Below are 57,671 nucleotides of genomic sequence, written 5' to 3'. Positions count from 1 at the left end.
TCGGCCGGCTCGTCGGGCGCCGCGACCTCCACCTTGACCTCGCGGCGGCCGCCCGCGTAGCCGGCCAGCGCCCCGGGCAGCTGCAGGGTGACAGTCATGAACTCAGCCCTTCACCGCTCGCTTCGCCTCACGCCAGCGCCGTCGCGCGCACGGACAGCACGTCCGGCAGGTTGGCCGCGACTCGCTCCCAGCCCCCGGCTCCGCCCGCGTACAGCTCGCCGGAGCGGGTTCCCAGGTACAGGCCGAGCGGCTCGGCGGCGTCGCAGCTGAAGGCGTCGCGCAGCACCAGGGAGTAGAAGTCGCTCTCCGGCAGTCCCGCGCCGACCTCGGCCCAGGTCTCACCGGCGTCGGTGGTGCCGTAGACCCGGCAGCGGAAGTCCGGGGTGAACCGCGAGTAGTCGGAGACCAGCGGGAAGACGTACGCGTGCCCGCCGCGGTTCGGATCGGCCACGATCGCGAAGCCGAACTCCCCGGGCAGTCCGTCGGCGATCGAGACCCACTTGCCGCCCCAGTCGTCGCTGCGGTAGACGCCGTTGTGATTCTGGAGGTACAGCCGCTCGGGGTCCTCGGCGTCCTGGGCGACCTTGTGGACGCATTGGCCGAACTCGGGGTAGCGCTGTTCCTCGGGCAGGAAGGTCGCCTTGATCCCGGCGTTCGCCGCCGCCCAGCTCTGCCCTCCGTCGTAGGTCCGGTAGACGCCGCCTGAGGACAGCGCGATCAGGACCCGCTGTGGATCGATCGGGTGCGGGATGACGGTGTGGATGGCCTGGCCGCCGAAGCCGGCTCCCCACTGCGGCCGGTGCGGGTGCTCCCACAGCGGGCGGACCAGTTCGAAGTTGACGCCGCCGTCCTCGGAGCGGAATAGCGCGGCGGGCTCGGTGCCGGCGTACACGACGTCGGGCTCGTTGGCGGGTCCCGGCTGGATCTGCCAGACCCGGCCGAGGGCTACGTCGAGGTCCTTGGGGAAGGCGACCGGGGCGTGGTCCGGTTCGCTCCAACTGCGGCCGAGGTCGTCCGAGTGCAGGATGGTCGGGCCCCAGTGCTCGCTGGTCGCCGAGGCGAACAGGCGCGGGGTGGGGCGGCGGGTGTCGATCCCGACCGCGTAGACGGCCGTCATCGGCAGGGCGAGCGGTTCGGTCTCCCAGGAACCGCCTCGCCGGCGCGCGAGCAGCAGCCCCTTTCGGGTGCCGGCGAGCAGCAAGGTATCGGTCATATCGCCCACCGTAGCCGGGGCCTCCGACAATCGCGCGGGGAAGCGAAAACGAAGCGTGGCAGCTTCCTGCCGCGGAGGCGAGCCGGTGCCGCGTCGGTGCCGCATCGACGCTCTGCCGGCCCCGCGTCGGTACCCGAACCGGCCGCCCGATGCGCGCAACGCCCCAGGCGGCCGCCCGATCATCCGCGGACCGTAATGAATGAACCCCTGGATCGGCGCGGGCCGTGGGAGAGGATGGAGGTGTACCGGCGGCATGCCGGCGGACTGCTGTGAAGGCGAGCGAGGCGCGCAGGGACATGGACGACGCGGTGGTGGTGGGCGACCGCACGGAGGAGCCGGAGCCGATGGGGCGGCGCGGGATCGCGCTCGGCGCGCTCAGCGGCCTGCTGGCCGGCGGGGCCGCGCTGGCGGTCGGAGAGCTGGTCGCCGTGTTCGCGGGAGCGCCCAGCGCGCCGGCCGTGGCGGTCGGCGAGTGGGCGATCGACCTGGCCCCGACCGCGGTCAAGGAGTTCGCCATCCGCGAATTCGGCACACACGACAAGACCGCGCTGCTCACCGGCGTGTACGTGATCCTCGCGCTGGTATCCGCAGCGGCGGGCGTGCTCGCACGCCGGCATCTGACCTTCGCGAGCTTCATCGCGGCCGGATTCGGCGTGGTCGGGATCATCGCGGCGGCGACCCGGCCGAACGCGAACACCGGCTCGCTCTTCCCCTCGCTGTTCGCGGGTGGCACGGCGGTGGCGGTGCTGCGCTGGCTGAACCGGCTGGCTGCCGAAAACGACGCGGAGTATGCCGGGCCGGCCGAGCGGCGCCGGTTCCTCGGTGCACTGCTCGGTACCGCAGCCGGTGCGGCTGTGGGCGGCTTCGGCGCGAAGAGCTGGATTGATTCGCGATACAACGCGGCGCCTGCGCGTGCGGCGGTGAAGATCCCGGCTCCGGTGCAGCCGCTGGCTGCGATGCCGACGTCAACGCACCCGAACGTCTCGGGTCTCGGCCCCTTCTTCACACCGAACGCCGACTTCTACCGCGTCGACACGGCCTTATCCGTACCGCAGCTTGACCCTTCGAAGTGGATGCTGCGTATCCACGGCATGGTGGCCAGGCCGTTGGAGATCTCCTTCGAGCAACTGCTGAAGATGCCGCTGGAGGAACACGACCTCACGCTGACTTGTGTCTCGAACCCGGTCGGCGGCGATTACTGCGGCAATGCGCGCTGGATCGGAGCGCCGCTCGCACCGCTGCTGCGGCAAGCGGGCGTCAAGTCAGGTGCCGATCAGATCCTGTCCACGTCGAGCGACGGGATGACGATCGGCACGCCGGTTAACGCAGTGCTCGATGGCCGTGAGTCGATGCTCGCGGTGGCGATGAACGGCGTGGCGCTCCCGATTGAGCATGGTTTTCCGTGCCGGATGCTCGTGCCCGGCCTTTACGGGTACGTCTCGGCGACCAAGTGGGTCGTCGATCTGGAGCTGACCACGTTCGCGTCCAATGCCGGATATTGGGTGGCTCGAGGTTGGGCGCAGCAGGCGCCGGTGAAGACCGCGTCCCGCATCGACGTGCCGGCTTCGGGCGCCTCCGTTTCGGCCGGGACGGTCACGCTCGCCGGGGTCGCTTGGGCAACACACCGCGGTGTCGCGGCGGTAGAAGTGCAGATCGACGGTCAGCCGTGGGTGGAGGCGACGCTTGCGACGTCGGACACTCCGGACACGTGGCGTCAGTGGTCGTACACGTGGCAGAACGCGCCCCGCGGCAGGCATACGGTCGCGGTCCGTGCGACCGATGGGACCGGTACGGTGCAAACGTCCACGGTGCAGGACGTCGTGCCTGATGGCGCTACCGGCTACCACCAGATCACAGTCAACGTCGTCTGATCTGCGACCAGGCGGGAAGGTCGCGCACCGCCCGGTCGGTCGACGCGGCGCGCCTGGCAGAATCCAAGGATGACCACAAGATCCGGGCCGGCCCTTCCCAAGCTGATCGCGACCGACCTCGACGGCACGCTGCTGCGCTCGGATCGCAGCGTATCGGAGCGGACGCAGGCGGTGCTCAAGGCCTGCTGGGCCGCTGGAATCGAGGTGGCGCTGGTCACCGCGCGGCCGCACCGCACGGTCGTGCAACTGGCCCGGCAGCTCGGCAGCGTGAGCACGGCCATCTGCGCGAACGGCGCGGCGGTGCTCGACGTGGCGACCGGAGCCGCGGATCTCGTTCACGCGTTCGAGATCGAGCAGGCACTTGAGATCGTGGCCGACCTGCGGCCGGTGCTGGCGCCGCTCACTGGATTCGCGCTGGAGACCGGCGGCCAGGTGTTCTGCGAGCCTGCGTTCCGGCCCGGCCTGATCTCCGGGGACAGCGCCATCCTCACCGAGGATCTGGCCCTGGCGAGGCCGGTCGGCGGCCGGTACATCAAGGTGCTCGCCCGTGACGAGACCGCGAACGCGGACGATATGGTCGCCGCCGCGCGCGCCGTGCTGGGAGACCGCGCCGAGGCCTCGCAATCCGGCGGCCGCGGCCTGGTGGAGATCGCGCCGCGCGGTGCGACCAAGGCGGGCACGCTCGCCTGGCTGTGCGCGCGCCTCGGCATCGGCGCGCAAGACGTCGTGGCGTTCGGTGACATGCCGAACGATTTGCCGATGCTGACTTGGGCCGGTACCGCGTACGCCGTCGCCAACGCACACGCCGACGTGTTGGCGGTCGTTGATCGGGTTACCGCATCGAACGATGAGGACGGCGTCGCGGTGGCGCTTGAGGCCCTGCTCGGCCTGGCATGACAGAAAACGTATAACGATCACGTAAACCCGTTGCTGAGAAGCGGTCGGGGCAGCAGGATTCGGCCGTGACTATAGGCCAGGAGGGGACCGGCGCGCTGACAGGCACGCCGACGCTGGTGGCGTTCGGGTGTCCGAACTGCGGCTGGACCGGCGAATTCGATGCCAGATTCGTGCAGTGGTGCGAGGGCTGCGGATTCAATGCCGACTCTGCGCCCGATAAGCCGGAGAAGCCGCGTGTCGCGCGCCGCCGGGAACGTGCGCGGACCCGCGCCGAGCAGCAGTGCGAACAGCTGATCACTGCGGAGGACCTGCGGCCGACGTCTGCGACCGGGATCGCGGTCACCATCGCCGCGACGCTAGTGCACCTGGCCACGGTGACGTTGGTGATCGGCTCGATCCTCGCGATCAAGACCTGGTCGGGGAAGTACTGGTGGGGCTGGCCGCTCGGAATCTTCGGCATCCTGCTGGCGCTCGCCGTGCGGCCGCAGCCCTTGAGGGTGTTGCGCAAGCCGCGCGGTCTGGACGAGTCATGCCTGACGCGCGATAAGACGCCGGCGCTGTTCGGCCTCCTCGATCGCTGCGCGGCGCAATTGAAGGCGCCGGTACCCGACTACGTGTTCGTCGGCGCCCAGTTCAACGCCTCAACGCGGGACATCGGGTTGCGACGCAAGAAGCTGGTCACCCTCGGTGTGCCGCTGTGGTCGGTTCTCACCGGTCCAGAGCGCGTCGCGTTGTTGGGCCATGAGATTGGCCACCAGGTCAACCGGGACGTAACGCACGGGCTTTGGGCGATGATGGCGCGCCGTTCGCTGGCCGAGTGGGTCAAGATGTTCAATCCGCGCGAGTCCGGCTTCGAGCGTTTCGCGCGCAGGCAGCGCGAGCGCAGCGGCCTCATTCAGACTCTGGCGAGCTTGCTGACGCCGCTGTTCGTCTTTCTGGTGTGCGGCCCGATCTTCGTGGTCGCGCTCGGTTGTTACTTCTGGCTGACCCGACTTGACCTGCGCTGCGGGCAACGCGCCGAGCACCTGGCCGACGAACTAGGCGCGAGGCTCGGCTCGTCCGCGGCGGCGATCTCACTCGCTGAGCGGCTGGCACTCGCCGAGTCGGTCGACTACTTCCTGCGCCGGTTGAAGTCCGAGCGCTTCAAGGGAGATCCGTGGCCGCGGCTGCGCGAGTACGTTGACTCGATCCCGGAGCACGAGAAGCGTCGCCGGATGCGCCTTGACGAACAGCGCGGTACGCGGATCGACTCGACCCACCCTGCCAACTACTTGCGCCGCAGGATGCTTGCTGCCAGGCCGCAGTTGCCGGGCACCATACGGGTGGATGACGCGGAGTGGACGGCGATCGACGCGGAGCTGGGCAAGTACTATGCGATGGCCGCGCACAGCCTGATTGGTATCCCGCTGAATGCTGCCAAGCGCGTGGCTGCCTAGTGCGCAACCGGGCGGCTGCCTACGCCTGCTACTTGTCGAGTCCGAGTTCGTAGTAGATCAGGTCGCGATCCCGGTTCACGACGCTGAAGCCGGACTTCATCAGCACCCGCTGCGAGGCGATGTTGTCGTGATCGGTGTCGGCGGCGATGCTGCGCACGTCAGGATGCGCGCGGCAGAACTCGATGAGTTCGTGTACCGCTTCGGTCGCGTATCCGAGGCCCCAGCTGTGCGGTACGAGACCGTAGCCGATGGTGACCTGTTGCCGTATGTCCGGCGGACCGTGGAAGCCGATGGTGCCTATGGCCGTGTTGTCTGCGCGGCAGTCGATGCGGTAACAGGTGAACGGCCCGACGTCGAGCGCAGCCAAGCCCTGGTCAGGGCATGAGCAGGACGGCGCGCTGCTGTTGATGAGCCGGAAGCCGTACCCCGCAGCCACGGCGAATTCCGATCCGAGGTATCCCGAGCTGTGCCGGTGCACCAAGGCGTGCGCCTCTGCGCGGGCCTTGGCCGCCTTCACAGCTATGCGCGCAGCGTCACGGTCGCCTTCGCCGGGGAAGCCGTCCGCCCACACGTCCCCGGGACCGGCGATCCCGCCGACGATGCGTGCCGCCTCCAGAACCGTCAACCGGTGGAGGACGAGACGCCGCGTGATCAGATCAGTCATCACGGGCATTCAAACCGCTGGATCTGGACGGCGCAATCAGATTGCCCAAGTCTGGCGGATCAGTGCCGAAGCTGATCCTTGCGCACTTTGCCCATTGCGTTCCGCGGCAACGCGTCGACAAAGCTCACGGAACGCGGTCGCTTGTGCACAGACAGGCTGCTCGCGACGAAGTCGATCAGCTCTGTTTCCGTTACGCCGTCCGCGACGACGAATGCAATGACGCGCTGACCGAGATCCTCGTCCGGCGCGCCGATGACGGCGGCCTCACGCACAGCAGGATGCGCGAGGAGCGCGTTTTCCACCTCTCCCGCTCCAATGCGGTAACCGCCGGACTTGATCAGGTCGGTGGATGCGCGGCCGACGATGCGATGCGTGCCGTCCGGTTCGATCACCGCCATGTCGCCGGTCCGGAACCATCCGTCGTGCGTAAAGCTGGCCGCGGTCGCTTCAGGCCGCCCGAGGTAACCGTGGAACACGGTCGCACCGCGCACTTGGAGTTCGCCTACCGTCGCGCCGTCACGCGTGATCAGCGAGCCGTCTTCGGCGACGAGCCTGGTAACGACGGGGGCGATGGGGTGGCCCACGGTCCCGGGCTTGCGGTTCGGTTCGTCGGCGCGGGTGGAGAGCGTGATGAGCGTTTCGGTCATGCCGTAACGTTCGACTGCGCGGTGCCCGGTGAGGGCTTCGAGTTCGGCGAACACGGGGGCAGGCAGCGCGGCGGAGCCGGAGACGAGCAGCCGGGCGGTGGAGAGCGCCTTTGCGGATCCCGGATCGGCGCAGAGTCGGGACCAAACGGTCGGCACGCCGAAGAAGAGTGTTCCAGGATGGGCGGTTGCGGTGGCTGCTGCGGCGTACGCGGACGCGGTCGGACGCGCGGTGTGCACCAGCCGTGAGCCGGTGCGCAGCGCGCCGAGGACGCCGAGCACGAGCCCGTGGACATGAAAGAGCGGCAGGCCATGCACGAGCGTGTCATCGGCGGTCCACTGCCAGGCGTCGGCGAGTGCGTCGAGGTCGGCCGCGATGGCGTCTGCGGTGATCGGGACGCCCTTAGGCGCTCCCGTGGTGCCTGAGGTGTACAGGATGAGCGCTGCTGCGTCGGCCGATGGTCCGGCAAAGGACGCCGATGCGTGCGTGTGCGCTGAGGCACCGACCGGGACGACGGGCACACCGCAATCCGGCCACACGTCGGTGTCGGCTGCCAGAAGAGCGGCCGAGCCCGAGTCGCGTAGTACGTGGTCGCGCTCGGCCGGGCCGCAGTCCGGCGGCACCGGGACGACGGGCACGCCTGCGAGCATCCCGCCGAGGACGGCGATGACGGTCTCCAGGCGGGCGGCTGCGTGGACGGCGACGGCCGGTGCCCCGGCGATCTGCGCGGCGACCGCCCCGGCCGCTTCGAGTAGCTGCGCGCGTGACGTGGCATGTCCGGCTACCTGGATCGCGGCGGGCTCGTCTGCGGTCGGACCGGTGAGGCTCGGCAGGAGGCGCATTCCGCCACGGTACCGGGGACCGCTGGAGCCCGGCATGCGCGGCACGGCGGCCTCGGGTCGCCGCTCGCCACTCGCCGCGCGGCACAGCGGTCCCGGTTCGCCGCCGCCGCTCGCCATCCGCCGCCAGCCACCTGTCAGCGAATCCGCTACCGGCCCGCTCCCGCCGGAACCCGGTGCTCCGCGAGGTGCGCGAGAACGGCCTGATGCGCTTCCCAACCGTCCGGGAACTTCACCGGAACGCCGAGGTGCACCGGATCGGTGTGCGGGTGCGCGTCAAGCAGCTCGGGGATGCCTGCGCGCGCGACGACGATGCACGCGTGGCGGTGCCGTGACAGCAGTACGCACAGCCGGCCGGTCTCCAAATGGAACGCTGTGGCGTCGCGGCGCCCTGACAAAGGGTGCAGGACGATGCAGACGTCGTATTCACGGCCCTGAAGGCGGTTGGCGGTGTCAACGGTGACACCGGTCAGATCCGCCCCTAGACGGTCCAACGCGGCACGGATTCCGGCTGCCTGGTCGCGGTGCGCCGCGCCGATCGCAATCCGGTCGGCGGTGACCTGCCGGCCTTCGGCGTATGCGGGGTCGAATACGGTGGCCTCCCGGCGCACCAGCCGCGCGGCGAGGCGAGCGCAGGCCTCCAGCGCCTCGGCGTCGGTTCGCACGGTGTGCCGCGCAGGCAGTTCGTACAGTGCCCAGCCGGATTCGGCGGCCAGATCAATGGCCTGATCGACCGGACCGGCGAAACCCGTCGAGCCGGCGAGCGCGGATCCGACGCCGGACACCTTCATCGCGCGGTCCTGCGGCCCGCTGCCCGCCTCGAACGGCGTGAACGGGTAGAACGCCTTGCACACCAGCGGCGCGGCGCTGGCCGGCAGCCGCCACGAGTAGGGCAGGCGGTGTACCGGCAGGTCGGGGTTGTGTGAGCGCACGACCGCGACGGCGCTGTCGGTCGGGTCCCACGCCGACCCGGCCCAGCGGTCACCGTCGATGGTGGCGAACGGGTCGAGCTGGCCCGGATCGCCCACGAACAGCGCAGTACCGGCGGCGAAGCGCGGCGCGATGGCCAGCAGCCCGTCCGAGCGCATCTGGTACGCCTCGTCGAGGATCGCCCAGCGCCAACCGCCTTCCGGCCAATCCGCCGCGCCGGTGCGGGCCCATTTCGCGGCGGTAGCGATGGTCACCTCGGGGCGGCCGAGATCGCCGACCTTGCCAGCCACGGTGACCGAATCGTCCACCGCGTCCGCGCCGCCGAGGTGCCGCACGACGCGGTCGCTGGGAACGTACCCGGAAGCAGACAGCCTACCGATTGTCAGGCTTCTGCGATCGTGACTACTGTCATCGCCACTGTCCGGCCGCCCACATTGACCATGCGCCGTCGCCAATCGATCCACAAGGTCGTCAACCTGCTCGTTCGTCTGAGCAACGATCATGACCGGTTCGCCGGTGTCCGCGAGCCGCTTGGCCAGCTCGACGACGAGCGTTGACTTGCCCGCTCCTGGCGGCGAATCGACGATGACGCCGCGATGAGCGCCGGAGAGCAGGTCCGCAGTCACCCGTTCGATCACGGCTCGTGCGTCAGCGGAACGGTCGGCGACGGATTCACCGGCGATACGGCCCGGCATCAGTGCCATTCCTCATCGTGGTCTGCGCCGGTCGGCATGTACTCGGCGGGCGGCCCTCCGTGTGTCCACGGCGTCGCGGCCACCTCCGGAAGCGGCGGCGGAGGGAAGCGTTCGGCGGCCAGCACCGTTGAGTAGCAGCGGTACTCACCTTCCTCAGGCACGGATCCCTCCTCCGGAATCGCGCGGCGCCCCATGCCGTCAACGAGTTCGAGTTCGACGATGTGGTCCTCGCCCTCGCGCTTGACGGCGACGATGACCGGACGCTGATTCGGTCGCTGCGGGCAAGCGACCTTCGTACCCTTACGCAGCACGACGGGATCGGCCGTGCGCAGCCAGACGTGCGGTCGCGGCTTCGGTGTGCGGCCGCTGGTGTCCTGGCGTTCCGCGTCGACGGCCACGACGGTCCCGGCGAAGGCCTCGCCGGTGACCCGATAACCGGCCAGGACCAGCGGATCATCGAGAGCGCGCTGCTTGTCGTAAGACTCCTGGGCGGCTTCGAGGTCTGCGAGGCGCTTCGCGGCGGCAACTGCGCCCTCCCGGCGCGGCTGGGGCGGCGCGCCCTCGTCGACGCCGCGGGCGAAATCAGTGAAGCGGCCGCGGTCCACCATCCAGCGGTGACCATCGTGCCCGGCCTCCGGCAGTGCGCGCAGCAGCTCAATGCCCTGCCACATCAGATCCCAGGTCGGCGCAAGCCGTTCGCCCAGCGCCGCGCGCAGCTCGTTCTCGACGCGACGCTCGACGGCCGGGTCGCCGTCAGCGTTCCGCTGCGCGCTGATCAGAGGGCTGAGAACATCGGTATCGAACTCGGGATCGGTCGCCGGGCCCGCGGACGGCCACCGCCCGGGATCCTCGGCCAGCGCCGCGGCCTGGCTTCCGGTGAGCCGCTGGCCGGCCGTCGCGAAGCGTTCGGGGACGATCCAGGCGAGCAGGGCGGCCAGGTGCTGGTCCTCCAAAGCGCTCTGGCCGGTGGCCCAGTGCGCGGCGAGCACGTCGGTGAGCGCGAGGCAGACAGAGGAGCCCGCGGTGGGCGCCCGATCCTCGGCGAACCAGGTCAGGTAGCGGCCGAGTACCGGGACGAGCGGATCGACCGGATAAGGTCCCTGAGATGACCGGAACCGGGCGGAGCGGCCGAGCAGCCGCAGCGCATCGATCCCGCCTGGGTTCGGCACGATCAGTTGCGGGGCGTCGAGGTGGCGTTCCCACTCCTCGTGGTTGCGCGTGGCCTCGACCACCTCGGTCTCGCCGCGGCGCGCCTCGATGTAGCCGACGACGATGCGGGCCAGATCCGCGAGGAAGGCGAAGCGCTGGTCGCGGTCGCGCGGCTGCCGGACCACGAGGAGCTGAGGATCGGCTCGCTCGGTGCCGACAAGCGCGGCGAGCGGCGCGGCGGCCTCGCCCGCCAGGAGTATGGGCACGACGACGAGCGGGTGCGGGGAAAGGTGCACGTGCCGCACCGTCGCGAGCGGCACGGCCCTGTCGGCGGCGAAGGCCTCGACTCGGGCGAGGGCCGCAAGCGCGCTCATGTGGCGGCTCGGTAACGCCGGACTTCGGCACTCGCAGACACGTCACGCGACCGAGACCGCGAATGCGAGTACGACGGCGACGGCGAGTGCCAGTGCGAGTGTCCACGCGACAGGGCGGCGCAGTCACCCGCACCCACACTCATCCGCACGGCAACCCAGCGACGCCGGACCGCAGCATCCGCAGACAAGCCACACGACCGAGACCGCGCCTGTCCACACGACGGCGAGTGCGAGTGCGACTGTCCATGCGACAGGGCCGTGAGGGCGCTCCTGCTCACCCGCGCGCTCACGCGGCGACCTCGCGCGACCGCAACTCCGCCTCCACTACCGCTGCTGCCTGCGCAAGTGCCTCACGACGTGCCCGGCGGGCCATGCTCAGCAGCCTCGCCGCCTCTGCGAGGTCCGGGTCGTCGTCGAACGCTTCATCGCCCCCGCGGCCCTCTCCCCCGGCGAGCGCCAGCACGTCTCGCATCGTTCCGACGCCGCCGAGCGCGTCGCGGACCGATCTGCCGAGCAGGTCGGTCGAACACGTCGCGCGGGCCTCGTCTCGGCAGTAGAACGCCATGTCGCATCGGGAGACGCACTCCGGCGCGTATCTGGCCTCGATGGCGGCGACCGCCTTGCCGAGTTCTGCCGCTCCGCGCACCGGTTCGCCGTCCTCATCCTTCGCTAGGTCGAAGGTGAGGCCCGCGTCGAGTCCGTCCAGGAGCGTGCCGATCCGCGGCAGCCGGTCGAGCTGGCGGCGTACGGCCGCGAGCTGTCGGCGCACGTCGACCAGCGCGGCGGTTGGAGTGTTGCTGAAGTCCTTCGGGCACACCAGCACGACCTCGGTCGCGGCCAATTCCGCCGGCAGCCCGAGGTCGGCGAGCAGGGCTTGGAAGGCGAGCACGTACACGGCCGCCTGTGTCGCCGCCTCGGCCACCTTCACGGGATCCGCGCGGCCGTCGATCATCGCGAAGGACTTGATCTCCGCGAGATACCACTGCCATGGCGTCGTCGGCGCTGAGGTCGATGACGCTCGGAAGGCCACCAGGTCCGGCTCGACGTAAGCCACGCGGCCGCCGACCTCCAGTTTGAGCAGCGGATGGTCAGCGAGCACTGGACCGTCACCCTGATCGCGGGCGGCGGCAGCGACGAGGTCGCGGGTGCGCCGGTATCGCTCCTCCCGCTCGCCAGTGCCGAGGTCGAGCCACTGGCTATCGAGGTCTGCCGCGTCAGCGTCCTGATCACCGATCGGAAGGTCGAGTCCGAGTTGGTTGCGCAGGAGGTGCAGCAGAGTGGTGCCGCCGTCTGCCTTGACCAGCTTCTCGAAGGCGTTACCGCGGCTGATCGCGAACGGCGACTGCCCGAACCTCGGACCGAAGCCGATCCGCTCGGCCAGCGCGCGCTTGTCCACTCCGGCCGCGTCGAGCACCGCTCTTCGCGCACAGCCGGGATTCGCGGTGAGCGCGGCGATGGTGCGCGCGTCGTGATGGCGCGGAGGGACCGGCCCGCGCAGCTCGGCGAGGCGGTCCGCGACGGCCGGGTCCTGGGCCGGAGGCAGTGGAGGCGTGGCGGGCATGATGGTCCCCGAGCATAGTGGGGGCCGTGTCGCCGTATGGGTCGGTCGGTTGGGTTGTAAGTGGGTGTCGCGGCGGCTGTCCGATTCGGCTTCGGTGCTGCGCGACTACGGCCTAACGCCTTCTGTCTCGCCATCACGAGTCGGCCTCAGCTCGGCCAGCAACGCCTCGATGCCCTCGCGGTACGTCGGCATGGTCGGTCGCCAACCGAGGTCCGCCTTCGCCTTGGCGTTCGACAGGCGCAGCGATTGACGGGTCATCAGCCCACCCATGTACGGCGCGGCGAGCCGCAGCAGCGCGCCGGGCACGCGCCGCGGCTTTGGCAGGCCGAACGCGGCCGCGAAGGCATCGATGAGCACGCCCCAGCGCACCGGTTCGTCGTCCACGATGTTGTAGACCTGGCCGGGCGCGGAACGGTCCAGCGCGGCGACCGTGGCGGCCGCGGCGTCCTCGATGTAGACCAAGGACGCGAAGGCACCGCCGTCGCGGGGCACCGGGAACTGCCGCTTCTGCAGGCCTTCGAGGATCTGGCTCATGCTGGCCGGTCCGTAGAAGCCGCCGTAGCGCAGGGCGATTCCCTCGATGCCCGGGGCTTCGAGCACCTGCTGCTCGGTGGATCGCAGCGCCTGCCAGGTGGGGTCGAATCGCCCGCCGGGCGGGGCGAACCGGTCCTGCTCCGTCAGCAGTCGGCTGCCGTCGTGGAAGCCGTACCCGCCGAAGAAGGACTGGGTGACGAATCGCCGCGCGCCGACCTGTTCGGCGGCGGCAAGCAGGTTCGCGGTGCCCTCGACGCGCAGCCGGTTCGTCGGCTCCACGTCGCGGGCTCGCATCGGCGGCCGCTTGAGTGCGGTGAGTTGGTGGATGACGGCATCCGCACGCGTGTCCTTCAGAGCGCGCAGCAGGCCGTCCCGGTCGAGCGCGTCGGCGATGACGCTCGACGCGCCCAGGTCCCAGAGCACGCCCGCGCCGGATTCGGTGCGGGTGATGCCGATGACCTGGTGACCGGCCTTGATCAGCCGCCGTACCAACGGCACGCCGAGTGTTCCGGTTGCCCCGGCGAGCAGTACCTTCATGATCCGCTCCTCGTCGTCTCGGTGTTACGCGAGGGAGACGAGACAGCTCGCGGATATGTGACATGTGCTGCGTCACACGGTCGGCAGGCCGGCTCCGCGGAGCGGCTCACAGACCGTGGATCAGCTCACGACGACCGGGAAGGTCTGGTAGCCGCGCAGGACGAGCCGGTCGTTGCGTATTCGCTCGGCGTCCTCGGCCGGAGCCAGGTCGGGGAACCGGTCGAGCAGCAAGGGGAACGCGGTGGCCGCTTCGAGCCGGGCCAGGGCCGCGCCGAGGCAGAAGTGGGCGCCGGCGCCGAAGCTAAGCGGCTGGTTGTCGGGCCGGCCGGGATCGAACCGCTCGGGCTCGGGGAAGCGCGCCGGGTCCCAGTTCGCCGCGCCCAGCAGCAAGATCACCTCCGAGCCCTTGGGCACCGGTATCCCGGCTACCCGCAGGTCGTCGGTCATGGCGAGCCGCGAGGTCAGCTGCACCGGGGAGTCGAAGCGCAGCACCTCCTCGACGAATCCGGCCGCGGGTATGGTGCCGGCGCGCAGCCCGGCCGCCACCTGCGGGCGGTCGAACAGCACGGCCAGGCCGTTGCCGAACAGGTTGGTGGTGGTCTCGAATCCGGCCAGGAGCAGCAGCACCAGGTTGCTCAGCAGCTCCTCCTCCGAGAGCCTGCCGTCGCCCTGGTCGGCGTCGTGGATCAGGGCGCTGATCAGATCGTCGCGCGGGGCGGCCCGCCGCTCGGCGACCAGCGCGGTGAAGTACTCCTCGATCTCGAGCATCGCGGCGTCCGCGGGGCCGAGCATCGACAGGTCGTTGACGATCTCCAGAGCGATCGCGACGTCCTGCATGAGGCCGCGGAAGCGGTACCTGTCCGCCTCCGGGATGCCGAGCAGCTCGCAGATGACCGAGACCGGGACTCGGAACGCGAAGGCGTCCATGAAGTCGACCGGCGAGCCGTCCGCGCCGGCCTCGGCCATCCGGTCCAGCAGGTCGCCCACGATCTTCGCGACCGCGGGTGCGAGCGCGGCCACCCGCCGCGGCGTGAAGACGGTGGCCATCAGCCGCCGCACGCGCGTGTGGTCCGGCGGGTTGGTATCCAGGATCGACTTGTTGAACCTGTTCAGCGAGGGATGGTCGGCGATCTCCGGCCACACCTGCGCGCTCTGCTCCCATTTGCCGAACCCGGGATTGCGCAGCACCGAGTTGACCTCGTGGTACCCGTTGGCGACGAAGAGCGGTCCGTCGACGTGCCCGGCGGGGCCCAGCTCGTGGAGCTTCACATACAGGGGGTACGGATCGGCCCGCCCCGCCTCGGTGTACAACTCACCGAGGATCGCCCCGCTGCTCGTCATGACCGTTCCTCCCCGCCGCCCTCGCCCGAAATCAGCCCCGTACTTCCAGCTGAACGAACGTCAGTCCCGGTCGGGTTCCCGGGAGATTCCGAAAAGTGGCAGCTTCAACACGGACGGTGGCGGCTCCTCGATGCCGAGCTGCGTGTAGGCCTGCCGGATGGTCATCGAGATGAGGATGAAGGCCCTAGTGAGGAAGAAGGCGGCGAGCGGCAACTCGACCAGGACCGCGGAGGCGACGGACCACCAGATGTCCGGGGTGCCGAGGTCGAGGGTGAGGTCGAACCAGGCGTCGCAGATCAGCAGGGTCGCCGTGGCGATGGCGGCCGGGATGACCGCCTGCCGTCTGCGCCAGCCCAGGTAGACGGTCAGGCTCATCGCGATCAGCAGCAGGCCGTCGAACCCGGCCCAGGTCAGCCGCCAGTGATGGGCCCGATACTGGTCGGGCAGGCTGACCGCGAGGAAGATCGTCCACGGTACCAGCACCGCGAGGCAGGCCAGCAGCAGCTCCAGCGCACGCCTGCGTCGCCGCCGAATGAAATCGGCACTGAGCGGGCGATACGCCACTGCCTCAATACTCCCCGGAGATCACGTTGCGCAGCGCCTCGCCGCGCGCCCAGCGAATCAGGTTCTCCCGCACGACCGCGAAGGCGCGCGCCCGGTTCTCGGGCACGAGCGAGCCGATGTGCGGAGTGATGAACACACCGGGCGCGGACCACAGCGGGTGCCCGTCGGGCAGCGGCTCCGGCTCGGTGACGTCCAGGTACGCACGGATCTTCCCGCGCTCCGCCGCGGCGATCAGCGCGTCGGTGTCCGCGACCAGGCCGCGCGCGCCGTTCACCAGCAGCGCCCCGGGCTTCATCAGCGTGAGGAACTCCTCGTCGATCAAGCCCTGCGTCTGCGCGGTCAGCGGCGTGAGGACGATGACGATGTCCGCTCCGGGCAGCAGCACGGACAGTTCGCTGATCCCATCGACGCCCTTACGCGGCCTGCGGGCGATCCTGCGCACGTCGACATCGAAGGGCGCCAGGTACTTCTCAAGGCACTCGGCGATCGAACCGTAGCCGACGAACAACACGCGTGCGCCACCGAGCACACGCACCTGGCGGGGCTCCCACCGACCGCGCGCCTGAGCTCCCGCGTGGTGCGGGATCTCCTTGTAGACGGCGAGGATGCCGGCGAGCATCAGTTCGGCCATCAGATCGTCATACGCCCCGCGCACGCTGCACAGCGTCACCTCGGCGGGCACCAGGTCCACGATCCAGTCCACGCCGGAGGTCAGCGCCTGCACCAGGTCCAGCCGGCCGGCCGACGCGATGAGCATCTTCAGGTCGTATCCGTCGTCCGCCTGGTTGCGCACGAGCGGCGGGATCAGCATCCGGACCTCGCCGAGCCGCGGGTCGCCCAGCGGATCGGCCGGGATCTCGGTGATCTCCAGCGCGGCGCGCACGTCCCTCGGCAGGTCGTTCAGGTCGCCGATCGTGCCCGGGGCGGTCCACACCAGCTTGCGCTCGTCCACGCCCCCATCCTAGAAGCCCGGACGCGGGTTCGAACCGGCGCGCAGCGTTAGTCAGTTGTGAGCTGCCTCAGTAGCTGGCCGGGCACCACGGGGCGATCGCGGTCTGGAACATCGCCGAGAGCCGCGCTACCGCACCGTTGCGGTGCTCGTCGAGCATTCCCAGCAGCCCGAACCGCGCGGCTGTGAAGCCACCGAAGTAGATGGCGCCGAGGACGGTCACAGGCAGCGTGACGTCCGGGGATTCTGCGGTCGGTCCACAGGTCGCGCCGTCCGGTCCGCCTTCGAGGGCGAACGTGCCGTCGGCGAAGCCGTCCTTGTCGACGACGCGCAACACGAATCGGCCAGGCACCTGGTAACGACGGGCCGAGAGTGCGGCGGGCGTGTCGAGCACCCGGATCCACTGGGCGTCGCACGCGTCGTCTGACCAGGCCACTCGCCGGTTGACCAGCAAGTCACGCCAGAGCTCGTCCTCGCGGCGACCGCCCTTGCCGACCACCTCGCTCACCCAGTCGTGATCGGCGAGGTACTTCCACAGCCGCGCCTCGTACTCGACGTTGATCGCGAACAGGTCCAGGATGTCGACGACGTTGTCCGGACGCTCGTGTGTCCAGCGCTCTTCGCCGAACTTGTACCTCAGGAAGCCCACGGCCTCGCCGCGCTCGTCCCTGCACAAGGCGTGCAAGAAGTTCTTCGGTACCGGCTCCCCTTCGCGCGGTACCAGATCAAGCTTGCGTTCCCACATCGCGCGAGTGCGATTGACGGCACCTGGCGTTATGGCGCGTACGCGGTCGTAGAGCGGCGCTGCCTCTTTGAGGGCCGTCTCGGTATCCACGATCTCGATGACGCCGGGCAGTTCGCGGGAGAACTCGGCGGCGCGCGCGTCGAGATGCCAGTTCGCGCTGGTCGTCGCCGCAGCGAATCCGAAGCGCCCGTAAATCGGATATTCGGCGGCGTACAGGCCCGCAAGCACGTCGCCGCGTTCCTTCGAGGCGCCTAACTCGCCGGCCATCATCCGGGAAAGCAGACCCCTGCGCCGATGACTGGACGCGACGGTCACCGCACTGAGTCCGGCGAGCGGCACGAACGTTCCACCGGGAACGGTCGCCTCAAGGCTGAGCGCACGCAGCGTGCCGACCGGCGTGGCCCCGTCGAAGGCACCCCAGCAGCGGTCGAGCTCGAACCAGCGGCGGCGGCGCTGTCCGTCGCCGCGCGCCTGCGGCGTGTTGAAACCGATGTCGATCGCGTCGCTCCACGCGTCGAACTCTTCTTCGCGTACTCTGCGCACGTCGATCGTCATGACCGCAACGTATCCTCAGGCCACGGCCACTCGCGACCGGATTTCCGCGTGCGGGAGCGCCCTCACGCAGGTCGCAGCGCCCGCGCCGCGAGTGCGATGCCGGTCGTCACGATCGCGGTCATCCAGAACGCGAAGGAGAGCGATACCGCCGAGCCGACCGCGCCGACCGAAGGCCCGGCGACAAGGCCGGCCGCGTACATGACCGTGGTGATGCCAGCAACCGCCTGCTCGGCATTGCTGCCCAGTCGCCCGGTCGCGGCGATCGCCAGCGGCACCGAGGTGGCGATGCCCAGGCCGACGGCGGCGAAGCCGAGCATGCCGAGCAGCGGAGTGTTCGCCAGCGCGACCATGCAGGTGCCGGCGACGGCGACCACACCGCCGAGCCGGACGGTCAGGACCGGCCCGAGACGACGGGCGATCGCGTCGCCGGTCAGCCGACCGATCGCCAGGGTGGCCGAGAAGCCGGTGAGGCTGTAGGCGCCCACCGCCGCGCTGGTGTGCGTCACATCGGTGAGGTACACCGCGCACCAGCTGCGCGCCGCGCCCTCGGCGAAGATCCCGCAGAAACCGACCACGCCGACGAAGAGGATCGCGCGTGACGGCAGTGCGTAGTGCGGCGTGGCGACCTCTTCGGCCGCCGGATCGTCCGGCGGCAGCAGCCCGCAGGACAGGACGCCGACCAGGGCGAAGACAACGGCGGTCACCGCGAACTCGGCTGGGGCGCCGATGCCGGCCGCGGCGCACAGCCCGCCGAGCGCGGAGCCCGCGATCATGCCGACCGCCCACATTCCGTGGAAGCCGGACATGATCGACTTGCCCATCCGCGACTCGATCCGCACGCCGTGGGCGTTCATCGCGACGTCCGCGCAGCCGGCCGTCGCGCCGAACACGAACAGCACCGCCGCGAGCGACCAGGGGTCGGGCACCAGTGCGGCCGGCGCGAGGGAGACACAGAACAGCGCGATGAGGATGCGCATACCGGTCTTGGCGCCGAAGCGGTGCACGACCTTGGCCGTCGCCGGCATGGCGGCCAGCGCGCCGGCGGTCTCCGTGATCAAGGCCGCGCCCAACACGCCCGGGGTGGCGTGGATGTGCGCTTGGATCCAGGGCACCCGCGCGGCGAAGGTCCCCGAGATGACCCCGTGCACCGCGAAGATCAGATTCACCGCGACACGGCCGCGACGCTCCTGCATCCCGGGCACGGCCTGGGGCACCGCGACCGCCAACTCTGCGCCCATGGGCTCTCCCCGAAGTCGCCGCCGTGCCTGCCTGTCGGCCACTTTAACAGTTAGGTTCCCTTAAAGATAGCCGAATTCGGCGTCGAAGCGCTTCGATGAAATCGATGACCATTCTTTGACTCTCGGTCTGCCGTGCCGCATCTTGACACTCCACAGCGGCAGGCAGATATTTCGAAGCGCTTCAACACCCACACTGCCACATCAAGGCACCACGTGAAGGGAGCGCGCAACGATGCGCAGCAACCTGTTCAAGGCCGCCGCGGCGGCCCTGGGCGCCGGGGCGATCGCCGTGCTGTCCGTCGGTCCCGCCTGGGCGTACGCCTACGAGTCCTCCGCGCAGTACGCCTCGTATTCGACCGGCGGCTACACGATCTACAACGACGAGTGGGGCAGCGGCCACGGCACCCAGACGCTGTGGGTCAACTCGTCCAACAACTGGGGCGTCTTCTCCAACCAGCCGAGCACCTCGGGCGTGAAGTCGTATGCCAACGAGTCCAAGTCGATCAACAAGGCGCTCAACTCGCTGTCGTACGCGAACAGCTCGTTCAGCGAGTCGCTTCCGGGCACCGGCAACTTCGAGTCGGCCTACGACATCTGGCTCAACGGCAGCGGCATCGAGGTCATGGTCTGGACCAGCACGCACGGCAACGTCGGCCCGCTCGGCTCGAACACCGGCAACCTGACCATCGACGGCAATACGTGGACCGTGTACGCGGGCAGCAACGGCAGCAACCCGACCTACTCGTTCAAGCGCACCAGCAACGAGAGCTCCGGCTCGGTGAACCTGCTCGACCTGCTCAAGTGGCTGGAGAACACCAGGCACTACTACTCGAACCCGACGCTGTCCACGATCCAGTACGGCTTCGAGATCAGCGGCACGAACAGCACGACGCAGAACTTCACCATCAACAGCTACTCCGCCTCCGCAGGCTGACGGCCTGCCGCGGGCGCACGGACTGACGGAGGGTCAGCGACGCCCGCGGTCAGCTCAGCACCGGGAATCGACCAGTGCCGCCGCGTCCGGGTTCTCATCCGGGTACGGCGGTACTGCGTTACCCGGCGCTGCGTTGCCCGGTGCTGTGCCGGCAAGCGTTGTGTCCACGCCGACCGACGCCTCGGCCGACCGTGCTTCCGGGAAGACCCACACGTGCATCGCCCAGAAGCGGAACACCGTGCCGAGCCCCTGCCCGACGATGAACTGCGCGATGTTCGCGGCGAGCAGCGACTTGTAGCCGAGCACGTATTCGTTGAAGGCGACGCAGCCCGCGGTGATGAGCATCGCGACGCCGGAGACCAACAGGTAGAGCGTAACTTCGGCCGCTGACTGCCTGCGATCGCGGCGGCGGAACACCCAGTACTTGTTACCGAGGTAACCGATGACCGTGCCGAGGGTGGTACCGCAGATCGAGCCGTAGACCTTCGGTGCGTGAAAAACGCCGATGACGAGGTTGAAGGTCGCGATGTCGCACGTGACGCCGACGATGCCGACTGCGCTGAAACCGACCATCTCGCGCCACAACCGGCGGACGATCCCGGTGATCCAACGCCGCATGTGCTCCCCCAGCCAAGGTTGTGCGCAGGGTCGTCCCTACCGCGCCAGCGGTATGTCCACTACTGTCCGCGCCCGCCGCGGTACCCCACACCGTCGTCTGTGTACACGTCCAGTGTGACGTACCGCGGCGTTCCCGGGCGTCATGCTGAGGGATGGGACCGGAGTCAGCCCTGGGGCGCAGCCTCGCCCGGTTCCTTCGGCTTCGCGTCGATCCCGGCCTCCTTGCGCTGCGCCGCGGTGATCGGCGTCGGCGCACCGGTCAACGGGTCGCCGCCGGAGGCCGTCTTCGGGAAGGCGATCACGTCGCGGATGGTGTCCGCGCCGGTCAGCAGCGCCACCAGGCGGTCGAGCCCGAGCGCGATGCCACCGTGCGGCGGCGGTCCGTAGTTGAACGCCTCCAGCAGGAAGCCGAACTTCGAGCGCGCCTCCTCGTCAGAGAGGCCGATCGCGGCGAACGCCCGCTCCTGCACATCCTTGCGGTGGATACGGATCGAGCCGCCGCCGATCTCGGAGCCGTTGAGCACGAGGTCGTAGGCGTTTGACAGCGCGGTCGCCGGGTCCTTGTCGAACGTGTCGAGGCTCTCCGGGGTCGGCGCGGTGAACGGGTGGTGCACCGCGGTCCAGCCGACCTGCTCGCCCTTCTCGTCCTCGACCGGCTCGAACATCGGGAAGTCCACGACCCACAGGAACTTCCAGCTGCCCTCCTCGATGAGCGAGCAGCGCCGCCCGATCTCGAGGCGCGCCGCGCCGAGCAGTTCCTGCGACGCGGTGCGCTTGCCGGCCGCGAAGAACACCGCGTCGCCGTCTGACGCGCCGACAGCCGCCTTGAGACCGGCCAGATGCGCCTCGGAGAGGTTCTTGGCCACCGGGCCCTTCGGCTCGCCGGTTTCGGCGTCGAAGAGCACGTAGGCCAGGCCGCGGGCGCCGCGGGCCTTCGCCCAGTCCTGCCACCCGTCGAGCTCCTTGCGGGTCTGCGCCGCGCCGCCGGGCATGACCACCGCGCCGACGTAAGGGGCCTGGAACACCCGGAACTCGGTGCCCGCGAAGTACTCGGTCAGCTCGACGAGTTCCTGGCCGAAGCGCAGGTCCGGCTTGTCCGAGCCGTACCGCGCCATGGCCTCGGCGTAGGTCAGCCGCGGCAGCGGGGTCGGGATCTCGGCGCCGAGCACCTCGCGCCACACCCGCTCGACCACGGCCTCGCCGACCTTGATGACGTCCTCCTGGTCGGCGAAGGACATCTCGATGTCGAGCTGGGTGAACTCCGGCTGTCGGTCGGCGCGGAAGTCCTCGTCCCGGAAGCAGCGCGCGATCTGGTAGTACCGCTCCATGCCAGCGACCATCAGCAGCTGCTTGAACAGCTGAGGCGACTGGGGCAGCGCGTACCAGGTGCCCGGCTGCAAACGCACCGGCACCAGGAAGTCGCGCGCGCCCTCAGGCGTCGAGCGCGTGAGGTACGGCGTCTCGATGTCCAGGAAGCCGAGGTCGTCCATCACGTCGCGGATGACCTTGGTGGCCTTCGCGCGCGTGCGCAGGTTGTAGGCCATGTCGTCGCGGCGCAGGTCGAGGTAGCGGTACTTGAGCCGCACTTCCTCGTTGATGTTCGCGCTCTTGCGCTCGTCGGTGGGGAAGGGCAGCGGCGCGGCCGTGGACAGCACCTCGACCGTGTCGACGACGACCTCGATCTCGCCGGTCGGCAGCTCCGGGTTGGCGTTGCCCTCCGGACGCTCGCGCACCTCGCCGGTGGCCGTCACGCAGTACTCGTTGCGCAGGTCGTGTACGGCCTCAGACTCCCTGACCACGACCTGCACGACCCCGGACCCGTCGCGCAGGTCGATGAAGGTGACGCCGCCGTGATCACGCCGCCGGGCCACCCACCCGGCCAGGGTGACGGTGCTTCCGGCGTCGGAGGCCCGCAGGCTCCCCGCCTCTCGCGTGCGGATCACGACAACTTCTCCTTAATCGTCGAGACGAGCTGGTCGATCGGAACGGGGACCTGTTCCCCGCTCTCCATGTCCTTGAGCTGTACCACGTCGGCCGACAGGTCCCGCTCGCCGGCCACGAGCGCGTACCGCGCGCCGGAACGGTCCGCGGCCTTCATCGCGCCCTTCAGGCCCTTGCCGCCGTACGCGAAGTCGGCGTTGACGCCCTCTGCGCGCAGCTTAAGCACGAGCCCGAACAGCATGTGCCTGGCCGCCTCGCCGAGCGGCACCGCGAACACGTCCACGGTCCGTCCGGAGCCGGGCGGCTCCACGCCTTCGGCCTCAAGCGCCAGGACCGTGCGGTCCACGCCGAGCGCCCAGCCGACCGAGGGCAGCGGCGGCCCGCCGAGCTCTTCCGACAGGCCGTCATACCGGCCGCCGCCGCCGATCGCGGACTGCGCACCGAGGCCATCGTGCACGAACTCGAAGGTGGTACGGGTGTAGTAGTCCAGTCCGCGCACCAGCTTCGCGTCGTCCTCGAAGGCGACGCCGCCGATCGACAGCAGCGTCTGGACCTCTTCGTGGTACTTCTTGCAGGCGTCGCACAGGTAATCGGCGATCACCGGGGCGTCCGTCAGCTGCGCGCGTACCTCGGGCCGCTTGTCGTCGAGCACCCGCAGCGGGTTGATCTCGATCCGGGCGCGCGTCGCCTCGTCCAGGTCCAGGCCGCGCAGGAACTCCTGCAACGCCGCGCGGTACACCGGCCGGCATTCCTTATCGCCGAGGGTGTTGAGCAGCAGCCGCACCTGACGCAGCCCCAGATTGCGGAACGCATCCGCGGCCAACGTGATGATCTCGACGTCGACCAGCGGGTCCTCGGAGCCCAGGACCTCGGCGCCAACCTGCGAGAAGTGCCGGTAGCGGCCCTTCTGTGGCCGCTCGTAGCGGTAATACGAACCGGAGTAGTACAGCTTCACCGGCAGCGCGCCCTTGTCGAGGTTGTGCTGCAACACCGCGCGCACCACCGACGCGGTGCCCTCAGGCCGCAGCGTCAGCGAGTCCCCGCCGCGCGTGGTGAAGGTGTACATCTCCTTGGTCACGATGTCGCTGGACTCGCCGACGCCGCGCTTGAACAGCGCCGTGTCCTCGAACGCCGGCGTCTCGACGTAGCCGTATCCGGCGCGCCGCACGACGGCGGCCATCGCCTCGCGCACCGCGAGGAAGGTCGCCGACTGCGGCGGGATCAGGTCGAAGGTCCCCTTTGGGGCCTGGAAGGTACTCAAGGCTGCGTTACCCGTCTATCCGCTACAGGCCGGTTCGCGCGGTACCCGGGTCCCTGAGCCGGGTCAGGAACGGGTTCGACGCGCGCTCGCGGCCGATGGTCGTCTGTGGTCCGTGGCCGGGCAGCACGATCGTGTCGTCCGGCAGCGGGAGCGCCACCCGCTCGAGCGATGCGAAGATCGCCTGCGGATCGCCCCCGGGCAGGTCGGTGCGTCCGATGGAGCCGGCGAACAGCAGGTCCCCACTGAACAGCACGTCGACGTTCCGGTCGGAGCCGGCGCCCCGCTCCGCGTCGACGCTGTCGCGCGGGAGCGTGAAGGTCACCGACCCCCTGGTATGGCCCGGGGCGTGATTGACGACGAATTCGATGCCGAGCAGATCCGCGAAACCCAGCCGCTGGCCGTCGTGCAGCTCACGCACGTCCGAGGGCTCGGTGAAAGTTGCGCCGCCGAAAAACGCGGCCGCGTCCCGCACGCCGATGGCCGCGCCGGGGTCGGTGAGCATGAACCGGTCGTCGGGGTGGATGAACGCCGGGATGTCGTGCGCGCCGCAGACCGGGACCACCGACCAGACGTGGTCGTAGTGCCCGTGCGTGAGTATCACCGCGGCCGGCTTCAGGTTGTGTTCCCGCAGCGTGTCGTCTAGCGGCTTGACGGCGTCCTGGCCCGGGTCGATGACGACGCAGCGCTCGTTCGGTCCGGGCGCCACGACGAAGCAGTTGGCGCCGATCGGACCGGCGGGGAACCCTGCGATAAGCACGTGCGTCCTGTTCTCGACGGATTTCGGCGGGCTTGCGTGCGGCCGTGATGGTCAGCCAAGACTACCGGCGGCGCGCGTACGATCGCGAACCGGTAACCGCGACCCGTTGCGTCTTCAGGACGTGCCCGTACACTGCACGCGGGCAGCATCGACGCGGGTGTGGCGCGAAGTTCAGCGCGGATCTGAGACAGGGAGAAGACGAGAGTGGCGAGCACCAAGGACCGGCAGCGCGCACTGGAGCGCGCACGCTACGAGCGGGTGCAGGCGAAGATCGCCAAGCAGCAGGCGGCGGCGAGGCGCAACAGGCGCATCGCGATCTTCACGGCCATCGCGGTCGTGGTGGTCGGCGGTGGGGCCACCGCCGCGATCCTGGCGACCTCCCCTAACGCTCCGAGCAAGCCGGTCGCGCAGAGTTCGGCCTCGGCCGGGGCCACGGCAAGCGCAGCGGCGTCGAGCACGGCAGAGAAGATCGGCTACACCAAGAGCGGTACCGCGTCGAAGGACGTCGGCATCCCGGTCTTCAACGCGGCGCTGGCCGCCAAGCCGTACACCGCGACGATCCACACCAACCGGGGCGACGTCGTCTTCTCGGCGCTGACCACCAAGGCGCCGTACGCGACGTACTCCTTCCAGTACCTGGCCGGGAAGAACTACTTCAACAACACCAACTGCCACCGCCTGACCACCTCGACGATCTTCGTGCTGCAGTGCGGCGACCCGACCGGCACCGGCTCGGGCGGCCCCGGGTACCAGTTCCAGGACGAGAACCTGAACTACTTCGGCGCGGCCGGGTCCTCCGGCACGGTCACCTACAAGGCCGGAACCGTGGCGATGGCCAACTCCGGGCCGGGCACCAACGGCAGCCAGTTCTTCCTGGTCTACAAGGACTCCCCGCTCGGGCCGAACTACACGCCGTTCGGCACGATCACCAAGGGCCTGGACGTCCTGCAGGCGATCGCCGCGCAGGGCTCGGACAACGCCAACGGCAGCGGTGACGGCAAGCCGAAGGAAACCGTGACTATCGAGTCGGTCTCGATTTCGTAGCCGACGGCGCGGATACCCGCTCATTCGACGGTCCCTGGACGCGTTTACCGACTGTCCGGGGACCGTCGTTGCTTGTAGAGTGCCCTGCGCCTGTTGTAAAAACGGCGCCTCGATGAAAATGGAACAACATCGGTCTACCGCAGTACCGTGACGCAAGGGGCGCGTCGCCATAGATCACGGTCACAAGTCGCACGTCCAAGGAGGGCACCGTGTCCGAGGGACCGGAGCAGCCGGAGCAGACCGCCAGCGCCGAGCCGGAGCCTGAGGCGCCGCGCGACGGCACAGGGGAGGCTGCGCAGGCGTCCAGCGAGTGGGGCAGGGTCGCCGAGGACGGTTCCGTGTTCGTGCGCACGGCCGAGGGTGAGCGGCAGATCGGCTCCTGGGCGGCGGGCACGCCGCAGGAAGGCCTGGCCTTCTACCAGCGCAAGTTCGAGGGCCTCAAGGCCGAGGTCGAGCTGCTCGAGCGCCGGCTGAGCACCACGAACCTGGACGCCAAGGACGCCGACGCGAGCATCGCCAAGCTGCGCGAGCAGCTGGTGGAGCCGCACGCGATCGGCGACCTTGACGCCCTGCGCGGACGGCTCGACAAGCTGCACGAGGTCGCCGAGCAGCGCCGCGCCGCCAAGCGCGAGGCGCGGGCCAAGCAGCAGGCCGAGGCGGCCGCGCACAAGGAGCGCATCGTCGTCGAGGCCGAGGGCCTGGCGCAGTCCGGCGAGTGGAAGGCGACCGGCGAGCGGCTGCGTGCGCTGGTGGACGAGTGGAAGGGCGTACCGCGCCTGGACCGCAAGTCCGACGACGAGCTGTGGTCCCGGTTCAGCGCGGCCCGCTCGGCCTTCGCCAAGCGCCGCAAGGCCCACTTCGCGCAGCTTGACGCGGAGCGCGAGGAGGTGCGCGCGCGCAAGGAGGCGCTGGTCGAGGAGGCGGAGAGCCTGGCCGATTCGACCGATTGGGCGAGCACCGCGCAGCGCTTCCGCGACCTGATGAAGCAGTGGAAGACGGCGGGCCGGGCGCAGCGCGAGGTCGAGGACAAGCTCTGGGAGCGGTTCAAGACCGCGCAGGACACCTTCTTCACCGCGCGCAACGCCGACCTCGACCAGCGCGACGCGGGCTTCCGGGAGAACCAGACCCGCAAGGAGGAGCTGCTGGCCGAGGCGCAGAAGCTGCTGCCGATCTCGGACCTCAAGAGCGCCCGCCAGGCGCTGCGCGGCATCCAGGCGCGCTGGGAGGAGATCGGCCCGGTGCCGCGCGAGGCCAAGCCGCGGCTCGAAGGCGCTCTTCGCGACGTGGAGCGCGCGGTCGCCGACGCCGAGCAGGCCGAGTGGAAGCGCACCAACCCGGAGGCCAAGGCGCGCGCCGAGGCCACGGTCCGGCAGCTGGAGTCCTCGATCGCGAAGTTCGAGAAGGAGCTCGAGCGGGCCCGCGCCGCCGGCCAGCAGCGCAAGGTGGAGGACGCCGAGGCGGCGCTGACCGCGCGGCGCGAGTGGCTGGCCCAGGCTCAGGCCGCTCTCGACGAGTTCACTCGATAGCGCCAATCCGCCAAATCCAGTACTACGCCGTACGCCATACGCCGTCGGCCGCCCACAGCGCATGGGCGGCCGACGGCGTTTCAGGTCCGGTTCTCGCGGCTCTGCTTAAAAGCTGACCGGGCGTCAGTGCATCACACGCGGTAGACGTCGTAGACGCCCTCGATGCCGCGCACCGCCTTGAGCACGTGGCCGAGGTGCTTCGGGTCGCCCATCTCGAAGGTGAACCGGGACATCGCCACCCGATCCCGCGAGGTGTTCACGTTCGCCGACAGGATGTTGACGTGCTGGTCGGACAGCACCCTGGTCACGTCGGACAGCAACCGGGCCCGGTCCAGCGCCTCGACCTGGATGGAGACCAGGAACACCGAGCTGGCGGTCGGCGCCCACTCCACCTCGACCATGCGCTCCGGCTGGGCCATCAGCGCCTCGACGTTGCCGCAGTCCTTGCGGTGCACGGACACACCGGCGCCGCGCGTCACGAAGCCGACGATGGTGTCGCCGGGGACCGGGGTGCAGCAGCGCGAGAGCTTGACCCAGATGTCGTCCATGCCCTTGACCAGGACGCCCGGATCGCCGCCCGGCCTGCCGCGGCCGCGCCGCCGCTCGCCCTTGTCGCCGGGCAGCGCCGGCAGCGTGGACTCGGCCAGATCCTCGGTCGTGCCCTCCTCGCCGCCGAGGGTCTGGATGAGCCGCTGGACGACCGACTGCGCCGAGACGTGGTTCTCGCCGATCGCCGCGTAGAGGGCGGAGATGTCGGCGTAGTGCAGGTCAAGGGCGATCGAGCCGAGCGATTCGCTGGAGAGCAGCCGCTGCAGCGGCAGGCCCTGCTTGCGCATCGTCTTGGCCAGCTGCTCGCGGCCCTGCTCGATGGCCTCCTCGCGGCGCTCCTTGGTGAAGTGCGCGCGGATCTTGTTGCGGGCCCGCGGCGAGGCGACGAAGCCGAGCCAGTCGCGGCTCGGGCCCGCGGTGGGCGCCTTGGAGGTGAAGATCTCCACCACGTCGCCGTTGTCGAGCTTCGACTCCAGCGGCACCAGGCGGCCGTTGACGCGGGCGCCGATGCAGTGGTGCCCGACCTCGGTGTGCACGGCGTAGGCGAAGTCCACCGGCGTGGAGCCGGAGGGCAGCGGCACCACGTCGCCCTTGGGCGTGAAGACGAACACCTCGGAGGCGGACAGGTCGAAGCGCAGCGCGTCGAGGAACTCGCCCGGGTCCGCGGTCTCCCGCTGCCAGTCGAGCAGCTGGCGCAGCCAGGCCATGTCGCCGACCTTGTTGCCCTGCGCCGCGGCGTCCGCGCCGCCGGCCGGGCCGCGAACCGCCTCCTCCTTGTACTTCCAGTGCGCCGCCACGCCGTACTCGGCGCGCCGGTGCATCGAGTACGTGCGGATCTGCAGCTCCACCGGCTTGCCCTGCGGCCCGATGACCGTGGTGTGCAGGGACTGGTACATGTTGAACTTCGGCATCGCGATGTAGTCCTTGAACCGGCCGGGGACCGGGTTCCACCGCGCGTGGATGGTGCCGAGCGCGGCGTAGCAGTCGCGCACCGACTCGACCAGGACCCGGATGCCGACCAGGTCGTAGATCTCGGTGAAGTCGCGGCCGCGCACGATCATCTTCTGGTAGACCGAGTAGTAGTGCTTCGGCCGGCCGGTGACCGTGGCCTTGATCCGCGCGCCGTGCAGGTCGCCCTGCACCATGTCGATGACCTGGGCCAGGAACTCCTCGCGCTTGGGCGCGCGCTCGGCCACCAGGTGCACGATCTCGTCGTACATCTTGGGGTAGAGGATCGCGAAGGCGAGGTCCTCAAGCTCCCACTTGATCGTGTTCATGCCCAGGCGGTGCGCCAGCGGGGCGTAGATCTCCAGGGTCTCGCGGGACTTCTGCTCCTGCTTCTCCCGGCGCATGTAGCGCATGGTGCGCATGTTGTGCAGCCGGTCGGCCAGCTTGATGACCAGGACCCTGATGTCGCGGGCCATCGCCACGACCATCTTGCGCACCGTCTCGGCCTGCGCGGCCTCGCCGAGCTTGACCTTGTCCAGCTTGGTCACGCCGTCGACGAGCAGCGCCACCGTGTCGCCGAAGTCGCGGCGCAGCATCTCGAGGGTGTAGTCGGTGTCCTCGACGGTGTCGTGCAGCAGCCCCGCGCACAGCGTCGGGATGTCCATACCGAGCTCGGCCAGGATCGTGGTGACCGCGACGGGATGGGTGATGTACGGGTCGCCGCTCTTGCGCCGCTGGCCGCGGTGGTACTTCTCGGCGATCTGGTAGGCCCGCTCCAGGGTGCGCAGGTCGGCCTTGGGGTCGCTGGCCCGCACGATGCGGAACAGCGGCTCAAGGACCGGGCTGGGGCCGCCGGGGCGCGGCCCGCCGAGACGCGCCAGCCGGGCGCGAACCCGGCTGGAGGTGGCAGGCGTTCCGGAGCGTTGGGAGGTCTGTGGCGTGGTCTGCGTCGCGGGCTGCCCCTCAGCGGGGCCGGCGGGAGCCGTGGCCGTGGCGGCGGTCGACGACTGCGCGGGGGCGTGCTCGGGCTCCGGGCCTGCGGGCGCGGCGGACGATGCGGGCGCTGCCGTCCCGGTCCGCTCTTCCTGCTGGGCTCGTACCGCTGCCTCCGGCGTGGTCGTCAAGCGACTACCTCCCTGTCCCGGTCATGTCATGGGGTCAACGGGGTGCGCCGCCTCAAGATTCCGGGCCTTTAGCTCCATCCTAGCGGTGCCGGGCGGCGCCGCGGATGAAGATTGGATCTAGACGGTTTTCGATCTAGACGATGTTGGATCTAGACAGTGTTTGATCTAGACAGTGTTTGATCTAGGCAGTGTTCGATCTAGACGGTCAGCAACGCGGTCACGGGCAGCTGCGGGCTCTCCGCGGCCAGCCGGTCGCGGCCGCTGAGGAAGCCGAGCTCCATCAGCACCGAGACGCCCACCGGTTCGGCGCCGCACTGCCGGATCGCCTCGACGGCGGCCGCGGCCGTGCCGCCGGTGGCCAGCACGTCGTCCACGATCAGCACCCGGTCGCCGGGCTGGAACGAGTCCTGGTGGATCTCCAGGGTCGCCTCGCCGTACTCCAGCGCATAGGAGACCGCGAACACCGCCCCGGGCAGCTTGCCGGCCTTGCGCACCGGAATGAACCCGATCTCGGCCTCCACGGCCACCGGCGCGGCCAGGATGAAGCCGCGCGCCTCGAGCCCGACCACCTTGGTCGCCCCGGCCACCCGGGCCTGCCGGGCGAACTCGCCGGTCATCGCGCGGAACGCCGCGGGGTCGGCGAGCAGCGGGGTGATGTCCTTGAAGACGATGCCCGGCTTCGGGTAGTCGGGCACATCCCGGATGCGCGAGGCGAGCAGCTCAGCAATCACGGGGCCACTGTAGTGCCAGCTCGAAAAGCAGACCGCCCGGGTACCGGACCCTCACGTCGAGAACGACGAGCGGGGGCAGTACCCGGGCCTGGGCCTGTTAACTAGGCGGCGGCGCTCAGCGGCGCTTGGACCGCGGCTGGTTGCGCACCGGCTGGTTGCGCGGACGCGCCCCGGCCGCCGAGGCTCCCGCCGCCGCGGGCTTCGCGTCCTGCGGCTCGGCCTGCTCCGCGACGACCACCGCCGCGGGCACCTTGCCGGCCTTGGCGTCCGCCGCGGCCTTCGCCGCGAGCCGCTGCTCCTGCGCGCGCACCGCGGGCTCGAGCTCCTTGAGCCACACCAGCGTCGGGGTGGCCACCAGGATCGAGGAGACGGTACCGGCGCCGATACCGACCAGTAGCGCGAGCGCCAGGTCCTGGAGCACCGCGGCCTGCGAGACGGTACCGCCGAGCAGCAGCGAGGCGACCGGGATGAGCGCGATCAGCGAGGTGTTGACCGAACGCACCAGGGTCTGGTTGACGGCGAGGTTGGCCGCCGGGCCGTAACCCATCTTGTTCTGGTCGACCAGCTGCCGCTTGTTCTCCTTGACCTTGTCGAACACGACGACCGCGTCGTACATCGCGTAGCCGAGGATGGTCAGGAAGCCGACGACGGTGGTCGGCGAGACCTCGAGCCCGGACCAGGCGTACACGCCCACGGTGATCACGATGACGTTGACCAGCGAGGTCAGCGCGGCGAGGGCCATCTTCCACTCGAAGAAGAGGGCCAGGTACACGGCCAGCAGCGCCAGGAAGATGAGCAGGGCCTCGACCGCGGCCGTGGAGACGTCGTGCCCCCAGCTCGCGCCGACCAGCTCGTTGGTGACCTTGGTCGGGTCGATTCCGGCTTCCTTGGCCAGATCCGAGGTCAGCTTCTCCAGGGTCTTGGAGGAGATCGTCGTGGTGGTCACGGTGACCTGGCGGCCGCCGTTGACGACCTGCTGCACCTGCACGGTCGGCGCGGGCACGCCGTCGGCCTCGGCGATCGAGGCGGCCCGGTCGCTGCTGAGCGTCGCGCTCGGCACGGTGATCACCGAGCCGCCCTTGAAGTCGACGCTGAAGTGCAGTCCGCGCACGACCAGGCCGAGGACGGACAGCAGCAGCACGATGCCGAAGATCGCGGCCCAGCGCCGGCGCCGGCCGACGATCTGGTAGGAGACCTCGCCCCGGTAGAGGCGGTTTCCGAGGGAATCGCGCCCGGCCATCAGACATCCACCCGCTTCGTCTCGTCGCTCTGCACGCCGTTCGCGTCGGCGGCGGCCTGCTCGGCGGCCCGGCGCCGCTCGGCGATGGTCATCCGCTTGCCACCTGCGCCCGCCGGGGCGCGGAACGCGATCCTGGTGCCGCCGAGCCGTTCCGGATCGAGGCCGGACCACTTGTGCCCGCCGCCGAAGAACTCGCTCCTGGCCGCCAGGGTGATCAGCGGCTTGGTGAACAGGAACACCACCACGATGTCGATCACCGTGGTCAGGCCCAGGGTGAAGGCGAAGCCCTTCACCGAGCCGATGGACATCAGGTACAGCACCGCCGCGGCCAGGAAGGAGACGAAGTCCGAGGCGATGATCGTGCGCCGGGCCCGGTGCCAACCGTGTTCGACCGCGGTGCGCAGGGTGCGGCCTTCGCGCACCTCGTCTCGCAGTCGTTCGAAGAACACGACGAAGGAGTCCGCGGTGATACCGATGGCCACGATCAGACCGGCGACGCCCGCCAGCGAGAGCGTGAAGCCCATCAGCGGGCCGAGCAGCACCGCCGAGGAGTAGGTCAGCAGCGCCGCGACGATCAAGCTGGAGATCGCGATGGAGGCCAGACCCCGGTAGTAGAAGATCACGTACAGGAACACCAGCCCGAGGCCGACGGCGCCGGCCAGCAGGCCGCCGGACAGCTCGTGCCCGCCGAGGGTCGGGGAGACGATGGAGACCTGGGAGATGTCGAACCGCAGCGGCAGCGCGCCGTAGTTCAGGACGGTGGCCAGGTTGTCCGCGTCGGTCTGCGAGAAGGTGCCGGTGATCTGTGCCTGGCCGCCGGTGATGGCGCCCTGGTTGACCGCGGGGGCCGACTCGACCACGCCGTCGAGCACGATCGCGAACTGGCCGCTGCCGCTCTGGCTGGTGTACTGCTGGTAGAGCTGCTGGGTGGCGGTGGCGAACTCGCTGGTGCCCTTGGCGTCGAAGGTCAGGTTGATCTGCCAGTTGCTGGTCACCGTCTGCCCGGCCATCACCGGGGTGGCGCTGGCGCTCTTGACGTCGGTGCCGGCGACCTCAGCCGGGCCGAGCAGGTACTTGGCCGTGTTGTCCTTATCGCAGGTGGCCACGTAGTCGCTCGGCAGCGCGTTGGCGGCGGCCTTGGCCGCGGCGTTGGCGACCGTCTTGCTCGCGCAGTTGAGGGTCGCGAAGGTGGCGGCGGCCTTGCTCTCCGAAGCCGAGGCGGCCGTGCTGGCCGAGGAGGAGGCGCTCGGCGTCGCGGAAGCGGACGCCTTCGCCGTGCTCGACGCGGAGGCCGCGGGGCTGGTGCTCGAGCTCGCGGCGTCCTTGAGCGTGGTCAGCTTCTCGGCCTGGCCCGAGGCCTTGGCGCTGGCCGACGCGGAAGCCTTCGGCGCGGCGGAGGAAGAGGCCTTGGCCGACGAGGAGGCCGAGGGCGCGGGGCTGCCGGACGCGGACGGCGACGGGGACGTGCTCGCCATCGCGCTCGCGGCCGCCGACTGGATCACCGGCCGGAAGTACAGCAGCGCCATCCGGCCGACCTGGTCGACAAGGGTCTGCGAGTTGTGGCCCGGGATCTCGACCTGGATGGTGTTCGAGCCCTGCTGGGAGACCTGCGCCTCGGACACGCCGAACGCGTTGACGCGCTCGCTCATGATGGTGACCGCGGTGCCCATCGCCCCGGCCGGGATGGTGTTCGTGCCGGGCGCCGGGCTGGCGGTGAACACCGCGCTGGTGCCGCCGGCCAGGTCGATCGCCAGGTGCGGCTTGGTGTTCCCGGTCCCGAACATGGTGGCGTACAGCGCCACGACGAGGACCGCCAACAACGCCAGCGGCCGCCAGGGTCCCTGCCCCGCCCCTCCGGCCACCCACCTACGGGCCCCGGAGCGCCTCCCGCTCCGGGTCTTCCTCGCAGCCACGTTGCACTTCTCCTGTGTCATCACGGTCTCGACACGGCCGTTCCCAGGCTTCGCGGACCCGCCGGCCGGTTGAGCGGCGGGCGGCCCGGCGAAGTCCGGGCGGTGCCGTGCTTGGGACGGTTGCGCACCGTCCGGCGTTTCCCGCCCGCGGAGAATTCTTCGGCGATTCTCAGCCGCGATCCCCGGGAACCGGCCGAAAAACCGCCGCGCGGCGGGATGGTCTACCTCGTCGTGCTACCGCTTCGTGGCGGGAGAAGCGGTGTGCAGCTCCTCTTCCGCCGCGGTCTCCTGGGCACCCGCGGGCACCTCGTCCTGCGGCTCGGCCGCGGCCTCGGGCTCGTGCTCGTCGGCGCTCTCGCCGGTCAGCGCCTCGGGCTCCTCGCCCTCCGCCGGCTCCTCGGTCTCGGGCTCGGCGGGCGCCACGACCCCGGCCACGGCGGACTTGACGAACTTGAGCCGCACGCCGGGGGTGGTCTCGACGACCACGTGCTCGTCGGTCACCTCGACGACCTCGCCGACCAGTCCCCCGATGGTGCGGACCTCCGCGCCGAGCGTGAGCGCGTTCTGCAACTGCGCCGCCTGGGCCTGCCGCTTCTTGTTGCCGCGGCTGGTCATGAAGATGAAGACGCCGCCGATGACGACGATGTAGATCAGCAGTAGGTTCACGATTTATCGGCTGTCCTATCGGGACCGTCCCACGGTTCGACGCGGTGGCGATCGTCTGCGCGGAGCGCGCAGGCACTCCAGGTCACGCGGAGTCTATGCGCTCATACCCGCACGAAACAATGAGACCAGGTGGCGGCATCGTCACCCGACGCTCATTACAGCGTCCGATTACACGCCCGGGTTGCCTGGATCATCGCCGAATAGCCCGGCTTGCCCCGGTGCGGCCTGGCCCGGGAAGGTCTGATTCCAGGCCGCGCCGCCCGGCGCCGGTCCGGCCGGCATCGGCAGCCCGAGGTGCGCCCAGGCCGCGGCGGTGGCGATACGGCCGCGCGGGGTGCGGGCCAGCAAACCCTGCCTGACCAGGAACGGTTCGGCGACCTCCTCGACCGTGTCGGTCTCCTCGCCGATGGCGACGGCGAGGGTGGACAGGCCGACCGGGCCGCCGTTGAAAAGGCGTAACAACGCGCCGAGCACGGCCCGGTCCAGCCGGTCGAGGCCGCGCTCGTCCACCTCGTAGACCTCCAACGCGGCCCGCGCTGCGTCGAGGGTGACCCGGCCGTCCCCTCTGACCTGCGCGAAGTCCCGCACGCGGCGCAGCAGCCGGTTGGCGATACGCGGGGTGCCGCGGGAGCGGGAGGCGATCTCCGCGGCGCCTTCGGGCTCGATGTCCACGCCGAGCAGCCGCGCGGAGCGGTGCGCGACCCGTTCCAGGTCCTCGGATTCGTAGAACTCCATGTGCCCGGTGAAGCCGAAGCGGTCGCGCAGCGGGGCGGGAAGCAGGCCGGAGCGGGTGGTCGCGCCGACGAGGGTGAACGGTGGAAGTTCCAAGGGGATGGCGGTCGCGCCGGGGCCCTTGCCGACGATGACGTCGACTCGGTAGTCCTCCATCGCCATGTAGAGCATCTCCTCGGCGGGCCGGGACATCCGGTGGATCTCGTCGAGGAAGAGCACCTCGCCGTCGGCCAGTGAGGAGAGGATGGCGGCCAGATCGCCGGCGTGCTGGATGGCGGGACCCGAGGTGATCCGGATCGGCACGCCGAGCTCGGCGGCGATGATCATCGCGAGGGTGGTCTTGCCGAGCCCGGGCGGGCCGGCCAGCAGGATGTGGTCGGGCGCGGTGCCGCGGCCCTTGGCCGCGTGCAGCACCAGTTCGAGCTGTTCACGCACCTTGCGCTGGCCCACGAAGTCGGCGAGCGACTTGGGGCGCAGCGCCGCCTCGGCGGCGCGCTCGTCGTTGTCCGCGCTCGCGTCCATCAGCCGCGGCTCGTTGGCCATTGCGCTCTCCCCCGCCGGTTATCGCTTCAGGCTGCGCAGTGCGGCGCGCAGCAGGACGGGCAGTTGCGGGCTCTCGCCGCGGGCCTCGGCCTCGGCGGCGACCGGCTCGACGTCGGCGAGCGCGGCCTCGGCGTCCCGGGCGGTCCAGCCGAGGCCGGTCAGGGCTTCGAGCAGCTGGCCGCGCCAGGGCGTGACGCCGGGCGCGGCGCTGCCGGCCGCCGGACCGCCGGAGGCGCCCTGCGCGGCCGCGCCGCTGGGTGCGCCGAGCCGGCCCTTGAGCTCGATCAGCAGCTTCTGCGCGCCTTTCGGCCCGATGCCGGGCACCAGTGTCAGCGCCCTTTGGTCCTGGGTGGCGAAGATGGTGCGCAGCGTGTCCGGGCGGTGTGTGGCCAGCATGGCCTGCGCGAGCCGGGGACCGACTCCGCTGGCGGTCTGCAGCAGCTCGAAGACGGTGCGCTCGTCATCGTCCGCGAAGCCGTAGAGGGTGAGCGAATCCTCACGCACGATCAGACTCGTGGCCAGGCGGGCCTGCTGACCGACCGTCAGCTGCGCGAGCGTGCCGGGCGCGCAGTGCACGAGCAGCCCGACCCCGCCGACCTTGACCACCGCCGCGTCCGGGGCGAGCGCGTCGACCTGGCCCTCGACGAAGGCGATCACGCGGCGCCGCCGGACGCTGGCAGTTTCCGCACGCCGCTCATCTGAAGCCGCCCTTCCGCCGTCCACGTTCCCTGTGCATCGGCACGTTACCGGAGGGCAGCGACACTCCCTGGCGTTGCAGCGCTTCGGCGATCCGATCGGCCGCGCCGCCGCGCCAGACGTGGCAGATCGCGAGGGCGAGCGCGTCGGTGGCGTCGACCGGCTTGGGCGCCTCGGCTAGCTTCAGGATCCTTACCACCATGGCGGCGACCTGTTCCTTCTGCGCCCGCCCGTCACCGGTGATCGCGGCCTTGACCTCGCTCGGCGTGTGCATCGCGACGGGTAGCCCGCGCTTCGCGGCGGCCACCATGGCGATCCCCGCTGCCTGCGCGGTGCCCATGATCGTACGAACGCCCTCCTGCGCGAACATACGCTCCACGGCGACCGCGTCGGGCTTGTACGTGTCCAGCCACTCGCTGATCTGCTCGTCGATCGAGAGCAGTCGCCGGTGGATGGGCTCGTCGGCGGGCGTGCGCACCACTCCGGCGGCCACTATCGACAGCGGCGCGCCGATGCGTCCCTCGACCACGCCGACGCCCATCCGCGTCAGCCCCGGGTCCACGCCGAGGACTCTCACTCGATGCCGATCACTCGGGCGCTTCGATGTTGAGACCGGCCGTCGCGGCCGCCTCCGCAAGGCGTTTGTCGTACGTGATGAACGAACTAACCTCTTCGGCGATGGTCAGCGCGGTGGCGAGATGGATGGCATCGAGCGTGCGCAGCAGCGGGTTCCCGACCGTCGCCGAGGACAGTACGATGTCCGTCGCCATCGGCACGGTCATGATCCGCTGGAGCAGTGAGACGGCGCGTGCCGAAAGCCCGGGGTCTACCCGGTTCACTGCCCGGATCAGTTCCGGGTAGATGAGCGCGGAGGAGACCAGCGGCTCGCCGAGTCTGGTCGTGATGAAGATCGCGAGTTGAGCGGACTCGCGTTCATCCTTCACCAGCTTTGCCGCGGCCGAGGTGTCGAGGTAGAGCATCAGGCGTCCCGCTCCGCGATGACCTCGTCGGCGATGCTGGCGGCGTTGCCCTCGGGAAGCGGCAACAGATCGAGGATCGTTCCGGGCACGGCGGCGGGCACCAGCCGCCCCTCGGCGATCCAGCGGTCTATCGTCGGGTTGCCCGTGACCGTCGGCGGTGGCGGCGTCAGGAAAGCCACCACCTGGCCGCGTTCGGTGATCGGCAGCGACTCGCCGGCCTTCACTCGGCGAAGCACGGCCGTGGTCTGCTGATTGAGCTCTGTGATCGTGACCGGCTCTGGCCCGGTCATAGCCCGCGAACTAGCCATGACCCGAGTCTAGTAGAAAACTAGAAGATCGGCCAGGCTAGCTCGCGCTCGGGCCTACTCTTCGTCGAGCTTGGCCATGATCTCGTCGGGGACGTCGAAGTTGGCGTAGACGTTCTGCACATCGTCGCTGTCCTCGAGCGCGTCGATGAGCTTGAAGATCTTGCGCGCGCCCTCCTCGTCCAGCTGCACCTGCATGGTGGGCATGAACGGGGACTCGGCCGAGTCGTAGTCGATCTTGGCGTCCTGTAGCGCGGTGCGCACCGGGATCAGGTCGCCGGGCTCGGAGATCACCTCGAAGGAGTCGCCGAGGTCGTTGACCTCCTCGGCGCCGGCGTCCAGGACCGCCTCCAGGATCGAGTCCTCGGTCAGCCCGTCGCTCTTGGGCACGATGATCTGGCCCTTGCGGCCGAACAGGTAGGACACCGAGCCGGGGTCGGCCATCGAGCCGCCGTTGCGGGTCATCGCGACGCGCACCTCGGAGGCGGCTCGGTTGCGGTTGTCGGTCAGGCACTCGATCAGCACCGCGACCCCGTTGGGGGCGTAGCCCTCGTACATGATGGTCTGGTAGTCCGCACCGCCGGCCTCGGCCCCGGAGCCGCGCTTGATCGCGCGGTCGATGTTGTCGTTCGGGACCGAGCTCTTCTTCGCCTTCTGAATGGCGTCGTACAGGGTCGGGTTGCCCGCCGGGTCGCCGCCGCCGGTGCGCGCGGCCACCTCGATGTTCTTGATCATCTTCGCGAAGAGCTTGCCGCGCTTGGCGTCGATCACGGCCTTCTTGTGCTTGGTGGTCGCCCACTTGGAGTGGCCGGACATGCCTTCGCTCCTTCTTCCCAAACCCCGTCGTCACGGACTACACGGGAGTCGCCTCACGGACTCGTCGTCACGCCGCCGCGGCCCTGCGCGGCGGCGGGTTCAGCGGGCGGCGCGCGCGATCTGCGCGAAGCGGCCGTGCACGCGCAGGTCCCCGGTGAGCTCCGGATGGAACGAGGTGGCCATCAGCGCGCCTTGCCGAACGGCGACGATCCTACCCGCGCCGGGACCCGCCGTGACCCGCGCCGTGACGCGCACCGCCGGATCGACCTGCTCGACCCACGGCGCGCGGATGAACACCCCGTGCAGGGTTCCGGCCGCGCCGGCCGCGCCCTCCTCGCCCTCGAGGCCGTCGAACTCGATCGGACCCTCGAAGGAGTCGACCTGCCGGCCGAAGGCGTTGCGCCGCACGGTCATCGCGATGCCGCCGAAGGTCTCCTGGCCGGGCGCCGCGTCGAGCACCCGGTCGGCGAGCATGATCATCCCGGCGCAGGAGCCGTAGGCCGGCATGCCGTCGCTGATCCGCTTGCGCACCGGCTCGAACAGCTCGAAGGCTGTGGCGAGCTTCCACATGGCGGTGGACTCGCCGCCCGGGATGACCAGGGCCTCGACCGCGTCGAGCTCGGCGGGGCGGCGCACCGTGACGGCGCGCGCGCCCACCGCTTCGAGCATCGCCAAGTGCTCGCGCACGTCGCCCTGGAGGGCGAGCACGCCGATCGTGACGGGCTGAGAGACCGTCACCAGCCGCGCCCGGCGTAGCGCTCGGACTCGGGCAGGGTGTCGATGTTGATGCCGACCATCGGCTCGCCGAGCCCGCGGGAGACCTTGGCGATCACGTCGGGGTCGTCGTGGAAGGTGGTGGCCTTCACGATCGCCGCGGCGCGCTTGGCCGGGTCGCCGGACTTGAAGATGCCGGAGCCGACGAAGACGCCCTCGGCGCCGAGCTGCATCATCATCGCCGCGTCGGCCGGGGTGGCCAGGCCGCCCGCGGTGAACAGCACGACCGGCAGCTTGCCGGTGGCCGCGACCTCCTTGACGATCTCGTAGGGCGCCTGGAGGTTCTTGGCGGCCAGGAACAGCTCGGACTCGTCGAGGGTGGTCAGCCGGCGGATGTCCGCGCGGATCTGGCGCATGTGCCGGGTGGCCTCGACCACGTTGCCGGTGCCGGCCTCGCCCTTGGAGCGGATCATCGCGGCGCCCTCGGCGATCCGGCGCAGCGCCTCGCCCAGGTTGGTCGCGCCGCACACGAACGGGACGGTGAAGGCCCACTTGTCGATGTGGTGGGTCTCGTCGGCCGGGGTCAGCACCTCGGACTCGTCGATGTAGTCGACGCCGAGCGACTGGAGCACCTGCGCCTCGACGAAGTGGCCGATCCGGGCCTTGGCCATGACCGGGATCGAGACGGCGTTGATGATGCCGTCGATCATGTCCGGGTCGGACATGCGGGCCACACCGCCGTCCTTGCGGATGTCGGCCGGGACGCGCTCGAGCGCCATGACCGCGACCGCCCCCGCGTCTTCGGCGATCTTCGCCTGCTCGGGAGTGACCACGTCCATGATGACGCCGCCCTTGAGCATCTCGGCCATGCCGCGCTTGACGCGGGCGGTGCCGAGCTGCGGGGCCGCGTCGGACTGGCCGGGAGTGGGGTTGGTGGACACAGCTGACCTCGCTCGCGGGTACTCAGGCGTGATGGAGACACATCCATCTTATGACCTGATGAGCACGATCTCGGTTCACGGCCTGTCAGAAGCGTCCCACCTCAGGCTTACGCTGTGCGGAGTGACCTGAGGTAGTGACTCTTACCAGGAAACGCGGGTCTTAGCGGGCGAAGACGGCGGGCGGTTCGTCGTCGATCTCGAAAGTCGGCTTATCGGGAGCGCGACCGGCGAGCCGGAAGTACCGCACTCGGCGATATCCGCGGATCTGGCGTACCGCACGCACCGACTCGTTGTGGAAGCGCCGCGCGAGCTGGACCCTGCGCATGGCCGCGCCGAGCTCCTGGACCAGATCCGCGCCCTCTGGCGTCTCGGCCAGCTGCTTGAGCTCCTCGGGGTCGTCGAACGCTGCGCGCAGGTCGCGGGTGAGCGCCGATTCGGCCGGCTCGCGCTCGTCCTCGGTCGCGATCTGGGCGCTGCGTGCGGCGGTGGCCAGAATGACCGCGGTGGCGACGTCGAGCAGTCCGGAGCGGGCGAGCTCGAGGGTCGCGGCGGAGCGGCGGACCAGTTGCGCGTCGAGGGCCACCCGGGCCGCGTCGAGGCGCACGTGCAGGCGGTCGAGCCGGGTCGCGGTCCAGCTGAGGTAGAGGCCGAACAGCAGGATGAGAACCGCGGCCAGGACGACGATCTCGGTGTACTGGGTCAGGACGAGCTTCACCGCTGGCTCCTATCGGAGTCGGGCTGCGGTTCATCGCGCCGGCCGCCGCTGGCGCGGTCGCCGTCGCCGCTGCTGCCACTGCCACCGCCGCTACCACTGCCGCTGTTGCTGCCACTGCCACCCAGGCCGAAGCCGCCGAGGCTGCCGAAATTTCCAAGCGCGCTGAATCTCGCGGTCCCGGAACGCGCGGCGCCGGTGCGGGTCTGGCTAGTGCGCGTGCTGACCTGCGCGGTGGATTCGGTGACCATCTCGTAGACGGAGAGGATGTCGGCGGCGACCACCGACCAGTCGTACTTCCGCACGCACCGGGTGGCCTCGTCGCGCAGCGCGTCGCGGCGGGCCGGATCGGCCAGCAGCCCGAGTGCGGCCTGAGCGAGGGCCGCCGCGTCGCTGTTGGGGAACATCTGCCCGGCCGAGCCGCCCTCGAGCACCAGCGAGAACGCGTCGAGATCGGTGGCCAGCACCGGAGCGCCGGCGCTCATCGCCTCGACCAGGATGATGCCGAAGGACTCCCCCCCGGTGTTCGGCGCACAGTAGATGTCCACCGAGCGCAGCAGCTGCGCCTTCTCCTCGTCGCTGATCATGCCGAGGAAGGTCACGTTGTCGCGCACCTCGTCGGGCAGGGCTTCCGCCGCCTCCTCGGTGTCGCCGCGGCCGGCGACCAGCAGCCTGGTCGCGGGGCGGGCGGCGACGATCGCGGGGAAGGCTTCGAGCAGCACCGGCAGGCCCTTGCGCGGCTCGTCGATGCGCCCGATGAAGCCGATCGTGCCGCCCTTGCCGTCCGGACCGTCATCGCCGTCCGGGGTGGTCCAGTCGGGCCGGGACAGCGCGTCCGCGAAGTAGGCGACGTCCACGCCGTTGGGGATCACGACCGCGTCGCCGCCCAGATGCTCGACGAGGGTGCGCCGGGCGTACTCGCTGACTGCGATGCGCGCGTTGATCTTCTCCAGGGCCGGCTGGAGGATCGGGTAAGCCGCGGTCATCGCGCGGGAGCGCGGGTTGGCGGTGTGGAAGGTCGCGACCATCGGCACGGTGGCGGCCCAGCACGCCAGTAGCGAGAGCGAGGGCGTGCCCGGCTCGTGCAGGTGTACGACGTCGAATGCGCCCTCGTGCAGCCAGCGGCGGACGCGCGCGGCGGACAGGAACCCGAAGTTCAGGCGCGCGACCGAGCCGTTGTAGGGCACCGGCACGGCGCGGCCGGCTGAGACGACGTAGGGCGGGACCGGCGTGTCGTCGTCGGCCGGCGCGAGGACGGAGACCTCGTGGCCGAGGCCGATCAGGTGCGCGGCCAGGTCGCGGACGTGGAACTGCACGCCGCCCGGCACGTCCCAGGCGTAGGGGCAGACGATCCCGATTCTCATCGCGTCGGCTTTTTCACGGTGCCTGCTCGGCAGGCTTCGGCGCCTTGGCCGGATCCAGGTCGGCCAGCCAGAGCTTCTGCAGCATGTGCCAGTCGGCCGGATGCTCGCCGATGCCCTGCTCGAAGACGTCGACCAGCGCCTGGCACATCGCCGCGATCTTCTCCTCGCGGCTGCCCGTCTCCGGCACCTCGATCTTCGGGTGCACCTTGGCCTGCTGGTAGCCGGTCTCGTACCAGAGCGTGACCGGCATCAGCGCCGCCCCGGTCGCGATGGCCAGCGCGGCGGGCCCGGCCGGCAGCTTGGTGGTCTCGCCGAAGAACTGAACCGGCACGCCCCGGTCGGTCAGATCGCGCTCGGCCACCAGGCAGACGAGGCCGCCGGCCCTGAGTCGCCGGACCAGGCCGAGGAAGGTGTTCTGGCCGCCGGTCAGCGGCAGCACCTCCATGCCGATCGACTCGCGGTAGGCGACGAAGCGCTCGAACAGCCGCTCCGGCTTGAGGCGTTCAGCGACCGTGGTGAAGCCGTCGCAGTGGTGGGCCGCCCAGGCGCCCGCGTGGTCCCAGTTGCCCATGTGCGGCAGGGCGAGGATCACGCCCTTGCCGGCGGCGTACTCCTTGTCCAGGAGGTCCTGCCCGTCGACCGGGAAGGTGGCGTCGACCCGCTCCTGCGACCAGGTTTCGAGCCGGAAGGTGTCGCACCAGTACCGCAGGTAGTTGCGCATCGCCTGCTTGGAGACCGCGCGGACACGTTCGGAACTCGCCTCGGGCCCGAGCACGCGGGCCAGGTTGCGTTCCAACTGGGTGACGCCCTTGCCCCGTTTGGCCCAGACGCGGTCGGCTACCCGCTCGAACAGCCGGTACGCGGTTCGCTCCGGCAGCCGCTTGACCACGCCCCAGCCGAACGCGTAGAGGCGGTAAGTCGCCTCGTCCCTCAGTTTGCTCATTCGCTCGTCGCCTCCGCGATCGGCTCACCCGGCGCGGCCGGGCTGTCAGGACTGGCGGGGCTGGCAGAACTGGCCGGGCCGGCCGGGCCGACGGCCATGGCCTGCTTGCGCACGTGCAGGACGCGTTGCACCACGGTGGCCGTCGACCCGATCGCCAGCCCCCACAGCGCGATCGCCTGGATGAACGGAACGCCGAGGCCGGCCAGGCCGGTGGCGACCAGCGAGCCGACCAGCCGCTCGCCGCGCTCGACGAGGCCCACCGAGCAGTCGTAGCCGAGCGATTCGGCCTTGGCCCGCGCGTACGAGGTGATGGCGCCGGAGACCAGGCAGACCAGGGCGAGCACGAACATCCACCGGTCGCGCACCCCGGCGAAGTAGTAGGCCAGTCCGCCGAAGATCGCCGCGTCGCCGAAGCGGTCCATGGTGGCGTCGAGGAAGCCGCCCCACTTGGACACCCGCCCGGCCAGCCGGGCCATGGTGCCGTCGAGCAGGTCGGAGAAGATGAAGGAGGTCACCGCGACGGTGCCCCAGAAGAACTGTCCGCGCGGGAAGAGCGCGAGCGCCGAGACGACCACGCCGAGCGTGCCGACGAGGGTGACCGTGTCGGGTCCGACCCCGCGCCGCAGCAGGAACTGCGCGGTGGGGGTGAGCACGCGGGTGAAGAACGCCCGCGCGTAGCGGTTCAGCATCGAAGTCCCAGCGTCGTCGGCAGCGCGTGGGGCGCTGCGTACGGTGCACGTTTCCAGGCGGCGCGACCCAAGGCGATGGCACAGGGCCGCGGACCGCGGCGCCCATCGTATTGGGTGCGCGGGCCGCGATCGTGCCCGGCCCGCAAGTGCCTCTGGTCCGTGACGGATGCGATAACACGCGACCGGGTGTGGCGTATCGCGGGACGTCCCGTCGAGTGGAAGGCTTGAAGAGGACTTGTCGGGCGCTTCGAAGAGGAGTTGTCTGCAAGGAAAACCTGAACACTGCGTTACGCACGGATCACGGGATCGGATCGGCCCGATGCAGCCGGCCGCCTGATCAGTGCGGACGCGGCCAGTACTCGCCGGGAGGATACCGATGTCCGAGAAGAAGGATGCGAACCGCGGCGGCAGGGATGCGAAGGCGCCGGTGGCCGAGCGGCCGGAGTCCGTCCGCAACGTGGTCCTGGTCGGGCACACCGGCGCCGGGAAGACGACCCTGGTCGAGTCGCTGCTCGCGGCGACCGGGACGATCGGGCGGCCCGGGCGGGTGGAGGACGGTTCGACGGTCACCGACTGCGACGACATCGAGCACCGGCTCGGCCGCTCGGTGAGCCTGGGGCTCGCGCCGCTGGAGTTCGGCGGGATCAAGGTCAATCTGCTGGACGCGCCGGGTTACGCGGACTTCGTCGGCGACCTGCGCGCGGGGCTGCGGGCCGCGGACGCCGCGTTGTTCGTGGTGTCGGCGGCGGACGGCGTGGACGGCGCGACGCAGCTGCTGTGGGAGGAGTGCGCGGCGGTGGGCATGCCGCGCGCGGTCGTGGTGACGAAGCTGGACAGCCCGCGGGCGGATTTCGACGAGACCGTGGCGATCTGCCAGCGGGTCTTCGGGGACGGGGTGCAGCCGCTGTATCTGCCGCTGCTGGACGACCACGAGCAGGTCGGCGGGGTGATGGGCCTGCTCTCCGAGCGGATTTACGACTACACCGGCGGGCAGCGCGCGGAGAACGAGCCGGATCCGGAGCACCTGGAGCTGATCGAGGGGCCGCGTAACGCGCTGATCGAGGGGATCATCGCGGAGAGCGAGGACGAGTCCCTGATGGACCGTTACCTCGGCGGCGAGCAGATCGACGTCAAGGTGCTGATCGATGACTTGGAGACCGCGGTGGCGCGCGGGCACTTCTATCCGGTGCTGCCGATGGGCGCGGTCTCGCACGACGCCGAGGACGGGGCGGTACGGGTCGGCACGATCGAGCTGCTCGAGCTGGTGACGAAGGCGTTCCCGGCGCCCGGCGAGCACCTGATCCCGGCGGTGACCACGCCGGACGGCGCGCCGAAGGCGCCGCTGGAGTGCGACCCGAACGGGCCGCTGGTGGCCGAGGTGGTCAAGACGACCTCGGACCCGTACGTCGGGCGGATCTCGCTGGTGCGGGTGTTCTCCGGGACGCTGCGCCCGGAGCAGCCGGTGCACGTGTCGGGGCACGGCCGGGCCGAGCGCGGGCATCCGGACCACGACGTGGACGAGAAGGTCGGCGCGCTGTCCTGCCCGCTGGGCAAGGTGCAGCGCACGGTGCAGCAGGCGGTGGCCGGGGACATCGTGGCGGTCGCGAAGCTGGCGCACGCGGAGACCGGTGACACGCTCTCGGCGAAGGACGACCCGGCGCTGATGGAGCCGTGGGTGATGCCGGTTCCGCTGCTGCCGGTGGCGGTGCTGGCGAAGGCGAAGTCGGACGAGGACAAGCTCGGGCAGGCGCTGGGCCGGCTGGTGGCCGAGGACCCGACGCTGCGCCTGGAGATCAACCCGGAGACGCATCAGCTGGTGCTGTGGTGCATGGGTGAGGCACACCGGGATGTCGTGCTCGATCGGTTGTCGACGCGGTACAGCGTCGCGGTGGACACGGTGCCGTACCGGATCTCGCTGCGGGAGACGTTCACGGCCAAGGCGACCGGGCACGGACGGCATGTGAAGCAGTCCGGCGGCCATGGCCAGTACGCGATCTGCGACATCGAAGTCGAGCCGCTGCCCAACGGCGGGGGCTTCGAGTTCGTGGACAAGGTGGTCGGCGGCGCGGTACCGCGGCAGTTCATCCCGTCGGTGGAGAAGGGCGTGCGCACCCAGCTGGAGCGGGGCGTGTTCGCCGGTTACCCGCTGGTCGACGTGCGGGTGACGTTGTTCGACGGCAAAGCGCACTCGGTGGACTCCTCCGACATGGCGTTCCAGACGGCCGGCGCGCTGGCGCTCAAGGAGGCGGCGGCGAAGATCACCGGCGCGCTGCTGGAGCCGGTGGACGCGGTGGAGATCAGCGTCGCGGACGAGTTCGTCGGCGCGGTGATGGGCGACCTGTCCGGGCGGCGCGGCCGGGTGCTGGGCACGGAGCCGGATTCGGCCGGGCGCACGCTGGTGCGCGCCGAGGTGCCGGAGACCGAGCTGTCGCGCTACCCGGTGGAGCTGCGCTCGCTGTCGCACGGCACCGGCGTCTTCACGCGCGGCTACCTGCGGCACGAGGCGATGCCACCGCAGGTCGCCGCGAAGTTCATGGCCGAGGCCTCGTCCTCGTCCTGATCGTCAGCCCCGGTCCTCGGCCCGGCTCCTCAGCCCTGGTCGTCAGAACTCCGCGGCGATCCGGGTGCACCGGCCGTTCCGGTCGCACCCGGCCCGCAGCGTGCGCACCCGGGCCGCGTCGCCGAGCGGGAACACGACCAGTCCGGAGAACTCGACCGGTTCGCCGGGGTGCGCGCGCAGGCGCTCGGTGAGCAGCTCGTATTCGTCGACCGGTTCGTCGCCAAGGTCGGTGAAGTCGGTCAGCGCGGATTCGTCGAGCAGGCACACGTGGCCTGACGGCGCGTCGAAGCCGGACGCCAGCGTCTCCCAACGCTCCGGTTCGGCGTCGGCGAGACGCAGTTCGAGCCCTGACGCGTCTGCGGATACCTGATACTCGCCGGGCGGCAGCGCGAGGTCGAGCGGCTTCGCGTCGCCGAACAGCGCGCTGGGATCGCCGACGATCAGTCGGCCGGTGGGCAGCGCGAGCGTGGCGTGCATGGGGATGGATCTTAGGAGGCGTCCGAGGTCGCGGGCCAATGCCGCGCCAGCAGCTCGCGGGTGTCCGCGAGCAGTTGCGGCAGCACCCGGGTGCGGCCGATCACCGGCATGAAGTTCGCGTCGCCGCCCCAGCGCGGCACGATGTGCTGGTGCAGGTGCGCGGCGATTCCGGCGCCGGCGACGGTGCCCTGGTTCATGCCCAGGTTGAAGCCGTGCGGGTTGGAGGCGGCACGCAGCGCGGCCATGCCCTGCTTGGTGAACGCGGCGAGCTCCGCGGTCTCGTCCAGCGTCAGGTCCGTGTAGTCCGCGACGTGCCGGTACGGGCAGATGAGCAGGTGGCCGGGGCTGTACGGATAGAGATTGAGAACGGCGTAGACGAGCTTGCCGCGTTCGACGATCAATCCCGCCGCGTCGCTGAGGGTGGGCACCCGGCAGAACGGGCAGTCGTCGCCGGCCTCGGAACTCTCCGGCTTGTTCTCGCCCTTGATGTAGGCCATGCGGTGCGGCATCCACAGCCGCTCGACGTCGTCGGGGACGCCGGGACCGTCGGGCTGTCCGTCGCCGGCGCCCGCACCGAAGCTGTCTGCGCCGTCCCGAACGCCTGACTGTTGCTCGGTCTGCATCCGCGCGTCCATAGCGGCCAGCATATTGGGTGCGCCTGGCGGCCGGTCACGACCACGACGGGTTGTGACCGGCCCTCAAGGTGCCAACGCGGTAGTGAGCGATGCGGATCAGCGCCGCTCGCGCACCGCCGCCACGATCTCGGCGACGGCCTCGTCGACCGGGACGCCGTTCTTCTGCTCGCCGCTGCGGTAACGGAACGAGACGGCGCCCTTGGCGGCGTCCTCGTCTCCGGCCAGCAGCATGTAGGGCACCTTGGCCTTCTGCGCGTTGCGGATCTTCTTCTGCATCCGGTCGTCGGACGCGTCCACCTCGACCCGAATGCCCTGAGCACGCAGTTTGGCGGCGATCTCGTCGAGGTAGGCCACGTGCGCGTCGGTGATCGGGATGCCGGTCACCTGCACCGGGGCGAGCCAGGCCGGGAACGCGCCCGCGTAGTGCTCCAGCAGGATCGCGAAGAAGCGCTCGATCGAGCCGAACAGCGCGCGGTGGATCATCACCGGCTGGTGGCGGGCGCCGTCCGCGCCGGTGTACTCAAGGCCGAAGCGCTCGGGCTGGTTGAAGTCGACCTGGATGGTGGACAGCTGCCAGGTGCGCCCGATCGCGTCCCTGGCCTGCACCGAGATCTTCGGCCCGTAGAACGCGGCGCCGCCCGGGTCGTCGACCAGCTCGAGCTCCTGCTTGAGCGCGGCCTGGCGCAGCGCCTCGGTGGCCTCGGCCCAGGCCTCGTCGGTGCCGATCGACTTCTCCGGGTCGCGGGTGGACAGCTCAAGGTAGAAGTCGTTCAGGCCGTAGTCGCGCAGCAGATTCAGCACGAAGGTGAGCAGGCTGTCCAGCTCGCCGGGCATCTGCTCCACGGTGCAGTAGATGTGCGCGTCGTCCTGGGTGAAGCCGCGGGCGCGGGTCAGGCCGTGCACGACGCCCGACTTCTCGTACCGGTACACCGTCCCGAACTCGAACAGCCGCAGCGGCAGCTCACGGTAGGAACGGCCGCGCGCGTCGAAGATCAGGTTGTGCATCGGGCAGTTCATGGGCTTCATGTAGTACTTGACGCCCTCGTCCAGCTCCATGGGCGGGTACATGCCGTCGGCGTACCAGTCCAGGTGGCCGGAGGTCTCGTAGAGCGTGCCCTTGGTGGTGTGCGGGGTGTAGACGAACTCGTAGCCCGCTTCCTCGTGCCGGCGGCGGGAGTACTCCTCCATCGCCATGCGCACGGTGCCGCCCTTGGGGTGGAAGACCGCGAGGCCGGAGCCGATCTGGTCCGGGATCGAGAACAGGTCCAGTTCGGTGCCCAGCTTGCGGTGATCGCGCTTCTCCGCCTCGGCGAGGAAGTCCAGGTGCGCCTTGAGGGCGTCCTTCGACTCCCACGCGGTGCCGTAGATCCGCTGCAGCTGCGGGTTCTTCTCGCTGCCGCGCCAGTACGCGGCGGCCGAGCGCATCAGCTTGAACGCCGGGATGTTGCGGGTGGTCGGCAGGTGCGGGCCCCGGCACAGGTCCTTCCAGCACAGCTCGCCGGACTTCGGGTCGAGGTTGTCGTAGATGGTCAGCTCGCCCGCGCCCACCTCGGCGGAGGCCCCTTCGGCGGCGTTGGCCGCGGAACCCTTGAGCCCGATCAGCTCCAGCTTGAACGGCTCGCCGGACAGCTCCTCGCGCGCCTCGTCGTCGGTGACGGCGCGGCGGGAGAAGCGCTGGCCCTGCTTGACGATCGCCTGCATGCGCTGCTCGATGGTCTTCAGGTCCTCCGGGGTGAAGGGCCGCTCGACCTGGAAGTCGTAGTAGAAGCCGTCCTTGATCGGCGGGCCGATGCCCAGCTTGGCCTCCGGGAAGACCTCCTGCACCGCCTGCGCCATCACGTGCGCGGTGGAGTGGCGCAGGATCGCGCGCCCGTCCTCGGAGTCGATGGCCACAGGCGCGACCACGTCGCCGTCGGCCAGCGGCCTGGCGAGGTCGACCAGCACGCCGTCCGCCGAACCTGAGCCGGAGCCCGGCGCGTACAGGCGGGCGGCGATGTTGGAGCGGTCTCCGGCGAACTCCGCGGCGAAAAGGTCGCCGACGGTCGTGCCCGCAGTGACCGTCCGCTCGGCCCGTTCGGCTTGGCGGTCGATGGTCACCCGGATCTCGGACACCGTGGTCTCCTTGTTCGTCTGCTGAACTTCGTCGGCTTCAGGCGCGGCGCGGACATGCGCTGCTCTGCACGATCGTACCGACCGCGGCGGCCCAGGCATGACCGCATTTCCGGGCGGCGTGCGGCACCTGGCGGCCAATCGCAGGCCACCTCGCGTTCACCGGCCGGGGCTATGTTCGGAGCGTGGCCGTGACCGTGGGGGCACCTGTAGGCACTGAACTGGCGGCGAGCGGGGTTGGGAACGGCGGGCAGCAGAATCGCCGCAGTACCCCTTTCCGCCTGGCGGCGTGGACGGTGGCGGTCGGGCTGGCGCTAGGGGCGCTGCTCGGAGCCACGGTCAGCGCGTTTACCGCAGCGCGGGATGGCACGGAGAGCGTGGCGCAGCACGCGCGCATCGCGTCGGACGCCTCGGACCTCTACTTCAGCCTCTCCGACCTCGACGCCGAGGCCGCTCGTCTGGTGCTGCTGGGCAACGGCGCCGATCCCGGCACGGGCGCGTTGGACCACGCCGGTGACCAGATCGCGGCGCTGGACGCGTACAACCAGCGCACGGCGCAGGTCGACGCGGATCTTCGGCAGCTGGCCGGCGAGGACCAGAGCGCCGCCCCGGTGACCGCGCTGACCGGCGGGGTGACGCAGTATCACCAGATCGCCGACGCGGCGATCGCGCTCGACCAGACGGCGCCGAGCGCACTGCCCGACACGATGGGCGCGCCGTCCGGGCAGCCCGCCGCAGCCGCGATCGGTTACTACGCGCGCGCCACGACGTTGATGCAGAGTCGGCTGCTGCCCGAGGCCCGCGCACTGCGCGACGAGACCTCGAACGCGCTTTCAGATGCCGCTTCCTCCGCGCATCTGGCTGGAATCATCGGCGCGAGCGCGGTCGGCGCCATGGGGCTGCTGGCGCTCGTGCTGGCGTCGCGGATGCACCGGCGGCTGCGGTTGTGGTTCCGTCGCACGCTCAATCCCGGCATCGTCGTGGCGCTGCTGGTCGCGCTCGGGTTGGCGATCGGAAGCCTGTTCGCGCTGATGGCGACCGCGCGAGATGCATCGGCCGCTGGGGCGCGATTCACGGACTACCTCGCGGTGACCCGTGCGCGCGCCGCGAGTTACGACGTAGACGGTGCGGTAACGCGCTACTTGCTGATGCCGGACACCACCGATCAGCAGCTGACGAAGGCGCTGTCGACCGCGAACGGAGAGCTGACCGGTCTCGGCTCGGCGGGCACGGAGGCGGCCGCGCGCTGGAAACTGATCGTCCAGGCCCCGCAGGGCGACATTCCCGCGATCATCGGCCGGTCGGATATTTCCACCGCGCTGGCCCGCGACACCGGGACGGCCCGCGGCGATGAGGCCTTCGATTTCTATTACTACGACTCGGCGCTGGTGAAGCTGTCGGACGACCGGCACGCCGCCTTCGACACCGCGATGGCCTCCGCGCGCTCGGACCTGGCCGGCTGGTCGTGGCTGCCTTGGTCGCTGGTCGCGGCGGCCTTGCTCGCGCTCGGTTTCGGTGTGTGGCCGCGCTTCGGCGAGTACCGCTAGGGTCGTGCGCCCGCCCCGGCGAGGGCCGGTCGCCACTGAACCCACAAGTGCCGCAGGGCCGTGTACGTAGACGGATACACAGGCTTACGATGGGCTACGAAACGATGGCCAAACGGGGAAAATGCCAATTTGATCATCCTGGATTGGGGTGACGCGCGGTGGGTGTCGAGATCGCGATCGCCGTGGTGGCCGTGGCGGCGCTGATCGGTCGTCCGCGGTTCCGGATCGTGCGGCAGTTCGAGCGGGGCGTGGTGTTCCGCTGGGGGAAGGTGCTCGGCCGGCCGCGCGAGGCCGGGATCGCCATGCTGGTGCCCTTCTCCGACAAGCTGGTCCGGGTCAACACGCAGATCGTGACGCTGCCGGTGCCCGCGCAGGAGGGCATCACCCGGGACAACGTGACGGTGCGGGTCGACGCGGTGGTGTACTTCCGGGTGATCGACCCGGTGCGGGCGCTGGTCGAGGTGCAGGACTACCAGTTCGCGATCGGGCAGGTCGCGCAGACCTCGCTGCGGTCGATCATCGGCAAGTCCGAGCTCGACGACCTGCTGACCAACCGCGAGCCGCTGAACCAGGGCCTGGCGCTGATGCTGGACTCGCCGGCGGTCGGCTGGGGCATCCACATCGACCGGGTGGAGATCAAGGACGTCGCGCTGCCCGAGTCGATGAAGCGCACGATGGCCCGTCAGGCGGAGGCGGACCGGGAGCGGCGCGCCCGCATCATCACCGCGGACGGCGAGCTTCAGGCGTCGAAGAAGCTGGCGCAGGCGGCCGACGTGATGTCGGACAGCCCGGCGGCGTTGCAGCTGCGGCTGCTGCAGACGATGGTCGAGGTGGCCTCGGAGAAGTCCTCGACGGTCATCCTTCCGTTCCCGGTGGAGCTGCTGCGCTTCCTGGAGCACTCGTCGCTGCCGCACGCCGAGCGGGCCGCCGAGGCCCGGGCCGCGAACAAGGGCCGCAACCGCGCCGTCGTCGAGGCGGAAGAGGCGGCCGGTCTGACCGAGGCCGTCAAGCCGGAGGAGATCGAGGCCGCGGACGTCCCGGAGCTGCCCGAGGTGGCCGCGGTTCCGGAGAACGCGGACACACCCGACCCGATCGAGGACGAACTCAACCGGGCCCAGGCAGAGGCGCAGTCGGACGGCGCGCAGCCGCAGCGTCTCTGAACCCTTCGAACGGCTGAAGAAGCCGCAGAAGCAGCGGCCGGACAGGCGACAGCAGCATCAGGGCAGTGTGTTAGCAGCATCAGGGCACCGTTCCGGCGCTTTCGCGTCGTGACGCGGTGCCCTGGCGCTGCCGGTCATCCGCCGGTCGGGCTGTTGCGCAGGTAGTCGAGCACGACCGGATCGATCTTGCCCTCGACCAGGCGCATCTCCAGGTTCTCCCGGCCGCCCCAGTTGCCCAGCGCCTTGCCCAGCTCGCCGGTGAAACCACGCTCGGACAGCAAGGCGGAGACCTCGGCCGCGAGGTCACCCTCCAGCACGAGTAGCTCATCGGGGTCGGGCTTGCCGAACAGCAGGTCGTGCACATCCAGCAGCCGGGCCAGCTCGGCCACCGGCTCCTCGTGGTCGTCGACGCGCAGATCGACCAGGACGTCGCTGCCGTCGTACCCCTCCCCCGCGGCCACCACGTACAGCGCCGCGCTCTGCTTGCCGCGGCTGTCGCCGCCGACCTTGTCCCCGGCCGTCAGCGCCGCCAACAGCCTGCGGGCCAGCGGCCCGCGCGGGTCGGAGGCCAGCCACGCCTCCTCCATCAGCGCCACCACCCGCGAGCCGGCCAGGATGTTGCCCTGGATCGCATAGCCGTATCCGGTCGCGCCGCCCGCCCAGGGCAGGCAGCCGGGACCGGTGTACGTCGCGGCCTGGCCTTCCGCGTCGACGACGCCGAGCTGCCGTTCCGCGGCCAGATCGTCCGCGCCGGTCAGCGCCTCGACCGTCTCTTTCGCGCTTTTGCCTTCCGCCAGCAGCCGCAGCCCCGCGTCCTTGTAGCGCAGGTTCGCCAGGGCCTGGGTGGCCAGGGCGCCGCCCGGCCGGCCTTCGCGGGTGACCGCGGCGGCCGGGACCATGGCGCCGACGGCGAGGAACTTGGAGGCCACCGCGACGCCGAAGTGCCGGCCGTCTGTGCTGCGGGCGACTATGGAGAAGGTCATGCGCTCAGTTTTCCAAGACCGGCAGCAATTCCGGAAGATGGCCGTCGAATCGTGCCCCGGTCGCGACCCGCTCTTCGGACACGTCGCCGTAGGTCGTACTCCGCTGACGGGTGGGCCGGCCGGCGGCGGCGGCAATCTCCTTGATTTCGTGTACTGACTTATAGCTGCCGTAGGAGGAGCCGGCCATGCGCGAGATGGTCTCCTCCATCAGCGTGCCGCCGAGGTCGTTGGCGCCGCTGCGCAGCATCTCGGCCGCGCCGTCGGGGCCGAGCTTGACCCAGCTGGTCTGGATGTTGGGGATCAGCGGGTGCAGCAGCAGCCGGGCCATCGCGGTGACGGCCCGGTTCTCGGCCATGGTCGGCCCGGGTCGGGCGATGCCGGCGAGGTATACCGGGGCGTTGGTGTGCACGAAGGGCAGGGTCACGAACTCGGTGAAGCCGGCGTGGCCGCGTTCGAGGTTGCGGCGCTGCATCGCGGCGAGCAGGCGCAGGTGGCCGACCCAGTGCCGCGGCTCGTCCACGTGGCCGTACATCATCGTGGAGGAGGAGCGCACGCCGAGGCTGTGCGCGGTCTCCACGATTTCCACCCACGCGGCAGCCGGCAGCTTGCCCTTGGTCAGGACCCAGCGGACTTCGTCATCGAGGATCTCAGCCGCGGTACCCGGAATCGTGTCGAGTCCCGCGTCACGCGCTGCAGTAAGCCAGTCCCGGATCGACATCCCCGTCCGGGTAGCCCCATTCGCGACCTCCATAGGCGAGAAGGCGTGTACGTGCATGCCGGGGACGCGTTCCTTCACCGCACGCGCGATGTCGAAGTACGCGGTACCGGGCAGGTCGGGATGGATACCGCCCTGCATACACACCTCGGTGGCGCCTACGTCCCACGCCTGCTGTGCACGGTCGGCGACTTGGTCGAGGGAGAGTGTGTAGGCGTCGGCATCGGTGCGGCGCTGAGCGAAGGCGCAGAACCGGCAGCCGGTGTAGCAGACATTGGTGAAATTGATGTTCCGCGTGACGAGGAAGGTGACCTCCTCCCCCACCGTCGCACGACGCAGATCGTCCGCGATGCGGCACAGTTCGTCGAGCGCGGCCGCGTGTTCCGGCGTGGCGTGCTGAGCGGTGTCGAACAACGCGAGCGCCTGATCGTCCGTCAGGCGGGTCGGATCGTCGGCCGCGACGGACAGCGCCGCGCGCACCTCACCGTCCAGACGGATCGGCGCGCCTCGGTCCTTCCCGCCGCCCTTTACCGCTACACTCCCCCGCCTCACCGTCTGGCGCAGCTCTTCCCAGTCCCCGTACACCGCGTCGAAGTCGCCGCGCCGGTCTCCGCTGCGCCCCTCCGTGTCGATCGCCGTATGCAGGTCCGTCCGGCCATTCGCACTGAGTACCGCCTCGGGCTCCTGCCACGGGCGCCCCTCGACCACCGCGTCCTCGTCGGCGAGCCCAGTCGCGGGATCGACGAGCGCGCGCACGTGCGGTACCAGGCGCGGATCGAGCCACGGCTCGCCGCGCTTGACGAATTCCGGATAGATCGTCAGTCGTTCACGCAGGGTGAATCCGAGGTCGGCTGTCCTCGCCGCAAGTTCCTCGATGTGCGGCCACGGGCGTTCCGGGTTGACGTGATCCGGGGTCAGCGGGGAGACGCCACCCCAGTCGTCGATCCCGGCGTTGATCATCTGAGCGTATTGTTCGCCCACCAGGTTCGGCGGGGCCTGGATGCGCGCGGCCGGGCCGAGGATCAGCCGGGCAGTGGCAATCGTCGCCGCCAGCTCGTCCAGATCGGCATCGGCGGCCCGCCGCATCGCCGTGTCCGGCTTCGCGCGGAAGTTCTGAATGATGATCTCTTGAATGCCCTGGTACTGCCGCTGCACGCGCCGGATCGCGAACAGCGCGTCCGCCCTCTCCGCGAAGGTCTCCCCGATCCCAATCAGCAGCCCAGTCGTGAACGGCACGTTCGACCGTCCCGCGTCCTCCAGCACCCGCAGCCGCACCGCCGGTTCCTTGTCGGGCGAGCCGTAGTGCGGGCCGCCGGGCTCGGACCACAGCCGCGTCGCGGTCGTCTCCAGCATCATGCCCATCGAGGGCGCGACCGGCTTGAGTCGCTGGAAGTCCGTCCAGGTTAGTACGCCGGGGTTCAGGTGCGGCAGCAGTCCCGTTTCCTCGAGCACGCGCACCGCCATGGCGCGCACGTAGGCGAGCGTGTCGTCGTAGCCGTGGGCGTCAAGCCACTCGCGCGCTTCCGGCCAACGGTCCTCCGGCCGGTCGCCCAACGTGAAGAGCGCTTCCTTACAGCCGAGTGCCGCGCCCTTACGCGCGATGTCCAGCACCTCGTCCGGCGACAGGTACATACCATGGCCTTCACGCCGCAGCTTGCCGGGGATGGTGACGAAGGTGCAGTAACCGCAGCGATCGCGGCACAGCCGGGTAAGCGGTATGAAGACCTTGCGCGAGTAGGTGATGATGCCCGGACGCCCCGCCTGCTCAAGCCCCGCGTCGCGCACGCGTGCCGCAACGCTTGATAGCGCCGTCAGATCGTCCCCACGTGCCTGAAGCAGCACCTCAGCCTCAGCCAGATCCAGGGCCACTCCTTGCTCGGCGCGGTGCAGCGCCCGCCGCATCCCCGTTTGCGTCGGTACGTGCCGCTGCTCAACCATCCGCGCCTCCACGCTCGCGCCCGCCGCCCGTGACGAGGCGGCCGTGCTGTGCCGTGCCCATGCCCTCATGCGAACCCGGGCACGGCTCCTATCCTTCCCTGTCTCGCCAACCACATGATCAGCCGGGTACACCCGCCTACTGCACCTTTGGGTGTGACTCGCCCCGTCGAGTTACCCTGAACGACGTCTCAACCAGGGAGTGATCAATGGCGATCAGCGTGTTCGACCTGTTCTCGATCGGCATCGGGCCGTCGAGTTCACACACGGTCGGACCGATGCGGGCCGCGCGCATGTTCGCGCGCAGGCTCAAGTCAGAGGGGCTGCTCGCCCAGGCCGCGGCGGTGCGTGCGGAGCTGTTCGGGTCGCTCGGTGCGACCGGTCACGGGCACGGCACGCCGCGCGCGGTGCTGCTCGGCCTGGAGGGTAATTCGCCGCGCACGGTCGACCTGGAGCAGGCCGACGCGGACGTCGCGCGGATCAGGCAGACCGGCCGGCTGCGGCTCCTCGGCCACGAGCTCGGCACGGCGCACGAGATCGCGTTCGACGAGCAACAGCAGCTGATCCTGCATCGCAGGCGCGCGCTCCCGTACCACGCGAACGGCATGACGCTCTGCGCGTACGACGCCGCCGGGCTTCCGCTGCTGGAAAAGACGTACTACTCGGTGGGCGGCGGCTTCGTCGTCGACGAGGACAAGATCGGAGCCGACCGCGTCGTACCGGACGACACCGTCCTGCGTCACCCCTTCCGCACCGGCGAGGAACTGCTGCGGCTGACCCGCGAGACCGGCCTGTCGATCTCCGCGCTGATGCTGGAGAACGAGCTGGCCTGGCGCAGCGAGGCGCAGATCCGGACCGGCTTGCTGGAGATCTGGCACGTCATGCGCGACTGCGTTGAACGTGGCATGTCGCGAGAGGGCATCCTGCCGGGTGGCCTCAAGGTGCGCCGCAGGGCAGCGATCGCGGCGAGGGCGCTGAGGGCTGAGGGCACGACCCCGGCGAACGCGATGGAGTGGGTCACGCTCTACGCGATGGCAGTCAACGAGGAGAACGCGGCAGGCGGCCGCGTGGTAACCGCCCCGACAAACGGAGCGGCAGGCATCATCCCGGCGGTCCTGCACTACTACACGACATTCATCCCCGGCGCGGACGACGAGGGCATCATCCGCTTCCTGCTCGCGGCGGGCGCGATCGGCATGCTCTACAAGGAGAACGCGAGCATCTCCGGCGCCGAGGTCGGCTGCCAGGGCGAGGTCGGCTCGGCCTGTTCGATGGCCGCCGGCGGCCTGGCTGAGGTGCTGGGCGCGAGCCCCGAGCAGGTCGAGAACGCGGCCGAGATCGGCATGGAGCACAACCTCGGCCTCACCTGCGACCCGGTCGGCGGCCTGGTCCAGATCCCATGCATCGAGCGCAACGGCATGGCCGCGGTCAAGGCCGTCACCGCCGCCCGCATGGCCCTGCGCGGCGACGGCCGCCATCACGTCTCTCTCGACAAGGTCATCAAGACCATGAAGGAGACCGGCGCCGACATGAAGATCAAGTACAAGGAGACCTCCCGCGGCGGCCTCGCGGTCAACGTCATCGAGTGCTAGGCAAAGAGGCCCGATCTGCGCCCTTCGAGTGCGACTGGTTGACAGGCGAGGCGGCGGAGCGCCGGGGCAGTGGCACGCACTCCGTAATACCGGGTGTTACGCTGGCCGCATGGCTGTCAAGCGTTTCAGTGTGTCCACGGACGAAGAGACACACGCCGCGATCAGGGCTCACGCGGAGGCGCAGGGGCTGGATGTCTCCGCGTATCTGATGGTGGCCGCACGCCTGTTGATGGCGCAGGACGACCTGGTGACCGCACGGTTCGCGGATGTGGACGCGGCCATCGCTGCGGCCGAGTCCGGCCCGGAGGCTCCCGCCTTGCCGTTGAACGAGGAGGAGGCAGCGGCCGTGGACCGGTTCCTGGACGAACTCGTCGGCCCGCCCAAGGGCCAGAGCGTCGCGTGAGCACGGTCTTCGTCTACGACACGGGCATGCTCATCGGCCTTGAGCAAGGCGACAAGGCGTCGCTCGCGTTTCACCAGCGGCTCGTCGCCCGCGAGGAACTGCATCCGCCGATCATCCCGCTCCCCGTGCTG

Annotated in this window: 49 protein-coding genes and 1 pseudogene (1 of these 50 running past the window's edge); 11 read left to right on the top strand and 39 right to left on the bottom strand. The window is 70.0% G+C overall.

Annotated elements, in window-relative coordinates; genetic code table 11:
- Together VFA06_RS17170 and VFA06_RS17165 are read right to left on the bottom strand one after the other, a co-directional pair.
- Positions 1-98 carry the beginning of a MoaD/ThiS family protein gene (locus tag VFA06_RS17170; RefSeq protein ID WP_324841603.1) on the bottom strand. 211 nt of this gene lie to the left of the window's left edge, so 98 of the gene's 309 nt are visible here — the first part of the coding sequence; the start codon lies at positions 96-98; its stop codon lies off the left edge, out of view.
- Positions 99-127: 29 nt separating this feature from the next.
- Positions 128-1,213 carry a hypothetical protein gene (locus VFA06_RS17165; protein ID WP_324841602.1) on the bottom strand — a complete coding sequence of 362 codons (1,086 nt, stop codon included), beginning with the start codon at positions 1,211-1,213 and terminating at the stop codon, positions 128-130.
- Positions 1,214-1,509: 296 nt separating this feature from the next.
- On the opposite strand from VFA06_RS17165, the gene VFA06_RS17160 reads away from it, so the two are divergent.
- The 3 genes from VFA06_RS17160 (at position 1,510) to VFA06_RS17150 (ending at position 5,417) form a co-directional block, all read left to right on the top strand.
- Positions 1,510-3,084 carry a molybdopterin-dependent oxidoreductase gene (locus VFA06_RS17160; protein ID WP_324841601.1) on the top strand — a complete coding sequence of 525 codons (1,575 nt, stop codon included), beginning with the start codon at positions 1,510-1,512 and terminating at the stop codon, positions 3,082-3,084.
- Between the two features lie 69 nt (positions 3,085-3,153).
- On the top strand, positions 3,154-3,981 hold the full coding sequence (locus VFA06_RS17155) for a Cof-type HAD-IIB family hydrolase (protein ID WP_324841600.1): 828 nt from the start codon (positions 3,154-3,156) through the stop codon (positions 3,979-3,981).
- 65 nt (positions 3,982-4,046) lie between these two features.
- Entirely contained in the window at positions 4,047-5,417 is a 1,371-nt protein-coding gene (locus VFA06_RS17150; protein WP_324841599.1) for a M48 family metalloprotease, read from the top strand.
- A gap of 28 nt (positions 5,418-5,445) precedes the next feature.
- Here VFA06_RS17150 and VFA06_RS17145 read toward each other — a convergent pair whose 3' ends face one another.
- From VFA06_RS17145 to VFA06_RS17090, 11 genes are all read right to left on the bottom strand, one after another.
- On the bottom strand, positions 5,446-6,081 hold the full coding sequence (locus VFA06_RS17145; protein WP_324841598.1) for a GNAT family N-acetyltransferase: 636 nt from the start codon (positions 6,079-6,081) through the stop codon (positions 5,446-5,448).
- Between the two features lie 59 nt (positions 6,082-6,140).
- A complete protein-coding gene (locus VFA06_RS17140; protein ID WP_324841597.1) occupies positions 6,141-7,568 on the bottom strand; it encodes an AMP-binding protein in 1,428 nt (475 codons plus the stop codon).
- Positions 7,569-7,714: 146 nt separating this feature from the next.
- The gene (locus tag VFA06_RS17135) at positions 7,715-9,190 is read right to left on the bottom strand and encodes an AAA domain-containing protein (protein ID WP_349260219.1); all 1,476 of its coding nucleotides are present in this window, start codon (positions 9,188-9,190) and stop codon (positions 7,715-7,717) included.
- Entirely contained in the window at positions 9,190-10,713 is a 1,524-nt protein-coding gene (locus VFA06_RS17125) for a hypothetical protein (RefSeq protein ID WP_324841594.1), read from the bottom strand. The genes VFA06_RS17135 and VFA06_RS17125 overlap by 1 nt, the downstream gene beginning before the upstream one ends.
- A gap of 286 nt (positions 10,714-10,999) precedes the next feature.
- Entirely contained in the window at positions 11,000-12,274 is a 1,275-nt protein-coding gene (locus VFA06_RS17120) for a hypothetical protein (RefSeq protein ID WP_324841593.1), read from the bottom strand.
- A gap of 105 nt (positions 12,275-12,379) precedes the next feature.
- Entirely contained in the window at positions 12,380-13,345 is a 966-nt protein-coding gene (locus VFA06_RS17115; RefSeq protein WP_324841592.1) for an NAD(P)-dependent oxidoreductase, read from the bottom strand.
- Positions 13,346-13,465: 120 nt separating this feature from the next.
- Positions 13,466-14,686, bottom strand: a complete 1,221-nt coding sequence (locus VFA06_RS17110; RefSeq protein WP_324841591.1) for a cytochrome P450 — start codon at positions 14,684-14,686, stop codon at positions 13,466-13,468.
- Positions 14,687-14,746: 60 nt separating this feature from the next.
- A complete protein-coding gene (locus VFA06_RS17105) occupies positions 14,747-15,250 on the bottom strand; it encodes a hypothetical protein (RefSeq protein WP_324841590.1) in 504 nt (167 codons plus the stop codon).
- A 4-nt stretch (positions 15,251-15,254) separates the two neighbouring features.
- Positions 15,255-16,202, bottom strand: coding sequence for an NAD(P)-dependent oxidoreductase (locus VFA06_RS17100; RefSeq protein ID WP_324841588.1), 948 nt, complete (start codon positions 16,200-16,202; stop codon positions 15,255-15,257).
- A gap of 67 nt (positions 16,203-16,269) precedes the next feature.
- A complete protein-coding gene (locus VFA06_RS17095) occupies positions 16,270-17,499 on the bottom strand; it encodes a GNAT family N-acetyltransferase (protein WP_324841587.1) in 1,230 nt (409 codons plus the stop codon).
- 62 nt (positions 17,500-17,561) lie between these two features.
- Positions 17,562-18,737 carry an MFS transporter gene (locus VFA06_RS17090; RefSeq protein ID WP_324841586.1) on the bottom strand — a complete coding sequence of 392 codons (1,176 nt, stop codon included), beginning with the start codon at positions 18,735-18,737 and terminating at the stop codon, positions 17,562-17,564.
- 232 nt (positions 18,738-18,969) lie between these two features.
- Between VFA06_RS17090 and VFA06_RS17085 the strand changes: the two genes are divergently transcribed.
- A complete protein-coding gene (locus VFA06_RS17085) occupies positions 18,970-19,671 on the top strand; it encodes a GH12 family glycosyl hydrolase domain-containing protein (RefSeq protein ID WP_324841585.1) in 702 nt (233 codons plus the stop codon).
- A gap of 54 nt (positions 19,672-19,725) precedes the next feature.
- On the opposite strand, the gene VFA06_RS17080 is transcribed toward VFA06_RS17085, so the two are convergent.
- The 4 genes from VFA06_RS17080 to VFA06_RS17065 all read right to left on the bottom strand — a co-directional run bounded on the left by VFA06_RS17080 (position 19,726) and on the right by VFA06_RS17065 (position 24,248).
- Complete coding sequence (locus VFA06_RS17080; protein ID WP_324841584.1) at positions 19,726-20,289, bottom strand: GtrA family protein; 564 nt, start codon at positions 20,287-20,289, stop codon at positions 19,726-19,728.
- Between the two features lie 164 nt (positions 20,290-20,453).
- Entirely contained in the window at positions 20,454-22,232 is a 1,779-nt protein-coding gene (aspS, locus tag VFA06_RS17075) for an aspartate--tRNA ligase (RefSeq protein WP_324841583.1), read from the bottom strand.
- A complete protein-coding gene (gene hisS, locus VFA06_RS17070; protein WP_324841582.1) occupies positions 22,229-23,491 on the bottom strand; it encodes a histidine--tRNA ligase in 1,263 nt (420 codons plus the stop codon). Before hisS ends, aspS begins: the two co-directional genes overlap by 4 nt.
- A 22-nt stretch (positions 23,492-23,513) precedes the next feature.
- Positions 23,514-24,248, bottom strand: a complete 735-nt coding sequence (locus tag VFA06_RS17065; protein ID WP_324841581.1) for an MBL fold metallo-hydrolase — start codon at positions 24,246-24,248, stop codon at positions 23,514-23,516.
- 204 nt (positions 24,249-24,452) lie between these two features.
- Here VFA06_RS17065 and VFA06_RS17060 point away from each other — a divergent pair, with 204 nt between their 5' ends.
- Both VFA06_RS17060 and VFA06_RS17055 read left to right on the top strand, forming a co-directional pair.
- Positions 24,453-25,292 carry a peptidylprolyl isomerase gene (locus tag VFA06_RS17060; RefSeq protein WP_324841580.1) on the top strand — a complete coding sequence of 280 codons (840 nt, stop codon included), beginning with the start codon at positions 24,453-24,455 and terminating at the stop codon, positions 25,290-25,292.
- Between the two features lie 338 nt (positions 25,293-25,630).
- Positions 25,631-26,818 carry a DUF349 domain-containing protein gene (locus VFA06_RS17055; RefSeq protein WP_349260224.1) on the top strand — a complete coding sequence of 396 codons (1,188 nt, stop codon included), beginning with the start codon at positions 25,631-25,633 and terminating at the stop codon, positions 26,816-26,818.
- A 131-nt stretch (positions 26,819-26,949) separates the two neighbouring features.
- Here the strand turns inward: VFA06_RS17055 and VFA06_RS17050 are convergent, their stop codons facing one another.
- The 17 genes and pseudogenes from VFA06_RS17050 to pgsA all read right to left on the bottom strand — a co-directional run bounded on the left by VFA06_RS17050 (position 26,950) and on the right by pgsA (position 43,424).
- Positions 26,950-29,439, bottom strand: coding sequence for a bifunctional (p)ppGpp synthetase/guanosine-3',5'-bis(diphosphate) 3'-pyrophosphohydrolase (locus VFA06_RS17050; protein ID WP_324841578.1), 2,490 nt, complete (start codon positions 29,437-29,439; stop codon positions 26,950-26,952).
- Positions 29,440-29,636: 197 nt separating this feature from the next.
- Complete coding sequence (locus tag VFA06_RS17045; RefSeq protein WP_324841577.1) at positions 29,637-30,170, bottom strand: adenine phosphoribosyltransferase; 534 nt, start codon at positions 30,168-30,170, stop codon at positions 29,637-29,639.
- 115 nt (positions 30,171-30,285) lie between these two features.
- Complete coding sequence (secF, locus tag VFA06_RS17040) at positions 30,286-31,410, bottom strand: protein translocase subunit SecF (RefSeq protein ID WP_324841576.1); 1,125 nt, start codon at positions 31,408-31,410, stop codon at positions 30,286-30,288.
- Positions 31,410-33,227, bottom strand: a complete 1,818-nt coding sequence (secD, locus tag VFA06_RS17035) for a protein translocase subunit SecD (protein WP_324841575.1) — start codon at positions 33,225-33,227, stop codon at positions 31,410-31,412. The genes secF and secD overlap by 1 nt, the downstream gene beginning before the upstream one ends.
- A 330-nt stretch (positions 33,228-33,557) precedes the next feature.
- Entirely contained in the window at positions 33,558-33,989 is a 432-nt protein-coding gene (gene yajC, locus VFA06_RS17030) for a preprotein translocase subunit YajC (RefSeq protein ID WP_324841574.1), read from the bottom strand.
- A gap of 168 nt (positions 33,990-34,157) precedes the next feature.
- The gene (gene ruvB / locus VFA06_RS17025; RefSeq protein WP_324841573.1) at positions 34,158-35,264 is read right to left on the bottom strand and encodes a Holliday junction branch migration DNA helicase RuvB; all 1,107 of its coding nucleotides are present in this window, start codon (positions 35,262-35,264) and stop codon (positions 34,158-34,160) included.
- Between the two features lie 18 nt (positions 35,265-35,282).
- Positions 35,283-35,921: a Holliday junction branch migration protein RuvA gene (gene ruvA / locus VFA06_RS17020; RefSeq protein WP_324841572.1), complete on the bottom strand. Its 639-nt coding sequence runs from the start codon at positions 35,919-35,921 to the stop codon at positions 35,283-35,285.
- Between the two features lie 37 nt (positions 35,922-35,958).
- Positions 35,959-36,537, bottom strand: coding sequence for a crossover junction endodeoxyribonuclease RuvC (ruvC, locus tag VFA06_RS17015; protein ID WP_349260218.1), 579 nt, complete (start codon positions 36,535-36,537; stop codon positions 35,959-35,961).
- 10 nt (positions 36,538-36,547) lie between these two features.
- Entirely contained in the window at positions 36,548-36,940 is a 393-nt protein-coding gene (locus VFA06_RS17010) for a type II toxin-antitoxin system VapC family toxin (protein WP_324841570.1), read from the bottom strand.
- Positions 36,940-37,248 carry a hypothetical protein gene (locus tag VFA06_RS17005; protein WP_324841569.1) on the bottom strand — a complete coding sequence of 103 codons (309 nt, stop codon included), beginning with the start codon at positions 37,246-37,248 and terminating at the stop codon, positions 36,940-36,942. The genes VFA06_RS17010 and VFA06_RS17005 overlap by 1 nt, the downstream gene beginning before the upstream one ends.
- 54 nt (positions 37,249-37,302) lie before the next feature.
- Positions 37,303-38,061 carry a YebC/PmpR family DNA-binding transcriptional regulator gene (locus VFA06_RS17000; protein ID WP_324841568.1) on the bottom strand — a complete coding sequence of 253 codons (759 nt, stop codon included), beginning with the start codon at positions 38,059-38,061 and terminating at the stop codon, positions 37,303-37,305.
- Between the two features lie 99 nt (positions 38,062-38,160).
- Positions 38,161-38,799, bottom strand: a complete 639-nt coding sequence (gene pdxT / locus VFA06_RS16995; protein WP_324841567.1) for a pyridoxal 5'-phosphate synthase glutaminase subunit PdxT — start codon at positions 38,797-38,799, stop codon at positions 38,161-38,163.
- The gene (gene pdxS, locus VFA06_RS16990) at positions 38,796-39,716 is read right to left on the bottom strand and encodes a pyridoxal 5'-phosphate synthase lyase subunit PdxS (protein WP_324841566.1); all 921 of its coding nucleotides are present in this window, start codon (positions 39,714-39,716) and stop codon (positions 38,796-38,798) included. Before pdxS ends, pdxT begins: the two co-directional genes overlap by 4 nt.
- 160 nt (positions 39,717-39,876) lie before the next feature.
- Entirely contained in the window at positions 39,877-40,431 is a 555-nt protein-coding gene (locus VFA06_RS16985; protein ID WP_324841565.1) for a hypothetical protein, read from the bottom strand.
- A gap of 167 nt (positions 40,432-40,598) precedes the next feature.
- Positions 40,599-41,792 (bottom strand): annotated as a pseudogene (locus tag VFA06_RS16980) (glycosyltransferase family 4 protein); the annotation flags it as partial.
- A 13-nt stretch (positions 41,793-41,805) separates the two neighbouring features.
- Positions 41,806-42,735 carry a phosphatidylinositol mannoside acyltransferase gene (locus VFA06_RS16975; RefSeq protein WP_324841563.1) on the bottom strand — a complete coding sequence of 310 codons (930 nt, stop codon included), beginning with the start codon at positions 42,733-42,735 and terminating at the stop codon, positions 41,806-41,808.
- Positions 42,732-43,424, bottom strand: coding sequence for a phosphatidylinositol phosphate synthase (pgsA, locus tag VFA06_RS16970; RefSeq protein WP_324841562.1), 693 nt, complete (start codon positions 43,422-43,424; stop codon positions 42,732-42,734). Before pgsA ends, VFA06_RS16975 begins: the two co-directional genes overlap by 4 nt.
- 376 nt (positions 43,425-43,800) lie before the next feature.
- On the opposite strand from pgsA, the gene VFA06_RS16965 reads away from it, so the two are divergent.
- Positions 43,801-45,984 carry an elongation factor G-like protein EF-G2 gene (locus tag VFA06_RS16965; protein WP_324841561.1) on the top strand — a complete coding sequence of 728 codons (2,184 nt, stop codon included), beginning with the start codon at positions 43,801-43,803 and terminating at the stop codon, positions 45,982-45,984.
- A gap of 42 nt (positions 45,985-46,026) precedes the next feature.
- Here VFA06_RS16965 and VFA06_RS16960 read toward each other — a convergent pair whose 3' ends face one another.
- The 3 genes from VFA06_RS16960 to thrS all read right to left on the bottom strand — a co-directional run bounded on the left by VFA06_RS16960 (position 46,027) and on the right by thrS (position 49,208).
- A complete protein-coding gene (locus VFA06_RS16960; protein WP_324841560.1) occupies positions 46,027-46,461 on the bottom strand; it encodes a hypothetical protein in 435 nt (144 codons plus the stop codon).
- A gap of 11 nt (positions 46,462-46,472) precedes the next feature.
- Entirely contained in the window at positions 46,473-47,096 is a 624-nt protein-coding gene (locus tag VFA06_RS16955; protein WP_324841559.1) for an HIT family protein, read from the bottom strand.
- A 96-nt stretch (positions 47,097-47,192) separates the two neighbouring features.
- Positions 47,193-49,208, bottom strand: coding sequence for a threonine--tRNA ligase (gene thrS / locus VFA06_RS16950; protein ID WP_324841558.1), 2,016 nt, complete (start codon positions 49,206-49,208; stop codon positions 47,193-47,195).
- A 182-nt stretch (positions 49,209-49,390) separates the two neighbouring features.
- On the opposite strand from thrS, the gene VFA06_RS16945 reads away from it, so the two are divergent.
- Together VFA06_RS16945 and VFA06_RS16940 are read left to right on the top strand one after the other, a co-directional pair.
- On the top strand, positions 49,391-50,752 hold the full coding sequence (locus VFA06_RS16945) for a hypothetical protein (RefSeq protein WP_324841557.1): 1,362 nt from the start codon (positions 49,391-49,393) through the stop codon (positions 50,750-50,752).
- Positions 50,753-50,922: 170 nt separating this feature from the next.
- Positions 50,923-51,912, top strand: coding sequence for a slipin family protein (locus tag VFA06_RS16940; RefSeq protein WP_349260221.1), 990 nt, complete (start codon positions 50,923-50,925; stop codon positions 51,910-51,912).
- Positions 51,913-52,046: 134 nt separating this feature from the next.
- On the opposite strand, the gene VFA06_RS16935 is transcribed toward VFA06_RS16940, so the two are convergent.
- Together VFA06_RS16935 and VFA06_RS16930 are read right to left on the bottom strand one after the other, a co-directional pair.
- Positions 52,047-52,895, bottom strand: coding sequence for a DUF1028 domain-containing protein (locus VFA06_RS16935; protein WP_324841555.1), 849 nt, complete (start codon positions 52,893-52,895; stop codon positions 52,047-52,049).
- Positions 52,896-52,899: 4 nt separating this feature from the next.
- The gene (locus VFA06_RS16930) at positions 52,900-55,548 is read right to left on the bottom strand and encodes a bifunctional FO biosynthesis protein CofGH (protein ID WP_324841554.1); all 2,649 of its coding nucleotides are present in this window, start codon (positions 55,546-55,548) and stop codon (positions 52,900-52,902) included.
- 206 nt (positions 55,549-55,754) lie between these two features.
- Here VFA06_RS16930 and VFA06_RS16925 point away from each other — a divergent pair, with 206 nt between their 5' ends.
- Together VFA06_RS16925 and VFA06_RS16920 are read left to right on the top strand one after the other, a co-directional pair.
- Positions 55,755-57,137: an L-serine ammonia-lyase gene (locus VFA06_RS16925; RefSeq protein WP_324841553.1), complete on the top strand. Its 1,383-nt coding sequence runs from the start codon at positions 55,755-55,757 to the stop codon at positions 57,135-57,137.
- 109 nt (positions 57,138-57,246) lie between these two features.
- Positions 57,247-57,540: a hypothetical protein gene (locus VFA06_RS16920; protein ID WP_324841552.1), complete on the top strand. Its 294-nt coding sequence runs from the start codon at positions 57,247-57,249 to the stop codon at positions 57,538-57,540.
- Positions 57,541-57,671: the final 131 nt, after the last annotated feature.

The organism is Actinocrinis sp., assembly GCF_035653575.1.
Taxonomy (GTDB): domain Bacteria; phylum Actinomycetota; class Actinomycetes; order Streptomycetales; family Catenulisporaceae; genus Actinocrinis.
The sequence above is the reverse complement of the archived record's forward strand: the minus strand, read 5'-3'. Positions and strand labels throughout refer to the sequence as shown.

Excerpts from the sequence above, each read along its gene's own strand:
- VFA06_RS17165 (WP_324841602.1), bottom strand. The coding sequence starts at position 1,213 with ATGACCGATACCTTGCTGCTCGCCGGCACCCGAAAGGGGCTGCTGCTC.
- VFA06_RS17160 (WP_324841601.1), top strand. The coding sequence starts at position 1,510 with ATGGACGACGCGGTGGTGGTGGGCGACCGCACGGAGGAGCCGGAGCCG.
- VFA06_RS17155 (WP_324841600.1), top strand. The coding sequence starts at position 3,154 with ATGACCACAAGATCCGGGCCGGCCCTTCCCAAGCTGATCGCGACCGAC.
- VFA06_RS17145 (WP_324841598.1), bottom strand. The coding sequence starts at position 6,081 with ATGACTGATCTGATCACGCGGCGTCTCGTCCTCCACCGGTTGACGGTT.
- VFA06_RS17140 (WP_324841597.1), bottom strand. The coding sequence starts at position 7,568 with ATGCGCCTCCTGCCGAGCCTCACCGGTCCGACCGCAGACGAGCCCGCC.
- VFA06_RS17135 (WP_349260219.1), bottom strand. The coding sequence starts at position 9,190 with ATGCCGGGCCGTATCGCCGGTGAATCCGTCGCCGACCGTTCCGCTGAC.
- VFA06_RS17125 (WP_324841594.1), bottom strand. The coding sequence starts at position 10,713 with ATGAGCGCGCTTGCGGCCCTCGCCCGAGTCGAGGCCTTCGCCGCCGAC.
- VFA06_RS17120 (WP_324841593.1), bottom strand. The coding sequence starts at position 12,274 with ATGCCCGCCACGCCTCCACTGCCTCCGGCCCAGGACCCGGCCGTCGCG.
- VFA06_RS17115 (WP_324841592.1), bottom strand. The coding sequence starts at position 13,345 with ATGAAGGTACTGCTCGCCGGGGCAACCGGAACACTCGGCGTGCCGTTG.
- VFA06_RS17110 (WP_324841591.1), bottom strand. The coding sequence starts at position 14,686 with ATGACGAGCAGCGGGGCGATCCTCGGTGAGTTGTACACCGAGGCGGGG.
- VFA06_RS17095 (WP_324841587.1), bottom strand. The coding sequence starts at position 17,499 with ATGACGATCGACGTGCGCAGAGTACGCGAAGAAGAGTTCGACGCGTGG.
- VFA06_RS17090 (WP_324841586.1), bottom strand. The coding sequence starts at position 18,737 with ATGGGCGCAGAGTTGGCGGTCGCGGTGCCCCAGGCCGTGCCCGGGATG.
- VFA06_RS17085 (WP_324841585.1), top strand. The coding sequence starts at position 18,970 with ATGCGCAGCAACCTGTTCAAGGCCGCCGCGGCGGCCCTGGGCGCCGGG.
- VFA06_RS17080 (WP_324841584.1), bottom strand. The coding sequence starts at position 20,289 with ATGCGGCGTTGGATCACCGGGATCGTCCGCCGGTTGTGGCGCGAGATG.
- secF (WP_324841576.1), bottom strand. The coding sequence starts at position 31,410 with ATGGCCGGGCGCGATTCCCTCGGAAACCGCCTCTACCGGGGCGAGGTC.
- ruvB (WP_324841573.1), bottom strand. The coding sequence starts at position 35,264 with ATGGCCAACGAGCCGCGGCTGATGGACGCGAGCGCGGACAACGACGAG.
- VFA06_RS17010 (WP_324841570.1), bottom strand. The coding sequence starts at position 36,940 with ATGCTCTACCTCGACACCTCGGCCGCGGCAAAGCTGGTGAAGGATGAA.
- VFA06_RS17005 (WP_324841569.1), bottom strand. The coding sequence starts at position 37,248 with ATGGCTAGTTCGCGGGCTATGACCGGGCCAGAGCCGGTCACGATCACA.
- VFA06_RS17000 (WP_324841568.1), bottom strand. The coding sequence starts at position 38,061 with ATGTCCGGCCACTCCAAGTGGGCGACCACCAAGCACAAGAAGGCCGTG.
- VFA06_RS16975 (WP_324841563.1), bottom strand. The coding sequence starts at position 42,735 with ATGAGCAAACTGAGGGACGAGGCGACTTACCGCCTCTACGCGTTCGGC.
- pgsA (WP_324841562.1), bottom strand. The coding sequence starts at position 43,424 with ATGCTGAACCGCTACGCGCGGGCGTTCTTCACCCGCGTGCTCACCCCC.
- VFA06_RS16965 (WP_324841561.1), top strand. The coding sequence starts at position 43,801 with ATGTCCGAGAAGAAGGATGCGAACCGCGGCGGCAGGGATGCGAAGGCG.
- VFA06_RS16960 (WP_324841560.1), bottom strand. The coding sequence starts at position 46,461 with ATGCACGCCACGCTCGCGCTGCCCACCGGCCGACTGATCGTCGGCGAT.
- VFA06_RS16955 (WP_324841559.1), bottom strand. The coding sequence starts at position 47,096 with ATGGACGCGCGGATGCAGACCGAGCAACAGTCAGGCGTTCGGGACGGC.
- VFA06_RS16935 (WP_324841555.1), bottom strand. The coding sequence starts at position 52,895 with ATGACCTTCTCCATAGTCGCCCGCAGCACAGACGGCCGGCACTTCGGC.
- VFA06_RS16930 (WP_324841554.1), bottom strand. The coding sequence starts at position 55,548 with ATGGTTGAGCAGCGGCACGTACCGACGCAAACGGGGATGCGGCGGGCG.
- VFA06_RS16925 (WP_324841553.1), top strand. The coding sequence starts at position 55,755 with ATGGCGATCAGCGTGTTCGACCTGTTCTCGATCGGCATCGGGCCGTCG.
- VFA06_RS16920 (WP_324841552.1), top strand. The coding sequence starts at position 57,247 with ATGGCTGTCAAGCGTTTCAGTGTGTCCACGGACGAAGAGACACACGCC.